General features: G+C 52.6%; 52 protein-coding genes, 3 tRNA genes and 1 pseudogene (2 of these 56 only partly in view). 24 read left to right on the top strand and 32 right to left on the bottom strand.

Annotated elements, in window-relative coordinates; translation table 11 throughout:
* The 4 genes from J9880_RS04570 to serB form a co-directional block, all read right to left on the bottom strand.
* A protein-coding gene (locus J9880_RS04570) for a DUF3300 domain-containing protein (RefSeq protein ID WP_232770137.1) crosses the window boundary here: on the bottom strand, positions 1-38 show its start. Its footprint begins 1573 nt before the window's first position; 38 of the gene's 1611 nt are visible here — the first part of the coding sequence; the start codon lies at positions 36-38; the stop codon falls past the left edge of the window.
* Positions 39-389: 351 nt separating this feature from the next.
* Positions 390-1649 (bottom strand): multifunctional transcriptional regulator/nicotinamide-nucleotide adenylyltransferase/ribosylnicotinamide kinase NadR, encoded by a 1260-nt coding sequence (nadR, locus tag J9880_RS04575; protein WP_095924577.1) that lies wholly within the window; start codon positions 1647-1649, stop codon positions 390-392.
* Positions 1650-1721: 72 nt separating this feature from the next.
* Positions 1722-3104, bottom strand: a complete 1383-nt coding sequence (gene radA, locus J9880_RS04580; protein WP_112289023.1) for a DNA repair protein RadA — start codon at positions 3102-3104, stop codon at positions 1722-1724.
* A 29-nt stretch (positions 3105-3133) separates the two neighbouring features.
* Complete coding sequence (gene serB, locus J9880_RS04585; RefSeq protein ID WP_095925273.1) at positions 3134-4102, bottom strand: phosphoserine phosphatase; 969 nt, start codon at positions 4100-4102, stop codon at positions 3134-3136.
* A gap of 246 nt (positions 4103-4348) precedes the next feature.
* On the opposite strand from serB, the gene J9880_RS04590 reads away from it, so the two are divergent.
* Entirely contained in the window at positions 4349-5137 is a 789-nt protein-coding gene (locus J9880_RS04590) for a YtjB family periplasmic protein (protein WP_095924575.1), read from the top strand.
* Between the two features lie 89 nt (positions 5138-5226).
* On the opposite strand, the gene deoD is transcribed toward J9880_RS04590, so the two are convergent.
* The 14 genes from deoD to J9880_RS04665 all read right to left on the bottom strand — a co-directional run bounded on the left by deoD (position 5227) and on the right by J9880_RS04665 (position 21189).
* Positions 5227-5946: a purine-nucleoside phosphorylase gene (gene deoD, locus J9880_RS04595; protein ID WP_013577098.1), complete on the bottom strand. Its 720-nt coding sequence runs from the start codon at positions 5944-5946 to the stop codon at positions 5227-5229.
* A gap of 83 nt (positions 5947-6029) precedes the next feature.
* Positions 6030-7253, bottom strand: a complete 1224-nt coding sequence (gene deoB, locus J9880_RS04600; RefSeq protein WP_232770138.1) for a phosphopentomutase — start codon at positions 7251-7253, stop codon at positions 6030-6032.
* An 88-nt stretch (positions 7254-7341) separates the two neighbouring features.
* Positions 7342-8670 carry a thymidine phosphorylase gene (gene deoA, locus J9880_RS04605; RefSeq protein WP_232770139.1) on the bottom strand — a complete coding sequence of 443 codons (1329 nt, stop codon included), beginning with the start codon at positions 8668-8670 and terminating at the stop codon, positions 7342-7344.
* Positions 8671-8758: 88 nt separating this feature from the next.
* Positions 8759-9538, bottom strand: coding sequence for a deoxyribose-phosphate aldolase (deoC, locus tag J9880_RS04610; protein WP_095924572.1), 780 nt, complete (start codon positions 9536-9538; stop codon positions 8759-8761).
* Positions 9539-10084: 546 nt separating this feature from the next.
* On the bottom strand, positions 10085-10870 hold the full coding sequence (locus J9880_RS04615) for a TatD family hydrolase (protein WP_095924571.1): 786 nt from the start codon (positions 10868-10870) through the stop codon (positions 10085-10087).
* Entirely contained in the window at positions 10867-12099 is a 1233-nt protein-coding gene (locus J9880_RS04620) for a patatin-like phospholipase family protein (protein ID WP_232770140.1), read from the bottom strand. Before J9880_RS04620 ends, J9880_RS04615 begins: the two co-directional genes overlap by 4 nt.
* 228 nt (positions 12100-12327) lie before the next feature.
* Positions 12328-12489 carry a DUF1328 domain-containing protein gene (locus J9880_RS04625; protein WP_013577105.1) on the bottom strand — a complete coding sequence of 54 codons (162 nt, stop codon included), beginning with the start codon at positions 12487-12489 and terminating at the stop codon, positions 12328-12330.
* Between the two features lie 310 nt (positions 12490-12799).
* Entirely contained in the window at positions 12800-13390 is a 591-nt protein-coding gene (gene osmY / locus J9880_RS04630) for a molecular chaperone OsmY (protein ID WP_095924569.1), read from the bottom strand.
* A 435-nt stretch (positions 13391-13825) separates the two neighbouring features.
* Positions 13826-16381, bottom strand: a complete 2556-nt coding sequence (locus J9880_RS25065; protein WP_133823209.1) for a PKD domain-containing protein — start codon at positions 16379-16381, stop codon at positions 13826-13828.
* Between the two features lie 414 nt (positions 16382-16795).
* Positions 16796-18385: a peptide chain release factor 3 gene (gene prfC, locus J9880_RS04645; protein ID WP_095924567.1), complete on the bottom strand. Its 1590-nt coding sequence runs from the start codon at positions 18383-18385 to the stop codon at positions 16796-16798.
* A gap of 161 nt (positions 18386-18546) precedes the next feature.
* A complete protein-coding gene (locus tag J9880_RS04650) occupies positions 18547-19806 on the bottom strand; it encodes a type II toxin-antitoxin system HipA family toxin (protein ID WP_232770141.1) in 1260 nt (419 codons plus the stop codon).
* Positions 19807-19808: 2 nt separating this feature from the next.
* Entirely contained in the window at positions 19809-20132 is a 324-nt protein-coding gene (locus J9880_RS04655; protein WP_095924565.1) for a helix-turn-helix domain-containing protein, read from the bottom strand.
* Positions 20133-20363: 231 nt separating this feature from the next.
* Complete coding sequence (gene rimI / locus J9880_RS04660; protein ID WP_095924564.1) at positions 20364-20807, bottom strand: ribosomal protein S18-alanine N-acetyltransferase; 444 nt, start codon at positions 20805-20807, stop codon at positions 20364-20366.
* Entirely contained in the window at positions 20776-21189 is a 414-nt protein-coding gene (locus J9880_RS04665) for a DNA polymerase III subunit psi (RefSeq protein ID WP_131693391.1), read from the bottom strand. The genes rimI and J9880_RS04665 overlap by 32 nt, the downstream gene beginning before the upstream one ends.
* 139 nt (positions 21190-21328) lie before the next feature.
* Here J9880_RS04665 and rsmC point away from each other — a divergent pair, with 139 nt between their 5' ends.
* Positions 21329-22375 (top strand): 16S rRNA (guanine(1207)-N(2))-methyltransferase RsmC, encoded by a 1047-nt coding sequence (rsmC, locus tag J9880_RS04670; RefSeq protein ID WP_095924562.1) that lies wholly within the window; start codon positions 21329-21331, stop codon positions 22373-22375.
* 15 nt (positions 22376-22390) lie between these two features.
* Here rsmC and J9880_RS04675 read toward each other — a convergent pair whose 3' ends face one another.
* Positions 22391-23383 (bottom strand): aldo/keto reductase, encoded by a 993-nt coding sequence (locus J9880_RS04675; protein WP_232770142.1) that lies wholly within the window; start codon positions 23381-23383, stop codon positions 22391-22393.
* Between the two features lie 124 nt (positions 23384-23507).
* Between J9880_RS04675 and J9880_RS04680 the strand changes: the two genes are divergently transcribed.
* The 4 genes from J9880_RS04680 (at position 23508) to J9880_RS04695 (ending at position 24981) form a co-directional block, all read left to right on the top strand.
* Positions 23508-24446, top strand: a complete 939-nt coding sequence (locus J9880_RS04680) for a LysR family transcriptional regulator (RefSeq protein WP_232770143.1) — start codon at positions 23508-23510, stop codon at positions 24444-24446.
* Between the two features lie 194 nt (positions 24447-24640).
* Positions 24641-24726, top strand: a tRNA-Leu gene (locus J9880_RS04685).
* A 36-nt stretch (positions 24727-24762) separates the two neighbouring features.
* A tRNA-Leu gene (locus tag J9880_RS04690) sits at positions 24763-24849 on the top strand.
* 45 nt (positions 24850-24894) lie between these two features.
* Positions 24895-24981: transfer RNA gene (locus J9880_RS04695), tRNA-Leu, on the top strand.
* Here the strand turns inward: J9880_RS04695 and J9880_RS25070 are convergent.
* Positions 24944-25078, bottom strand: coding sequence for a hypothetical protein (locus J9880_RS25070; RefSeq protein ID WP_267890972.1), 135 nt, complete (start codon positions 25076-25078; stop codon positions 24944-24946). The two genes, J9880_RS04695 and J9880_RS25070, sit on opposite strands and share 38 nt — an antisense overlap.
* A 17-nt stretch (positions 25079-25095) precedes the next feature.
* A complete protein-coding gene (locus J9880_RS04700; RefSeq protein WP_095924559.1) occupies positions 25096-25380 on the bottom strand; it encodes a DUF1435 domain-containing protein in 285 nt (94 codons plus the stop codon).
* Positions 25381-25698: 318 nt separating this feature from the next.
* Here J9880_RS04700 and J9880_RS04705 point away from each other — a divergent pair, with 318 nt between their 5' ends.
* Both J9880_RS04705 and rhaT read left to right on the top strand, forming a co-directional pair.
* Positions 25699-26793 carry a GGDEF domain-containing protein gene (locus J9880_RS04705; RefSeq protein ID WP_119822484.1) on the top strand — a complete coding sequence of 365 codons (1095 nt, stop codon included), beginning with the start codon at positions 25699-25701 and terminating at the stop codon, positions 26791-26793.
* Between the two features lie 579 nt (positions 26794-27372).
* Positions 27373-28407: an L-rhamnose/proton symporter RhaT gene (rhaT, locus tag J9880_RS04710; RefSeq protein WP_232770144.1), complete on the top strand. Its 1035-nt coding sequence runs from the start codon at positions 27373-27375 to the stop codon at positions 28405-28407.
* Between the two features lie 36 nt (positions 28408-28443).
* On the opposite strand, the gene rhaR is transcribed toward rhaT, so the two are convergent.
* Positions 28444-29325 carry an HTH-type transcriptional activator RhaR gene (rhaR, locus tag J9880_RS04715; RefSeq protein ID WP_131693396.1) on the bottom strand — a complete coding sequence of 294 codons (882 nt, stop codon included), beginning with the start codon at positions 29323-29325 and terminating at the stop codon, positions 28444-28446.
* A gap of 83 nt (positions 29326-29408) precedes the next feature.
* Entirely contained in the window at positions 29409-30236 is an 828-nt protein-coding gene (rhaS, locus tag J9880_RS04720; protein WP_095924555.1) for an HTH-type transcriptional activator RhaS, read from the bottom strand.
* A gap of 340 nt (positions 30237-30576) precedes the next feature.
* On the opposite strand from rhaS, the gene rhaB reads away from it, so the two are divergent.
* From rhaB to rhaM, 5 genes are all read left to right on the top strand, one after another.
* Positions 30577-32061 carry a rhamnulokinase gene (gene rhaB, locus J9880_RS04725; RefSeq protein WP_232770145.1) on the top strand — a complete coding sequence of 495 codons (1485 nt, stop codon included), beginning with the start codon at positions 30577-30579 and terminating at the stop codon, positions 32059-32061.
* On the top strand, positions 32058-33314 hold the full coding sequence (locus J9880_RS04730) for an L-rhamnose isomerase (protein WP_095924553.1): 1257 nt from the start codon (positions 32058-32060) through the stop codon (positions 33312-33314). Before rhaB ends, J9880_RS04730 begins: the two co-directional genes overlap by 4 nt.
* Positions 33315-33366: 52 nt before the next feature.
* Positions 33367-34191 carry a rhamnulose-1-phosphate aldolase gene (gene rhaD / locus J9880_RS04735; RefSeq protein ID WP_119822482.1) on the top strand — a complete coding sequence of 275 codons (825 nt, stop codon included), beginning with the start codon at positions 33367-33369 and terminating at the stop codon, positions 34189-34191.
* 136 nt (positions 34192-34327) lie between these two features.
* Positions 34328-35476: a lactaldehyde reductase gene (fucO, locus tag J9880_RS04740; protein WP_232770146.1), complete on the top strand. Its 1149-nt coding sequence runs from the start codon at positions 34328-34330 to the stop codon at positions 35474-35476.
* Positions 35477-35655: 179 nt separating this feature from the next.
* A complete protein-coding gene (rhaM, locus tag J9880_RS04745) occupies positions 35656-35970 on the top strand; it encodes an L-rhamnose mutarotase (RefSeq protein WP_095924550.1) in 315 nt (104 codons plus the stop codon).
* Here the strand turns inward: rhaM and J9880_RS04750 are convergent.
* Complete coding sequence (locus J9880_RS04750) at positions 35945-38125, bottom strand: YgiQ family radical SAM protein (protein ID WP_095924549.1); 2181 nt, start codon at positions 38123-38125, stop codon at positions 35945-35947. The two genes, rhaM and J9880_RS04750, sit on opposite strands and share 26 nt — an antisense overlap.
* Before the next feature lie 259 nt (positions 38126-38384).
* Here J9880_RS04750 and J9880_RS04755 point away from each other — a divergent pair, with 259 nt between their 5' ends.
* Positions 38385-39116 carry a hypothetical protein gene (locus tag J9880_RS04755; protein WP_232770147.1) on the top strand — a complete coding sequence of 244 codons (732 nt, stop codon included), beginning with the start codon at positions 38385-38387 and terminating at the stop codon, positions 39114-39116.
* Positions 39117-39181: 65 nt separating this feature from the next.
* Here J9880_RS04755 and J9880_RS04760 read toward each other — a convergent pair whose 3' ends face one another.
* From J9880_RS04760 to J9880_RS04770, 3 genes are all read right to left on the bottom strand, one after another.
* On the bottom strand, positions 39182-40834 hold the full coding sequence (locus tag J9880_RS04760) for a dihydroxyacetone kinase subunit DhaK (RefSeq protein WP_232770148.1): 1653 nt from the start codon (positions 40832-40834) through the stop codon (positions 39182-39184).
* Positions 40835-40977: 143 nt separating this feature from the next.
* Positions 40978-42345: an L-serine ammonia-lyase gene (locus tag J9880_RS04765; protein ID WP_232770149.1), complete on the bottom strand. Its 1368-nt coding sequence runs from the start codon at positions 42343-42345 to the stop codon at positions 40978-40980.
* 103 nt (positions 42346-42448) lie between these two features.
* A complete protein-coding gene (locus tag J9880_RS04770) occupies positions 42449-43732 on the bottom strand; it encodes an HAAAP family serine/threonine permease (protein WP_095924545.1) in 1284 nt (427 codons plus the stop codon).
* Between the two features lie 582 nt (positions 43733-44314).
* On the opposite strand from J9880_RS04770, the gene J9880_RS04775 reads away from it, so the two are divergent.
* The 3 genes from J9880_RS04775 to J9880_RS04785 are packed head-to-tail and all read left to right on the top strand — an operon-like array spanning position 44315 to position 46695.
* Positions 44315-44899: a YfiR family protein gene (locus J9880_RS04775; RefSeq protein WP_229920920.1), complete on the top strand. Its 585-nt coding sequence runs from the start codon at positions 44315-44317 to the stop codon at positions 44897-44899.
* A gap of 2 nt (positions 44900-44901) precedes the next feature.
* Positions 44902-46182, top strand: a complete 1281-nt coding sequence (locus tag J9880_RS04780) for a diguanylate cyclase domain-containing protein (protein ID WP_119822477.1) — start codon at positions 44902-44904, stop codon at positions 46180-46182.
* A 15-nt stretch (positions 46183-46197) separates the two neighbouring features.
* Entirely contained in the window at positions 46198-46695 is a 498-nt protein-coding gene (locus J9880_RS04785) for an OmpA family protein (protein WP_232770150.1), read from the top strand.
* Between the two features lies 1 nt (position 46696).
* On the opposite strand, the gene J9880_RS04790 is transcribed toward J9880_RS04785, so the two are convergent.
* The gene (locus tag J9880_RS04790) at positions 46697-47569 is read right to left on the bottom strand and encodes a LysR family transcriptional regulator (protein ID WP_095924543.1); all 873 of its coding nucleotides are present in this window, start codon (positions 47567-47569) and stop codon (positions 46697-46699) included.
* Between the two features lie 102 nt (positions 47570-47671).
* Here J9880_RS04790 and budA point away from each other — a divergent pair, with 102 nt between their 5' ends.
* Both budA and alsS read left to right on the top strand, forming a co-directional pair.
* The gene (gene budA, locus J9880_RS04795; protein ID WP_232770151.1) at positions 47672-48454 is read left to right on the top strand and encodes an acetolactate decarboxylase; all 783 of its coding nucleotides are present in this window, start codon (positions 47672-47674) and stop codon (positions 48452-48454) included.
* Positions 48455-48481: 27 nt separating this feature from the next.
* Positions 48482-50158 carry an acetolactate synthase AlsS gene (gene alsS / locus J9880_RS04800; RefSeq protein WP_095925271.1) on the top strand — a complete coding sequence of 559 codons (1677 nt, stop codon included), beginning with the start codon at positions 48482-48484 and terminating at the stop codon, positions 50156-50158.
* Between the two features lie 28 nt (positions 50159-50186).
* Here alsS and J9880_RS04805 read toward each other — a convergent pair whose 3' ends face one another.
* Positions 50187-51023, bottom strand: coding sequence for an HNH endonuclease (locus J9880_RS04805; protein WP_232770152.1), 837 nt, complete (start codon positions 51021-51023; stop codon positions 50187-50189).
* Between the two features lie 469 nt (positions 51024-51492).
* Between J9880_RS04805 and J9880_RS04810 the strand changes: the two genes are divergently transcribed.
* The gene (locus tag J9880_RS04810) at positions 51493-51714 is read left to right on the top strand and encodes a hypothetical protein (RefSeq protein WP_095924539.1); all 222 of its coding nucleotides are present in this window, start codon (positions 51493-51495) and stop codon (positions 51712-51714) included.
* A gap of 66 nt (positions 51715-51780) precedes the next feature.
* Here the strand turns inward: J9880_RS04810 and J9880_RS04815 are convergent, their stop codons facing one another.
* Positions 51781-52917, bottom strand: coding sequence for a porin (locus J9880_RS04815; RefSeq protein WP_095924538.1), 1137 nt, complete (start codon positions 52915-52917; stop codon positions 51781-51783).
* A 630-nt stretch (positions 52918-53547) separates the two neighbouring features.
* Between J9880_RS04815 and J9880_RS04820 the strand changes: the two genes are divergently transcribed.
* Complete coding sequence (locus J9880_RS04820) at positions 53548-53883, top strand: hypothetical protein (RefSeq protein WP_232770153.1); 336 nt, start codon at positions 53548-53550, stop codon at positions 53881-53883.
* Here J9880_RS04820 and J9880_RS04825 read toward each other — a convergent pair.
* A pseudogene (locus tag J9880_RS04825) lies at positions 53861-53977 on the bottom strand (alpha/beta hydrolase); the annotation flags it as partial. The gene J9880_RS04820 and the pseudogene J9880_RS04825 sit on opposite strands and share 23 nt — an antisense overlap.
* A gap of 456 nt (positions 53978-54433) precedes the next feature.
* Between J9880_RS04825 and J9880_RS04830 the strand changes: the two are divergent.
* The 3 genes from J9880_RS04830 (at position 54434) to J9880_RS04840 (ending at position 57092) form a co-directional block, all read left to right on the top strand.
* Entirely contained in the window at positions 54434-55396 is a 963-nt protein-coding gene (locus J9880_RS04830) for a glycosyltransferase (RefSeq protein ID WP_232770154.1), read from the top strand.
* Between the two features lie 406 nt (positions 55397-55802).
* Entirely contained in the window at positions 55803-56123 is a 321-nt protein-coding gene (locus tag J9880_RS04835) for a hypothetical protein (RefSeq protein WP_095924513.1), read from the top strand.
* 96 nt (positions 56124-56219) lie between these two features.
* Complete coding sequence (locus J9880_RS04840) at positions 56220-57092, top strand: IS4 family transposase (RefSeq protein ID WP_232770155.1); 873 nt, start codon at positions 56220-56222, stop codon at positions 57090-57092.
* 88 nt (positions 57093-57180) lie between these two features.
* On the opposite strand, the gene J9880_RS04845 is transcribed toward J9880_RS04840, so the two are convergent.
* On the bottom strand, positions 57181-57671 hold the end of the coding sequence (locus J9880_RS04845; protein ID WP_232770156.1) for an AAA domain-containing protein. The gene runs 3028 nt beyond the window's last position; the window shows 491 of its 3519 coding nt (coding positions 3029-3519); the start codon falls outside the window, past its right edge; the stop codon is at positions 57181-57183.

The following is a 57671-nucleotide window of genomic DNA, read 5'->3' on the forward strand; positions in this document are numbered from 1 at the left end:
ACTACTGCGATACCCCAGGGCTTGAATGATAAATTCATTCGGATCACCTTAGAAAGCCTCAGCCGGAATGCGAGGCATATTGAATGAGTATAATCGGATAAATAAAACTCAACGGCCGCCACTGTATTTTTATTTCACGTCAGGGATTTACACATAAAATGCGCAATAAAATCTCTCAAAAAAGGCACTCGCGCCAATCCCATGAATAAAAAGGGGATTTTATTTTACAGCGTTACAAACTGAATTAATAAAATCACGGGGGAAGATAATCAGATGAATTTATTAATAATTATGAGAAATGAATGACAAATAAAGTATTCATAATATGAATGAAAATAAAAAAGCGCGTATTCCGCAGAACACACGCTTTTATTATTGCGGTTTTTTAATCAGCGCACCGGCGGACCATTCAGCCGGCTGGTATCCGCCGCCAGCATGTTTTGTACCAGCTCCACGCATTCCAGAAAACGCTGATCGTAATCCGATGACTCCACGTGAACATATTCCACGTTGTTCTGTTTCAGCATCCCGATAAGCAGATTCTGGAATGACATCCGGTCAGAGGTACTGCCCAGACTGCGCAAGCCGTCAGCAACCCACGGCGTATTGTTTTCCAGCAGGATCACCAGATCGAAGCGGTATTCATCCATCAGCGCCTGCACAAACGGATGCTCACGCCCTTCATACTTTTTACAGAAGGCCTGCGTGGTCAGAAAATCGGTATCAATAAACGCCACTTTGTTGGCATATTTCACCGCAAAATCAATGTACTGCGCCTGACCGAGCGCGATTTTATCGTAGTCGGAATATTGCAGCGCCATCTCGTCACCGCCAAGGTGCGAGAAGACATAATCGCGGCCATATTCCCAGGCGCTGGTGGTGTTGAAGATGTTGGCTAACTTATTGACCAGCGTGGATTTTCCACTGGACTCACCGCCCAGAATCGCCACGGTACGCACGAAAAACGGTTTGACCTCGGTCGGAATGTAATCCCAGTAGCGGAACGGATCCTGACGGATCTGGCGGCCACTGATATTCATGAACGACCGTTTCGGGTCGATCAGCACCGTTTCAATGCCGAGATGTTCGCGGTACTGCGGCGCATCGGCCTCTTCGCTGGAATAAATGGTATTCGGCTCGATGCCCTTCTGGCTCATGAACTCTTTAATGCCACGGCCCCAGACATCCCAGCCGTGCGGATACGGCTCCATCCCTTCTTCGTTAAAGGCATGAATGCGGATGTTTTTCTGGTATTTGAAGGTTTGTAATAACCAGCGCAGACGGTCACTGACGGTCGGCTGCTGGGACATCGAGCTGTTCTCAAACAACTCGCGGTCGCGCGGCTCGTCATAGCCCATGATGATATGCAGCTCATCCACCTGGCTACAGGCGCGCTGGATCAGATAAATATGGCCGGTGTGCAGCGGATAAAACTTGCCGAACACCACGCCGATATTCTTTTCGCGACGGGGAAACTCAAGATCAAGGAAGCGGTGCAACGCCTCCAGCTTTTGGGCGCTGGGGCTTTTTATCTTTGCATTCAACAACTGGCTGAGATAACCCTTGGTCATCCCGCTGGCTTCGGCCACCTGTTGCAGCGTGCGTCCCTGTTGTTTAATCGCGGTTTTTAGATAGTCGAACTGTGACATGCCTTGTCCTCAGGTTTTCTGTACTAAACAAAAAATAGCACAAAGGCACTGAGCAGCGACAGCGGTTAACCGTTACAAATCGTCGAGGATCGCCAGCGCATCGGCCAGTTTTTTCACGCCAAACACCTGCATACCGGCGGGCACTTTTTTCGGCACGTTAGCATGAGGAACAATCGCGCGTTTAAAGCCGTGTTTTGCGGCTTCGGTAATACGCTCCTGTCCGCTCGGCACCGGACGGATTTCACCGGCCAGCCCGACCTCGCCGAAGACCACCAGATCCTGCGGAAGCGGACGGTCACGCAGGCTCGATACCAGCGACAGCAGCAGCGCCAGATCGGCACTGGTTTCCGTCACCTTCACGCCGCCCACCACGTTGACGAACACATCCTGATCGGCCATCTGCAACCCCCCGTGGCGGTGCAATACGGCCAGCAGGATCGCCAGACGGTTCTGTTCAAGACCCACCGCCACACGACGCGGATTGCCCATCATTGACTGATCGACCAGCGCCTGCACCTCAACCAGCAGCGGACGCGTCCCTTCCCACAGCACCATCACCGAACTGCCGGAGGTAATTTCATCGCCACGGCTGAGGAAAATCGCTGACGGGTTGCTGACTTCTCGCAGCCCTTGCTCGGTCATGGCAAATACGCCCAGCTCATTCACCGCACCAAAACGGTTTTTATGGCTGCGCAGTGTGCGGAAACGCGAGTCCGCATCGCCGTCGAGCAGCACAGAGCAGTCGATACAGTGTTCAAGCACTTTCGGACCGGCCAGCGAACCGTCTTTGGTCACATGCCCTACCATCACAATTGCCACGCCGCGCGTTTTAGCGAAACGGGTAAGATAGGCCGCGGTTTCACGCACCTGTGCCACCGTACCCGGTGACGACTGGATATCCGCCATGTGCATCACCTGGATGGAGTCGATCACCATCAGCTTCGGCTGTTCTTTATCGGCAATGTCACAAATCTGTTCGATACTGGTTTCCGACAGCATGTTCATGTTGGCCGTCGGCAACCCCAGGCGGTGCGCGCGCATCGCCACCTGTTGCAGTGATTCTTCACCGGTGACGTACAAGGTTTTCATGTTCTCGCTGAGATGACACAGGATTTGCAGCAGCAGCGTACTTTTCCCCGCGCCGGGGTTACCGCCGATCAGGATCGCACTGCCCGGCACCACGCCACCGCCTAATACGCGGTCGAATTCTTTAAAACCGGTGCTGAAACGCGGCAGTTCATCGAGGCTGATGTCAGAAAGTTTCTGCACACGGCTGACGCCCGCATCACCGGCATAACCGGTCAGACGTTCGTTACGCGCCACGGTCGGCGAAGCGGCCAAACGGATTTCAGTAATGCTGTTCCAGGCCTGACAGGCACTGCACTGCCCTTGCCAGCGCGGATAATCTGCGCCACATTCATTACACACAAATGCACGTTTTGCTGCTTTTGCCACAACTTACCTCGATGATATTCAGAAGAAATTTATAATGCCTGGCTACCGCTGAGAATACACAGCACGCCGAGTAGATCAGCATGGCGGATACAAATGGAAGCCTGCTCATAGACTTTTGGCTTGGCGTGATAAGCGATACCCATGCCTGCCACCGCCATCATTTTGAGGTCATTGGCACCATCGCCGATAGCCACGGTCTGTTCGTGGGAAATCCCCAGTTTTTCCGCCAGTTTCAGCAGGGTATCAGCTTTATATTGTGCATCCACAATCGGCCCGATCACCCGGCCGGTCAGTTTACCGTCACGGATTTCCAGCTCATTCGCGGCCACATCCACCAGATTCAGCTGGTCACGCAAATATTCGGCGTAATAGGTGAAACCGCCGGACGCAATGGCCACGTGCCAGCCTGCTTCCTGCAAACGCTGAACCATCACGGTCAGCCCCGGCATCAGCGGCAGGGTTTCACGCACCTGCTGCAGAATGCTGGCATCCGCGTCTTTCAGGGTGGCGACGCGCTGACGCAGGCTGGCGGAGAAATCCAGCTCACCACGCATGGCGCGTTCCGTGACTTCCGCCACCTGCTCACCGACGCCGGCCAGTTTGGCAATTTCGTCGATGCATTCAATCTCAATCGCGGTAGAATCCATGTCCATCACCAGCAGACCCGGTGCGCGCAGATACGGCACTTTGCCCAGCTGAGCGACATCAAATTCAAAGGATTCGGCGAGAAGCTGCGCATCAGCAGTGAGTGAACCGGCCAGACGCACCACCTGATAACCTTCGACGGCCCAGGCACTGACAATTACCAGAGCGCGGCCTAAGCGGCGCTGGAACAGCGTAATGCTCGTTTTATCAAGTTTTCTGCCATACAAGAGCCAGCCGGTGTGTCCTGCCCGGTAATCCAGCGGCATGACTTCGTCACCGCTCAATGAAAGGGGAAGTCCCGGCCATTGATGGATCTCCGCAGGAAGATCGCAATAGGTCAGACTGTTTGGCATGATGGCTCCTGTAGGGCGTTATGGCATTAGAAAAACAAATATCACTATTTACCCAAAATCATTCGAGTTGCATCAAGGCGGCAACTGAATGAATCTCCGGGAGCTGACACAGGTCAGTGACCGGAGTGAATGAAGGCAGCCAACGCAGAGGCAGCTTGAAGGATGCAGGGTAAAATGAGGCATCAAGCTACCTTATCGTGGCGTCTTCTGGCAACATAAAGTCATCGAAAAACGCAAGGAAACAGAATGGCTAAGGCCAAACTTAAATTTCGCCTGCATCGTGCCGCTATCGTACTGATAAGTCTGGCATTATTAGTCATCCTGATGCAAGGCGCATCCTATTTCAGTCTCGGACATCAGCTGGCACGTTCAACGCAGGTGGAACAGCTTGCCCAGACGCTCGCCAGACAGGTGGCGTTTTCCCTCGCGCCGCTGATGGACAGCGACAATGATGGCGCTGATATCGCACAAATTTCCACTATTTTGAGTCAGCTTACCGATGGCAGTCGCATTCTCGACGCCAGCGTTTACCAGTCTGACGGCTCTCTGGTCGCGCACGCGGGCGAACAGGTGCCGGTGCGGGATCGTCTCTCGCTGGATGGTAAACGGGCGGGCAGCTACTTCAATCATCAGATTGTGGTGCCGATCGAAGATAAAAACGGCCCGAGCGGATTTTTACGTATCACGCTGGACACGCACGTGCTGGCGACAGAATCCAAGCAGGTGGATAACACCACCAATCTGCTGCGTCTGATGATGCTCGCCGCGCTGGGCGTCGGTATTATTCTGGCCCGCACGCTGTTGCAAGGCCGCCGTTCCCGCTGGCAGCAGTCGCCGTTCCTGCTGACCGCCAGCAAGCCGGTAAAAGAAGATGATGAGCAGGAAGAGGAACCGGATGAGTTCGGCCCGCCGCCGGTGCTGAACATCCCGGAACCGGAATCCGACGTGGTGCCTGCCAAACCTGCGACTGAAGCACAAACCAAAGAAGCGGCACAGGCCGCTTACCGCAGCCTGAAACGCAGCCGGCCGAAGTGATTCAGGAAAACAGCTTAATCAACCTGGCTATGCATAGCAAAACGGGCACCCATCGGTGCCCGTTTTAGTCTCTGCAATATCTGCAGAATTTATTCTTTATCGCCCAGCAGAACGGATTCCAGCGCGATTTCAATCATGTCGTTGAAGGTCGTCTGACGTTCAGCGGCAGTGGTTTGCTCATGCGTACGGATATGGTCGGAAACGGTACAGATGGTAAGTGCTTTTGCACCGAATTCTGCAGCCACGCCGTAAATACCGGCGGCTTCCATTTCCACACCCAGAATGCCGTATTTTTCCATCACGTCGAACATCTGTGGATCTGGCGTGTAGAACAGGTCAGCGGAGAAGATGTTGCCTACGCGCGCGTTGATGCCTTTGGCTTTCGCCGCGTCAGCCGCGTTGCGCACCATGTCGTAATCAGCGATAGCCGCGTAATCGTGGTCTTTGAAACGCATGCGGTTCACTTTGGAATCGGTGCAGGCACCCATGCCGATCACGATGTCGCGCAGTTTGATGTCTGCACGCACTGCGCCGCAAGAACCGACACGGATGATTTTCTTCACGCCGAATTCAGTGATCAGTTCTTTGGCATAAATGGAGCAGGAAGGAATGCCCATGCCGTGACCCATCACAGAAATTTTACGGCCTTTGTAGGTGCCGGTGAAACCCAACATGCCACGCACGTCGTTCACCTGCTTTACATCCTGAAGGAACGTTTCTGCGATGTGCTTGGCGCGCAGCGGATCGCCCGGCATCAGCACGACGTCAGCGAAGTCGCCCATTTCAGCATTAATGTGTGGAGTTGCCATCTTCTTATTCCTTAATCAGCGAGGTGTCATATTCATTATAAAAAACGCGGCCAGTATAAGAGACTGGCCGCGTAAGAAAAGTATCAGAGCATGGATTTGCCGTAATCCATCGGTGTCAGATCGAAGTATTTGGCGACGGTCTGTCCGATGTCCGCGAAGGTTTCGCGGTGGCCTAATGAACCCGGTTTGACTTTCGGGCCATAGATTAAGACCGGGATGTGCTCACGGGTATGATCCGTGCCACGCCAGGTCGGGTCACAACCGTGGTCAGCGGTGAAGATAATGATGTCGTCTTCTTTCACCAGCTCCAGCAGTTCCGGCATACGGCGGTCGAACAGTTCCAGCGCCGCAGCGTAGCCCGGCACATCACGGCGGTGGCCGTAAGAGGAGTCGAAATCAACAAAGTTGGTGAAGACGATGGTCTTGTCACCGGCTTCTTTCATCTCTTTGATGGTCGCGTCAAACAACGCATCCAGACCGGTGGCCTTCACTTTTTTAGTGATACCGACCTGCGCGTAGATATCGGCGATTTTACCAACAGACACCACGTGGCCGTTTTTCTCATCAACCAGCTTTTTCAGGATGGTCGGAGCCGGTGGCTCCACCGCTAAATCGTGACGGTTACCGGTACGTTCGAAGTGACCGGCTTTGTCGCCGATGAACGGACGGGCAATCACGCGGCCAATGTTGTAGCCGCCTTCGGTCAGTTCTTCACGGGCGATTTCGCACAGTTCATACAGGCGATCCAGCCCGAAGGTTTCTTCATGGCAGGCAATCTGGAAGACCGAGTCGGCAGAAGTGTAGAAGATCGGCTTGCCGGTTTTCATGTGCTCTTCGCCCAGATCATCCAGCACTACGGTACCGGAAGAGTGACAGTTGCCGAGATAACCCGGCAGATTGGCGCGCTCTACCAGTTTATCGAGCAGCTCCTGCGGGAAGCTGTTGGTGGTCTCGCTGAAGTAACCCCAGTCAAACAGCACAGGCACACCGGCGATTTCCCAGTGGCCTGACGGCGTGTCTTTACCGGAAGACAGTTCACTGGCGTACGCATAGGCACCGGTAATTTCGGCATTACCGTCCATGCCGTCAGGAATTTTACCGGTGGATTCTTCAGCGGCTTTCGCCAGCCCCAGACGGGTCAGGTTAGGCAGATTCAGAGGGCCCTGACGGCCTTTGTCCGCATCGCCACGCGCACAGGCAGCCGCGATATGACCCAGAGTGTCAGAACCGGCATCGCCGAAGCGCTCGGCATCTTCACTGGCACCGATACCGAATGAGTCTAACACCATGATAAATGTACGTTTCATTTTGCTCTCCTGCGAATGGTTACGCATTGGGTCACGCGGAACTGCCGCGCACCTGATCAATCTTAAATGGGGGCGATGTGGCCTGAAATCAAGCGTTACCACCGATCCGGCGGTACACCACCGGTGTGCTTTCCGGCGCGTTATCACTTAGAATAATGGCCGCACGCACTTCCTGCGCTGCCTGCTGCCAGGCCGCTTCACTGTTGGCGTGGATCATCGCCAGTGGCTGTCGGGTATCGACCTGCTGGCCCAGCTGCGCCATATGGGTCAGACCGACGCTGTAGTCGATGGCATCGCTGGCGCGGCGACGTCCGCCTCCCAGTGACACCACGGCCATGCCCAGCGCGCGGGTATCCATCGCGCTGACAATCCCGTTGCCTTCGGCATATACCGGTTTGCTCAGCGTCGCCCGTTGCAGGTAATTGTCGTAATTCTCGATGAAATCGGTCGGGCCTTTCTGCGCGGCAATCATGCGGCCAAACACTTCTGCGGCCCTGCCGTTATCCAGCACGGCCTGCAATTTGCTGCGGGCTTCTGCGTCATCTTTTGCCAGCCCACCTGACAGCAGCATTTCCACGCACAGCGCCATGGTGACTTCCAGCAGACGCGGATTGCGGTATTCGCCGGTCAGGAAGCGCACCGCTTCGCGCACTTCTACCGCATTACCGGCGCTGGATGCCAGCACCTGATTCATGTCGGTCAGCAGCGCCGTAGTTTTGCACCCCGCGCCGTTCGCCACATCAACAATCGCCTGCGCCAGATCTTCTGACAGCTGGTAGGTCGGCATAAACGCACCGGAACCCACTTTGACGTCCATCACCAGCGCATCCAGCCCTTCGGCCAGTTTTTTGGCGAGGATCGACGCCGTGATCAGCGGAATAGAATCGACAGTTGCGGTGATATCGCGGGTGGCATAGAAGCGTTTATCCGCCGGTGCCAGCGAGCTGGTCTGGCCGATAATCGCCACGCCGACATCCTGAATGATGCTGCGGAAACGGCTGTCATCCGGGAAAATGTCAAAACCCGGAATGGCTTCGAGTTTATCCAGCGTGCCGCCGGTATGACCGAGGCCACGGCCGGAAATCATCGGCACATAACCACCGCAGGCCGCCACCATCGGCCCCAGCATCAGGGACGTCACGTCACCCACGCCGCCGGTCGAATGTTTGTCGACAATCGGACCGTTCAGGTTGAGGCTTTTCCAGTCCAGGACGGTACCGGAATCACGCATTGCCATGGTCAGCGACACGCGCTCATTCATGGTCATGTCGTTGAAATAGATAGTCATTGCCAGCGCGGCAATTTGTCCTTCTGACACCTGACTGTCACGAATGCCGTTGATAAAAAAACGAATCTCTTCGTCGCTTAAAGGCTGACCGTCACGTTTTTTACGAATAATTTCTTGTGCGAGAAACAAGGTATCCCCCTGCCTGAGCTGGATGCTAAATGTGGACGCGAATACCGGACGCCATAACGCAGCGCCGGTATCCGTATAACAACCGTGATTAGTAGCTGCTGGTGGCTTTCTGGCCAGCGTGACCCAGAGTGGTCAGCAGGCTTGCCAGCAGGCTGGAGGCGCCGAAACGGAAGTGACGTGCGTCAGCCCATTCACGGCCCAGCAGGCGGTCAGCCAGCGCCAGATATTGCGCGGCATCTTCAGCGGTTTTTACGCCACCGGCCGGTTTGAAACCGACGGTTTTGCCCACGCCCATCTCAGCAATCACGCTCATCATCAGCTCTGCGCTGTGCAGCGTGGCGTTTTCAGGCACTTTGCCGGTAGAGGTTTTGATGAAATCAGCGCCAGCTTTAATGGCGATTTCGGAGGCTTTACGGATCAGCGCATCCTGTTTCAGCTCACCGGTTTCGATGATCACTTTCAGCAGGACATTGGCAGCGGCACAGGCTTCTTTGCACTGTTTCACCATTTCAAAACCAATCTGCTCGTTACCGGCGATCAATGCGCGGTACGGGAAGACCACGTCCACTTCATCGGCACCGTAGGCGATCGCCGCGCGGGTTTCTGCCAGCGCGATCTCAAGATCGTCATTCCCGTGCGGGAAGTTGGTCACGGTCGCAATGCGGATGTCCGGCGTGCCTTGCTCGCGCAGGGTTTTGCGGGCAACAGGAATAAAACGAGGATAAATACAGACAGCAGCGGTGTTACCTGCCGGGCTTTTCGCCTGGTGACAAAGCGCGATCACTTTTGCATCGGTGTCGTCTTCGTTCAGGGTGGTTAAATCCATCAGGTTCAGCGCACGTTGCGCTGCGGCGGTTAAATCGGTCATATAACTCTCCAACAATTTTCAATTCCAGCGACCGGCCGGAACTGAGCATACAGTCATGAATTCGTTGCGGCGTGAGACGCCGGCAGGGGAATTCTGCACGTTGGCGAGCGGACTTGGTTCCTTGAAGATAGCGTGCGTAAGCGGCGTGTCATGGCTTACGTGGCAACTGAGATCCTTCTCACCGCGCTTTGACTGGCACAAGCCAGTTCGTTGTGACTATTTGAACACGTCACATCAGGTTCCTGTGTGCAGTATTTCACACAAAATGAAAACCGTTTGCAACGTTGCTTGGTGAAATGAGATCTGAATCACATTTCACTGCCGTTATGCTCAGTATTCGACCTTTATATGAGTGTATACCCGAATCATGACAAACGGAGTCCGGGCGGCCACACGGCGATCACCGAACGGCGATCTTACGAGCAATGTTATAATAATAACATTTTAAAGAGAACAGAAATCGCCACCCGCCAGACGGTCTGCTAATAAAGGCATGAAAGATAAAAATAAATGTTATTTAAATCACAAAACCGACTATCTGGGGAGTTAACGGACAGGAAGATCAAATACGCGGCGGGTATTATCGAGCAAGGCAGCGGCAATCTGTTCCGGCGTTTCGCTGCGCAGGCTGCACAGAACCTCGAACACGCAGGCCGCACGCTCCGGGCGATTCGGCTGCCCCTGAAAGCCCTGCAACGGCATGTCCGGTGCATCGGTTTCCAGCAGTAAAGAAGAAAGTGGAAGTTCAGCCATCACATGACGGGTTTTCTGCGCGCGCTCATAGCTGATGGTGCCGCCCACACCAATCGCGAAGCCCAGTTTGATAAACGCCTGCGCCTGCGAAAGACTGCCCGCAAAGCCGTGTACCACACCGGTCGCCGGTAATTTTGCCTGACGCAACATGGCCGCCAGCTGATCGTGACTGCGGCGGGAATGCAGGATCACCGGCAGCGCCTCACGCTTTGCCAGCGCGAACTGCGCTTTCAGCAGCCGCTGTTGCTGCTCAAACTGTGGCTCTTCCATGTACAAATCCAGCCCGATTTCTCCGACCGCGATCAGGTTCCGGCTCCGCTGGCTGAGCAGCGAATCCAGTAACTCCAGACAACTGTCTTTGTGCTCTGCAATATAAAGAGGATGTAAGCCCAGCGCAGCGTGCAATGGCGGGAAGGTTTCTGCCAGCGAGAGAATGCCCTGAAAACGATCGGACGTGACCGCCGGAACAATAATCTGCCGCACGCCCGCCCCGGCGGCGAGACGCAGGCTTTCGGTTTCCGCACCGGTAAAGGGCGGAAAATCGAAATGACAGTGCGTATCGACGAAGGTATGACTCACAGCTTTTCGCCCTCGCTGGACGGATAATTTTCTGATGGCGCCGCGCTTTCCGGCGGTGGCATATCAGACGCCGCGCGTTTCGGCTGCGGGTCATGAACCACGCTGTCTTTAAATGCCGCCGGACGCACCACGCCGCCGTCGGCCACCATATCCGTCAGCACGGCAGGATCGAGAATAATTTGCTCCGCCGTACTGACCGATGCCGCCAGCGGGATCACATTTTCCGGCTCGTCCTGCGGCACGATAATCCGTTTCGGACGGCGGGTGACCCGTGGCTCGATGTGCGGATAAGGGCGCTCATTTTCACGCGGCAACAGCCAGTGTGACGCGGCAGACAGGAAATACCGCCCGCAACGGCGGCCAAGATGATAATCCTGATTCAGGGCAGGCAGACGGCTGCCGAGCGCGTGACTGGCCAGCGGTTTCGGCGGGAAGATCTCAAAAATGCGCACGTCGTCTGGCGGATTCTCAATAAATTGCTGAATACGGTGATAGCTTTCTTCGTGGTGCTGCATCATGCGCACCAGTTGTTGCAGACTGCTTTCGCTCAGCCATTGCTCCATACGTTTCATCCACTGCGGCGTATAGAACATCGCCGACGGCACGGTGCGGATCACCACAATGGTATCCGCGCCACGGCGATAGGCTTCCTCGACCGGGATCGCGTCACTGATCCCGCCGTCCTGATAGCTGACGCCATCGAGATCCACGCCGAGACGATAAAATCCCGGAATGGCGCTGGAAGCTTTGATCACCGGCAGCCAGTTTTCCCGCGTCGGGGAAAAATAGTTGGCGGCGTAATCGTCACTGCGGCAGGCACACATCAGGAATTCACGGCCATCAATCAGCAGCTTTTCGGCGGTATCCATCGCCAGCGGCATGTTTTTGGCGGTTTCTTCAACCAGCCAGTCGAGATCGATAAGGTGTCCGCCGCGCACAAAGCGCAGAGGATTAAAAAAGTCGGGGCTGGTGGTGTAACGGGTGATCACCCTTCTGGCGTAGCCGGGCTGCCCGCACACGAAGGCGGACAGATTTTGCGCGCCCGCCGAGGTCCCCAGATATAAATCAAAGGGATTGAAACGCGCGCGCTGAAATTCATCCAGCACACCTGCCGTAAAAATGCCTCTCTGCCCGCCGCCTTCGCATACCAGGGCGATCTTTCCCGGCGTATAGGGTTTGTACGCCAGCGGCGCGATATTGCCCAGCGTGACAGGTATTCGGTATCCCAACGCACTTTCCTCACAAAGTCGGCATGACAAAAATGGCCTTATTCAGTTGGCCTTCATTTCTGAGCATACCTCGTCTTACCGGCTTGGGTGAATTTCTTGCCAAAATCGGGCGATAAAATCGTTACGTCCTGTTAACGGGATGCGTGCCACAGGCACAAAAAAATCGCCCCCTTCAGTGAAGGGGGCGATGTCATTATTTACTGCAGTCTGGCATCACAGGTTAATGCGTCAGAGTCGTTTACGACCGGTAAACAGGCTGACCAGGAACAGGATGATACCCACTACGAATACGATTTTTGCAGCCCAGGCAGCTGTACCCGCCAAACCACCGAAACCAAGAGCCGCCGCGATCAACGCGATGATTAGAAAGATAATGCCCCAACGAAACATAAGCTTCTCCTTTACCCTATTTTCACTTTGCCAGTTTAAAAGGTGGTGCCCCGCTTCGGGCCTGATTCATTCTCAACAGAGGCCTGATGACACTTTATTAACCGGCAGTACGCCGGGAACTAAAAAACAGCCTACTTAATAAAGGTAGTCGAAAAATGAAAGTGTTAGAGCTTCCGTCACGATATTTTTCGAACTTCAGGCAAATGTTGTCTGTCCCAAACAGAGAGCGGGCAACACAAATATTTTTATGCATTATTCAAAAGATGTGGCGCCCTGCCCGTGGGAGGGCGCCGGGTCGTTCAACGAGCCGTTACGGTGCGACTTTCAGGTCGTTTTTAACGCTTTTCACGCCATCAACGGTTTTCGCTACGCTTTCGGCACGATCAGACTGTGCCTGATCTTTCACTGCGCCGGAGAGCTGTACCACACCGTCAGTGGTTTCCACTTTCACGTTACGTGAAGGGACGATGTCATCCGCCAGCAGTTTCGCTTTTACAGACGCGGTGGTCGCGCTGTCACCGGCGTAGCCTTTGACGCTCTGATCCTTGCTGTCTTTGGTGTGCAGTTTGTCACTGACAGATTTCACACCTTCAACTTTGGTGGCTGCGGCAACAGCCTGTTCGGCTTCAGCCTGCGAACCGACAAAACCGCTCAGCGTAACAATGCCGGCATTGGTCGTGACAGAAATGTCGCTGCTTTTGATGGCTTTATCGTCCACCAAAGCACTTTTCACTTTTGCTGTGATGGCGCTGTCGCCCATGTAGTTATCAACTTTCTTCATGGAACTATCGATTTTTGCACCTGCGCTATCCGTTGTGCTGGCTGCTAATGCACTACCGCTCATCAGCGCGGTACCCAGAACAACGGCCATCATGGAATAGGCAAATTTAGAGTTTTTCATCGATTTCTTCCTTTCAGTTTATGAGCCTGAATTGCGGCCCTGTACGTCACATTCTTGGTGACGCCTTCTAACAAATTGTATTGCTGCTGTTTTTACTTCCGTTGTAGCAGAGTGCGTTGTTTTCTTCTGGCTTTTAATTGCCACACGATATAACTCTCTGCATGGTGACTTCAAAGCAGTGCTTTAAGCCACCGTTTCCGGAACACACATTTAATATAGTCAAGATTGATCAAAAGTGTAGGAAGATCGTCGAATAGGAACCCTAATGCAGACAAGTCCGAAGGTTTCCCCCTAAATCTGCACAAAATATCGGCATAGTGATAAGAAATATCTGGAGACTGACACACGTCAGATAAAAAAATGGCTCCTGTAAAAGGAGCCATTTGACATTATTGCGTCAGAAATTTGCTTTAAAAATCAGACTTTGTTTTCAGGTTACTGCTTATCCCACGCATCCTGCCAGTTAGTCCCGGTCGCTGGCGCATAAGCCCAGGAAGCCTGACCACACCAGCCAGAGTATGGGAACGGTTTGCACTGATAGATGCTGCCATCGCTGCCCAGGACTTTGGTACCCGCAACATATTTCTCACTGCTTTGCGGATAAACATAGTCGTAACCAGTGGCCGCCGCTTTGGCTTTCACCAGAATGGTGGTGGTCGCGGTATCCGTTAAACCGGTGTTATCGGTGACGGTTACGTCAACAGTGAAGCGTGTATCTGCGGTCACTTGCGGAGCCGTGATCACTTCCGTGTTGGATGCTGCACCCTGAACCGGTGCGACAGGCAGCCCGGCCGGGTTCGCCCACTGATAATGCAGATCCGCAGCCAGCGTATCCGGATCGGTCACTTTGGCAGTCAGTGTCAGCGATTCGCCCGCATTCACGGTATAAGACGGCTCGATGGAGATGGACGGTGCAACTGGTTTGGACGCATCAATCACATTCACGCTGGTTTGTGCTGTGGTGCTGCCTTCGCTGTCGCTCACGGTCAGCGAGAAGGTGTAAACCGCATTGGTCACAGGCTGCGCTACGCTGAAGGTCGCTTTCGCAGAGTTGCTGTTTTGCAGTGTCACTGCCGGGCCGGAAATCTGCTTCCACTGATACGTCAGGCTGTCGCCTTCTTTATCGGTGCTGGCAGAGCCGTCCAAAGTGATCACACCGGTGCCGTTAACCTGTTGTGCCATACCCGCATTCGCAACCGGCGGAGTATTGGTGGCAACCGGTGCCGCTGAACCGCTGGTGATTGGCGCAAAGATCTGGCTGTAAGCATAGAGCGGCGCCTGTTCAGGGGTCATGCCGCTGTGTTCAGCGGAGACTTGTCCGGACACACCCGGCTGATCGCGGGCCATAGACCAGGCACCGATCATACCCAGGCCATAATCTTTCGCCTGCTGGTAAACCAGACGGGCATCAGAGAGATAGAACACCTCGCCCTGTACGTCGTTATAGCCAATCATCGGGGTCGTCCCCAGCATGGCGTAAACCTGTGCCGCGCTCTTCTCAGGGTATAAACCTTTCACCTGAGCAAACAGATTGTCGATGGCGGAAGTCGCACATTTACCGTGGATGTTCTGGCCTTCGGTATTGGCGGACTGGCACTGAACGTTGCCGTAGTCCATCGCCATCACGTTGACGCCGGTCAGCACCACGCCCTGATCTTTGGCATCCTGCAATACTTCCATGCCTTCATGGGTCAGGCCGGTTGGCAGAACAGGCAGGGTATACCAGACACCGATGTGACGGCCTTCCGCTGCCCAGCGATCCTGCACGACTTTGACCGCGGCATTACGGCGCTGGATGGATTCTTTATCCGCCAGCCAGTTGCCTTCGATATCAAAATCAAGCACCTGCAGGTTCAGGTTTTCGACGATGTCATAATAATGCTGTGCCAGATCATTCACGTTATGGCAGGCCGCAGCCAGCGGTGCGTTGTTGGCGCCGCCGATGGAAACCATGATGTCGCCGCCCGCTTCACGCAATGCTTTGATTTTGCTGTACTGTGCGTAGTTGGTCACGCTGTAAGCGGTGCCCCATGTTGGCACACAGGTGTTAGCATCTTTAGCGACCATAAAGGCCATGGTGAAATGGTTAACGTTCTGGTTTTTCGCCAGACCCACCAGATCAGGCTGCATGTTTAAGGTGAAATCGACATAAGGCGCATAGAACTGTTTTGGCCATGGATTCTTCGGAGTACCCACACGTTCTTTGGTACCGCTCCAGTCCATATAAACAGCCCACGGTGTCACATCATCAGGTTTCACTTTCTGAACCATTACAGAAGACTGATAATTCTTACCGTTATATTTCACTAATGAATTAGCTGGATACAATGTATTGAGATCTAATGCCGGAGCATGATCAATTTGATCCTGAGAATAAGATTGCACCGGACCTAATGGTTTCCACGGGTGACCATTATTGCCTTCAGGATTCTGATTTTCCGCCAGTGAAGGGTCATTATTAATGGTATAGAACAGCGCTTCGTACATAACGCCATTTTTCTGGACTTTATCACCCTGATTATATGTGGTGCTGCTGCTCCAGACCGGCGGCGGCGCATAAACGACCCACGGGTTATTTTCTGCAGGGGCGAAACTGTGTGCAGGGGTGGCTTTGGCGGTTTTGTAGGTCATTCCATTCGCCAGAACAATATCACCGGCTAAATAATCACGGCTACTGTCGTAATCGACATAATGGTTCTGAGTGCCATCACCGGCGATTTCACAAACGGTCGGATTGCCATATTGGCTCATTTCCGTCGCTGAGGCGTCGCGCACTTTACGCCACGGATTGGCACCCTGATCTTGTTCAGCCGTGCCCGGGCAATTGGTCGCACCGACCCACCAGGCGTTGGAGTAAACACTGCCGTCGAAGATGACTTCATAGGTGTCGCCGCCTTCCTGTCCGTTCCACGCTTCCAGCGCAAACGCGCTGGCCGAGGCCATCGTCAGACCGGCAACACACAACATCTGTGTGATTTTATTCATTTTCATAACTTACATTCCTTATATATATATCATTGCCACGGCGGGATATTCATAGAATACATATATGTTTCACGAGAAAACCTATTTGAAACTATGGTGGATTAAGACTATTTTTTATTAATTCATAAATACAAAGCATGACTTCATTGCGATGTATATTGAATAAATATGAAGTGATTTGTGGCCCGCGTATAATGACATAGGTTTTAAGAAACAAGCCAACCTAAAAATAACGAACAGCACTAATAAATACAATTAAGTATATTTAATAAGCTGAGCGTATTTCCATCAAAAAATACATACAAAGAAGTAATGAAACAGAAGGCCTGATACGCTATTTAATATATATTTATTTAATAGCTTATTAAGCGGCAATAAAAAAGGCGACAGTCATGTCGCCTTTTTTGAAACGGGAACCGATTAATGCTCGCGGGTTTTGCGGAATTTCACTTCCGGATAACGCTCTGAAGCCAGATTCAGGTTCACCATAGTTGGCGCGATGTACGCCAGGTTATCGCCGCCATCCAGCGCGAGGTTGGTTTCGTTTTTGCGTTTGAATTCTTCGAATTTCTTCACGTCGCTGCATTCTACCCAGCGCGCCGTCGAGACATTCACGGATTCGTAAATCGCTTCCACGTTGTATTCGCTTTTCAGACGTGCCACAACCACTTCAAACTGCAGCACACCGACCGCACCGACGATTAAATCGTTGTTAGAGATCGGACGGAACACCTGCACCGCGCCCTCTTCAGAAAGCTGTACCAGACCTTTCAGCAACTGTTTCTGTTTCAGCGGGTCACGCAGACGAATACGACGGAACAGTTCAGGGGCGAAGTTAGGGATGCCGGTGAACTTCATGTTTTCACCCTGAGTAAAGGTGTCGCCAATCTGGATCGTTCCGTGGTTATGCAGACCAATGATGTCGCCCGGGTACGCTTCTTCAACGTGCGAACGGTCACCGGCCATAAAGGTCAGCGCGTCGGAAATGACAACGTCTTTACCGGTACGCACCTGACGCAGCTTCATGCCTTTTTCATATTTACCGGACACCACGCGCATAAATGCCACGCGGTCACGGTGTTTCGGATCCATATTGGCCTGAATTTTGAACACGAAACCGGTGAATTTCTCGTCATCGGCTTTCACTTCGCGCACGTCAGTTTTACGCGGCATCGGCGCAGGCGCCCATTCCACCAGACCATCCAGCATATGATCGACACCAAAGTTACCGAGTGCCGTACCGAAGAACACCGGTGTCAGTTCGCCCTGCAGGAAAGCTTCGTGATCAAATTCATGGGATGCGCCCTGTACCAGTTCCAGCTCATCACGCAGCTGCGCAGCCAGATCGTCACCCACCGCCGCATCCAGTTCAGGATTATCCAGACCTTTAACGACACGCACTTCCTGAATCGTGTGACCTTTACCGGTCTGATACAGATACACTTCGTCTTTATAGAGGTGATATACCCCTTTGAACAATTTACCGCAGCCGATCGGCCAGGTAATCGGCGAACAGGCGATTTTCAGCTCGCGTTCTACCTCGTCCATCACTTCCATCGGATCGCGGATGTCACGGTCAAGTTTGTTCATGAACGTCAGGATCGGCGTATCGCGCAGACGGGTGACTTCCATCAGCTTACGGGTACGATCTTCCACGCCTTTTGCGGCGTCGATCACCATCAGACAGCAGTCGACGGCGGTCAGGGTACGATAGGTATCTTCGGAGAAGTCTTCGTGCCCCGGGGTGTCGAGCAGGTTGACCAGACACTGTTTGTACGGGAACTGCATCACAGACGTGGTGATGGAGATACCACGTTGTTTTTCCATTTCCATCCAGTCAGATTTGGCGTGATGGCTGGAGCCACGGCCTTTTACGGTACCGGCGGTCTGAATGGCCTGTCCGAATAACAGGACTTTTTCTGTGATCGTGGTTTTACCGGCATCGGGGTGCGAGATGATGGCAAATGTGCGGCGCTTGGCCACTTCAAGGGCGTATTCACTTGGAGACATGTTTTTCACGTTTCTGCGGTTGGTCCGCCCTGCATCGGTATTCACATCACGTCAGAAGGTGACGTCAGGCAAAGCGGTAATAAAAGTTATAGCCGGCTATTTTCACTGATTTAGACGGGATGGGCAATCAATGGTTTTTTTGTGCTCTGTTCAGGAAAATCTCAAAGCCTGAAGTCGGTGGGCAACGAGGCCCAGTGTTCTCGCAGAACTATTTTATGTTCTTCAAGCATCGGCAGCTCTGTAAGCAAATCTGGCCAGCGTTCACGTGCAATTTCAATGGCTTCATTAAGATGCACTTCAACGGCAGACCACGGTACACCAATTCTTTCAGCCCAGCGCTCGAAGGTCTGCATATTAATCACACCCCATCGTTTTTCTTTTGCCATATTCAAAGCCACACCATCTTCCCTCTTAACATAGGTTTTGGTAGAAACAATGTCATAGGCTGGTGAAAGGACAGCGTCCACTCGATTGGGGTAGATCACCGTCCAGTTTTTTAGATGGGCATCCCCATTCGCCACTAAAATGTTCGCCAGCATCCGGCGCGCCATTTGCTGAATATCGATGATTCCTCCCGCGCCCACTCTGTAAAGAGCACGACCAATATCGTCGTAGCTATAGCCCTTATATTTATTCCGCGCATAAACCTGAAAAATCTGTGCAAAATCCTCGGTATGCACACGCCCTTCGTCCGTGCGGTCAAAGCGACGAATCGCGTAAGCATAAGGCTCATCAGGTAAAGGGATATCAGGTAAATTGACCAGATTTCGAAGCTCAACAAGCTTAATCTCAGGGATGTTGACACCGATTACCTGCGCTAATTTCATCGCACTAAATTCATTCTCAGGCACTGCACGATGTGCCGTTGACGGAGTTTTGATAATCCAACTGTCTCCCCCGACATCCGTACTCACGTTGAAACGGTCATCTTGTCGTAAGGCAGAGAACTTCATCTGGACACCTGCCAGAGAAAATTTGTCTGCGCTATGCGAAACATCAATTTGAACGGCTTCAAGTTTGTCGCCACGAGAAGTCAGCGCCCAGTCAGGTATTTCGCCCCCCTTAAGTGGCACGGCGGTTATCCCACCTGGCAGGTTGTTACCGGCATAGGCCAGTAATGGGAACTCATCGTCATGATGGACTTTTAGCGTCACCGCCATCCATTCCCGCAATGCGCCTTCTGACAACAAATTTGAAAGAACGGGGGGAAGCTTGTGAAAACTGATAAGCGGCTTATTGAGATATTCTGCCCCCACTTTTTGCGTCAATGTAAACACGGGACGCTGACTGACGGGCAGTTCGAGATACTCCGGGGCAAAAGACAGTATATTGCGGCTGCCTGCATAATGCGCTAAAACCCCTACACGCTGCTCATCAAGATACAGTGCCAAGGCCTCGACTGACTCCACCCGCTTTTCCATGTTTACTCCTTTAGATCCCGTAAGATGTCATCCCAGTCATTGTTAAGACTCTCTGATTCCCGTTCAGATGGGCGATGACAACTGCTGACTGTCGAATCAAGCAGCTCTTTAATCTCTTGTACACGCTGACGCGGCACCAGCATGAGCTCCAGTTCCATGCCTTCCAGGAGCCTGAGTAATGTTGAAAGACGGGGATCCGCGCCCGCTTCAATCTTCTGATATTGCTGCTGAGTCATACCCGTTCTCATACGCATATCTTGTTGGCTCAGCCCCAGCTGCAGGCGTTTTTGTTTTAATAAGGCAGGCAATTCTTTGAGAGTTCTCATTTGCTATCTCCTGACAGACCACTTACAACACACTAGCTATTTTCAGGTTCACCCAACAACATATTAATTGTAATAATGCGATTTTACATCTAATTTGCTGTAAATAACGCTGATTACAACGCTTTAACTGTAAATAAAAACAATTACACCTTTTTAATTGTAATCAGGCTGGAATACAACTCATTGGATGTAAAAAATATCAATTACAGTAAATGAGATGTTGTTACAGTATCAGCCCAGCGGCAGCGCCATCATGATGGCATCTTCGCGGCCTTGTGCGGCGGGATAGTAATTGCGGCGGATGGAGAGTTCGTTAAAGCCGAGGCTTTCATAGAGCGCGATGGCTTTGGCGTTGGAGGCGCGGACTTCCAGCCATAAGGTGAAAACATCTTTTTGCTCAAGCTGTTGTATCACCTCTTCCAGCAATATGCGGCCTAAGCCCTGACGCTGAAACGCCGGATCGATAGCAATGTTGAACAGTGTGGCTTCGTCGAGCACGATTTGGGTAATGGCAAAACCGGCCATCACTTCGCCTTGCATGATTTTGAGATTCAGATAGCGCTCGCCCTGATTGCTGGCCAGCGTGTTTTCAGTCCACGGAAAGGCATGGCTGGCCTGTTCAATCACGAAGGCACGGGGGAGATCAGCGGGCGTCAGGATAGAAATGTTGTTCATTTTCACAGATCTGCTGCCAGAGCGCGCGTTTGGCGCCGGCGTCTTGATAAAGTTCGGCCAACGCCGGACTGGATAACTGCGGGCCGGTCAGGGTAAGCGGTTCGCCCTGCCCGAGTCGCCATATATTGCAGCGGGTTTCTTCGGGCAACATCGTCACCTGTTCAGGTGTCAGGCGGTAAACCTGAGATCCGGTTAACGCCAGACTGCGCAGGACATCATTCACCAGCGGATCATCTTCAGCAGGCGGCACATCGGCCACAATCAGCAGTCTGGTGTCTGCGGGCAGGCTGACCGCCACTTCGCCCTGTAATACCGCAGGCCGGCGCAGCGTCCACTGAGTAATCCCCAGTTGCTGTAACAATGTATCTCGTCTGGATGCCATGCCTGTTTCCTGCCCGTTGAAATGCGAAAAGCCCGGCTATGCTAGCAAACACATCGGATATGCGCCAATAAAGCTCGATTACTCAATCAGGGGCGAAGAGTATATAATCGCGGGCCAAACCCTGAGGAGCCTTATCCTGATGTCTGCATTAACTCCGGCCAGCGAAGTCATACTGCGCCATAGCGAAGAATTTGAAGGCCGCCGCGTCCTGTTCGCCGGTGACTTACAAGACAGCCTGCCCGCTGAAATCGACGCCGAAGAAGTCCGCGTCCACACCAATATGTATCACCACTGGCAAATGCTCAGCAAACCGCTGGGTGAGCACGTTCAGTTTGGTTTAGTGGCGGATGCTGAATTCATCGCCCCGTGTGATGTGCTGGTTTATTACTGGCCGAAGAGCAAACTGGAAGCGAAATTCCAGCTTTTTAACCTGCTGTCCCAACTGCCGGTCGGCATCGATGTGTTTGTCATTGGTGAAAACCGCAGTGGTGTGCGCAGTGCGGAAACCACGCTGGAAGGTCTGTGTGAACTGAGCAAAGTCGACAGCGCGCGTCGTTGCGGTTTGTATCATGGCCGTCTGGAAAAACAGCCTGAATTTGATGCTGATGGCTGGTGGGATCAATACATGGTCGAAGAAGTGACCATCAAAACCCTGCCGGGCGTGTTCAGCCGTGAAGGTCTGGACAGCGGAAGCCTGTTGCTGATCAACAGCTTCGAAGAACCGGTGAAAGGCAAAGTGCTGGATGTCGCCTGCGGTTCCGGCGTGCTGGCCTCTGTGCTGGCGATGTATTCGCCGAAGATGAAAATCACCCTGAGCGATGTGAGCGCAGCTGCTATCGAAGCCAGCCGCGCGACACTGGCCGCGAACGACCTGCCGGGCGAAGTGATCGCCAGCAACGTCTATTCTGACATTGCCGGTCGTTTCGATATGATCATCTCCAACCCGCCATTCCACGAAGGGCTGCAAACCAGCCTGACGGCGGCGGAGCAACTGATCCGCGGTGCGGTAAGCCATCTGAACATTGGCGGCGAACTGCGTATTGTGGCGAACGCCTTCCTGCCGTACGCCGCTCTGCTCGATGAGACCTTTGGCAGCCATGAAGTGCTGGCACAAAATGGCCGTTTCAAGGTGTACAAAGCCGTACGCGGACGTCCGCCACGGGATCTGAAAAAGAAAAAACGTTAATCCGTTTTACCCTGTTCAGACACTGAGGATACGCATCATTTCTGCGTTGTAGCGATCCCCTGCTGCCACGCGGAAAGGAAAGACTGCTTCGATCGCCGCGATTTCGGCTTCACTCAGGGAGACATCAAGCGCGGCGATGTTTTCCTCAAGATAATGACGACGTTTGGTGCCAGGGATCGGCACCATGTTGTCACCGCGCGATAAAACCCAGGCCAGCGCAAGCTGCGACGGTTTCACGCCTTTCTCCTGCGCCAGTTCTCCGATTTTTTCCGCCAGTTGCAGATTCTTCGCGAAATTTTCACCCTGAAAACGCGGGCTGTCGCGACGGTAATCGTCGGCATCAAGATCATCCACTGAGCGGATTTGCCCGGTCAGAAAACCGCGACCCAGCGGGCTGTATGGCACAAAACCAATCCCCAGACGTTCGCAGGCCGGTAAAATATCCGCTTCCACATCCCGCGACCAGAGCGAATATTCGGTTTGCAGCGCCGTAACCGGATGCACGTTATGCGCCCGCTCCAGAATGCTCACCGGCACTTCACTCAGCCCGATATAACGGATCTTGCCTTCACGCACCAGATCCGCAAGCGCACCCATGGTCTCCTCGACCGGCACGGTCGGATCCGGACGGTGCTGATAATAGAGATCGATAACGTCGGTGCCCAGACGCTTCAGGCTGCCTTCTACGGATTGACGCACATAATCAGGATGACCGTTGGTGCCGCGCGCCTGCGGATTTGCCGGATCCCGCACGATACCGAATTTAGTGGCTAAAAAGACCTGATTGCGGCGTTCTTTGAGAAAGCGCCCGAGCAACTCTTCGTTGGTATGCGGCCCGTAGACGTCGGCGGTATCCAGCAGGGTGACGCCCAGTTCCAGCGCACGTTCCAGCGTCGCCAGTGACTCTTTTTCATCAAGACCGGTGGTGTAGAAATCGCTCATGCCCATGCAACCCAGTCCAAGCGCAGAGACCCACGGACCGTTTTTACCCAGCTGACGTTGTTTCATGTTTTTTCCTTAAGACTCAGTGAGGGAGAAGTAACGTGATGAAGTCTGGTTGTTATGCAGGGAAAGATAAATCAGTGAAAACGTGCAACACTGTTCAGAAATCACAAACAATCGGCGGAAGGTTATGGACCACATTCAGGCGATGAAAATTTTCATTCGTATCGCTGAGCTGGAAAGTTTCAGCCGGGCAGCGGAAGACCTTAATCTGCCCCGTGCGACAGTCAGCACCACCCTGAAAGGGCTGGAGCAGCGGCTCGGCGTCCGCCTGTTTTTACGCACCACGCGGCAGGTCAAAATCACTGACGAAGGTAAAATCTATTACCAGCGTTGCCTGCAATTGCTGGCGGCGCTGGAAGAAACTGACTCGCTTTTTGCCCATCACAAAAATCAGCCCGCCGGCACCGTCAGGATCGACATGCCGCATTCGCTGGCGCGCGTGATGGTGATCCCGGCGCTGCCGGATTTTTATCAGCAATATCCGCAGATTACCCTGAGCATCAGCGCCAATGACAACGCCATCAATTTGCTGGACCAGGGAGCAGACTGCGTGCTGCGCGCGTGGCCTTCAGAAGATGAAAATTTGCAGTCACGCCATCTGGCCGATCTCAGGCAGATCACCTGCGCCTCGCCGGACTATTTAGCGAAATTTGGCACGCCGCAGACCCCGGAAGATCTCGCGGGACATCAGGCTGTAGGGTATTTTTTCGCGCATCAGCGGACAGAATCGCATCTGGAATTTGTCACTGACGGCAAGGTTGAAAAGCGGGCGCTCACCCGCACGCTTACCGTCAGCGGAGCAGACGCCTATGTCGCCGCCGCAAAAGCGGGCTTTGGCCTGATTCAGGCCTCAGAACTGGCCATGGAGCAGGAACTGGCACAGGGAAGTCTGGTGGAAGTGTTACATCAGCATCTGCCGCCGCCGATGCCGCTGTACCTCATGTATCCGCCGGGACGTTTTCTGGCACCGAGGATCCGCGTGCTGCTGGACTGGCTGATCCGGTTGTTTTCCGGGCCGGTTCCGCCCCATGCACAGGACAGCGTTAACGGAAAAATCGTTTATTAAACCATCGATTAACCTGACGACGCACTGACACAGGGAACCATTCACCGGGAATATGCTGTTTTTTACATCAAACGTCCGCAATGGGGGAAATAACTGTTGACGCACCCGGGAAAATCTCTAGAATTCGCCTCCGTGGTTGTGTTACTCACTGATGACATTCTTATGAACGCATCAATGCAGTAATCAATTGGAACGCGATGGTGGCGGAATTGGTAGACGCGCTAGCTTCAGGTGTTAGTGTCCTTTGGATGTGAGGGTTCGAGTCCCTCCCTTCGCACCAATACAATCACGAGATTTATATTGCACGGCACGGTACGCGATGGTGGCGGAATTGGTAGACGCGCTAGCTTCAGGTGTTAGTGTCCTTACGGATGTGAGGGTTCGAGTCCCTCCCTTCGCACCACTCCGGTGATATAAGTCGAATGAGCAGTAAGCAGAAATCATCTGTGCGAAGGTGGCGGAATTGGTAGACGCGCTAGCTTCAGGTGTTAGTGTTCTTACGGACGTGAGGGTTCAAGTCCCTCTCTTCGCACCACATGATTCTGTTCCTCCGGTTTTCCTTCCTGCAACACTTCTTTCAGTTTCAAAAAATAAAAAATCCCTGCCGATTTATTGTGCTTTCTGTTTTTCATCTAAAAATATCCTTGTATTACAACAAACTAAAATTCAACGTAACCGCAGCCAGACCCCCTGCCAGTGCCATGAATGAAGGCAACAGCATATAATGGCGTAACGTGCGGTGGAACAACATGCCCAGCGTCACCAGCATGGCGACGACGACCAGCACACGCAGCTGATCCAGCGACATATGTGCCAGCGCCAGCAAAGGCATCAGGGCGCAAGGCAACAAGACGCCCCAGCCACTGGTCAGGCGCTTACCCAGCATCCATACAACCGCCCAGATCCCACATGCCATGACAATTGCCGGTATCATAACCCTGCTCCAAACGTTGATAATGAGAACTAATATCATATAGGATTTTTTCTCATTTACCACCTATTTGCTTGCGGGTCCTTCGTATGGGTGACACCTGCCGACAAAAGTGCTAATTTTGATGCCGTTAAATCAAATTATAAAACAGCCATAAATACACAGTGACGATAAAAACGATATTTATTGCATTCTAATAATTACGGATTAGTACTATTAGCCTGCCTGCATGGAACTTGTCTTAATGGAATAAGCACGCGGTATAGGGCGATAAGACACTTTATCTATTCAGCACAACACACAATAAATAGAGTACATTTGATGATATCTCATTCCTATGATGAGCTGCTGAAAAGCAAACATCGGTTGGCGATGTTGCTATTCTTTTTTTTAAATAGTGCCACTGCCCTATTTAGTATGGTTTACCCACCAGAGAACGCGGCATCAACTCCCCTTCCGCTGGTACTGATCTTTGGACTTTGCTTTGCCGGGTTAATATTTTCTTTTTTCAGTAAGAAAAATTACTCTGCCCATCTGAATATGTGTTCCGTGATGGTCGGCCTGTTATGGGCGTGGCAAATTGCATTACGTTTCGAACAAATTGGCCATCTGGATAAGAATTACCTGCTGGTGAGTTTACTCAGTATATTCTTTATCAGTGCCATCGCTTTGTCAGATAATTTTCTGGCTTTTTGCCTTCACGCAGTACCTTCTACTCTTTGCGTCATCTTTTTGGACGATTTTCAACACGTCGGACGCATCGTGTTTACCGTGTCATTACCGCTTATCGGGCTGTGGCTGCACCATCTGATGCTCAAACGCAGCGATGAATTTACCCGCAGAATGGTCTCGAATCTTTACAGCGAACGGGAGAAATTCAGCGATCTGAGCATGCTGGATCCCCTGACCGGATTGTACAACCGTCGCGGCCTGCAAAATAAGCTGGAAACCCTGTTCAGTCAGGCATCTGGCCATTATGTCATGCTGCTTGATATCGACCATTTCAAAGCCTATAACGATAACTACGGCCACAGTATGGGCGATCAGGCGCTGGTGCGTGTCTCTGCGGCTATCCGCGATGCGGTACGTTCGCGGGATGTGGTGGTGCGCTACGGCGGAGAGGAGTTTCTGGTGCTGATGTCCAACGTCAAACAGGAACACGCCGTCCGTATGGCTGAACGTATCCAGAATAAAGTACTGGGGCTGAATATCCCGCATTTATTTAATGCCGAAGTCTCCACACATGTCACAGTCAGCGCGGGGCTTGCCGCACTGGAAGAAGGCGATTTTATTCAGGCGTTAGGCAGTGCCGATGCTTCACTGTATAAAGCAAAGAACAGTGGCAGGAATAAAATATTCTATGCCTGGGAAGAACAGCGGGAGAGGCAGGAAATCATCGAAGAAAAATTAGCCTGAGGGGAGTTTACCCGTAACATTAATAACACCACGTTTAATGTTATTCATTTTTCTGCTGGCGATGTCTCATTGCAATGATATTCTTAACTGAAGCCCGCCATTCATTATTTCTGCATAACCATTCAACTTTCAGCCAGATTAATCAATCTGGCTGAAAGTAAACAGGCTTGTTTCCTTTATTAAATGTTACCCGGACATGTTACTTCGCGCGTATTCTTCCTGCGTAAATAATCCATAATGCTGCCAAACCTTGCCGGAAATAATATCGGATAATAAAATTCCTAGCCCCTTCTCTGTCCGCGTCTCCGCCATCCATTTTGAGCGTCTCCCCGGCCCTGTCCTTATGGGCTAGCTTCTTGTTTTTACGTGATTATCCCCTGCGTTACTGAATTTGTGAACTGACTCATGTATACCTTCCGGCGAGTGCCAGCACGCTTTTCACAGTGGCACTGACTGGAAGGCTGCCTGACTGGGCACTTCTTACACTACCGGCCACCCGCTGCCCCGATTTCTGAAGGATCAGTTAACCGCAGCGTATTTGCTTATCTCACCACCCTACAAATATAAAAGGCTTAGTGTATGAACAATTCGATAGTGTTAGGGATCATCTGGCATCTGATAGGAGCAGCCAGCGCAGCTTGCTTCTACGCGCCCTTTAAACAAGTCAAACACTGGTCATGGGAAACCATGTGGTCGCTCGGCGGCTTCTTTTCGTGGATCATTTTGCCCTGGACCGTCAGCTACATTTTACTGCCTGATTTCTGGGCCTATTACGGCTCATTCAGCCTCGCGACCCTGCTGCCTGTATTTCTGTTTGGCGCCATGTGGGGCATCGGTAACATCAACTATGGCCTGACCATGCGCTATCTCGGCATGTCGATGGGGATTGGCATCGCGATCGGTATCACGCTGATTATCGGCACGCTGATGACACCTGTCCTGCAGGGCAAAATTGGCATGCTGTTCGGCACTGCGGGCGGTCAGCTTACGCTGCTGGGGGTATTTGTTGCCGTTATCGGCGTGGCGATTGTCAGCTACGCGGGTTTCCTGAAAGAGAAAGCGCTGGGGATTAAAGCCGAAGAGTTCAACCTGCGCAAAGGGCTGGTTCTGGCCGTGATGTGCGGGATTTTCTCCGCCGGGATGTCATTCGCCATGAGTGCCGCCGTGCCGATGCACGAAACCGCGCGTGAGCTGGGTATCGACCCGCTTTACGTCGCATTGCCAAGTTATGTGATCATCATGGGCGGCGGCGCCATCGTTAACCTGGGTTTCTGTATCATCCGTCTGGCAACCCGTAAAACGATCTCGTTCCGCGCCGATATGTCGGTGGCAAAATCACTGCTGCTCACCAATGCGATCTTTTCCATTATTGGCGGCGTCATGTGGTATCTGCAATTCTTCTTCTACGCCTGGGGACACGCCAGCATTCCGGCAGAATATGATTACATGAGCTGGATGCTGCACATGAGTTTCTACGTACTGTGCGGCGGTATCGTCGGACTGGTGCTCAAGGAATGGATTGGCGTGGGCAGGAAACCGGTGCGCGTTCTGTGTATCGGCGCGCTGGTGATTATTCTGGCGGCCAACATCGTGGGGATGGGCATGGCGCTGTAAGCGCGGCGTTAACCCCTTTTCACCTGACGGCAGAACTTATTCTGCCGTCATCACCGGTGAGTTCAGCGGAGACATCTTTCCTGACTGCCCCACGAAACGCTGGCGGTAGTCACGCGGTGAAACCCCGCAGGCGCGGCTGAACACCACAGAGAAATAATTACTGTCATCAAATCCGCATTCCGCCGCCACATCACTGATCGTCATGTTGCCGTAACGCAGCAAACTCATCGCCCGGCACAACCTCAGCTGACGCAAGTAATGCGTTACGCTCATGCCGGTATGCTGTTTGAACAACGCACGCAACGCACGCGGATTCAGCTGATGTTGCTGACAAAATGTCTCAAGATGGAAATTTTCGGCGACGTTAGCCCGCAATGCCATCAGCAATAAATCCAGCTGATGGGCATCCGGCAACGCGCCGCTGTCCGGCCGGTGACGAAAACGCAGCAACAACAACGCCAGTTGCATCAGCAGGGCTTCACTCAGCTGCACCGACAGCGGCTCAGACTTCATACACTCTTTCGCCAGCTCATCGACTTTATCGCGCAAAACCGACATCCCGAGCGTGCTAAGCCGCCAGTATCGCTGTTCCTGACTGGCGTTCTCCTCCGGCAACAGTTGTGACCAGTCGGCCGCCAGCCCGAAACGCTCACGGCAGAACAGCACATTATCCAGCGCCAGTTCATTTACTGACTCATAGCTGTGCCGGTCCCGGGCGTTAATATAAAACAGATCACCGCAGGTGATGGGATAAGGGATATCGTTCCAGATATGCAGACCATTTCCACGCCAGACGATGACCAGTTCATCGAAATCGTGGTCATGGCTGGGGAAATCCGCCTGGGGATGGCGTTCGGCCACCACCACCGAATTCATTCCGGTCAGGAAGAAGTCATTCTTACTCAGTCTCAATGACATAGCAGCAATCTCATACCCGTTTGACGACAAAATAAACGAGGCGATTTCGGTGTGTTATCCCGAAGACCGCAAGAGGGTGCCGCTTAACGTAGCTGATCACGCATGAGTTTTGGCGACACCGAAAACTCCCGACGGAATTGCGTCGAGAAATGGTTACTGTCACTGAACCCGCAAGCATACGCGATATCGGTAATGCTTTGATCACTATGATGTAAGCGACGGCGCGCTTCTAATAAACGCAGCCGGTTGAGATACCGCTGAGGCGTCATGCCCGTGTAATGCTTCATCTGCCGGTGCAAGGTTCGCAGCGCCAGTGAAAAACGTTCTGCGGCTTCAGTCCAGTTAACATCCTCACTGTAATGGGACTGGAGCCATTGCAAAAGTTGATTGACCTTGTTTTCCGATGTATCTCGCAATTGTGGCTGGAAACAGTCCTGATAAAGCAGGATCAGCAGCTGTAAAAACAGGCTTTCGCGCGTGGCGATATGTTCCATTTCCACGCTGGCAGGCAGCGCCTCCAGCTGCGTGATGCAGTTCAGGACCTGTTGCAACACACAAGGACTGAGTTGCCAGTGGATCTGCGACTGATAGTGGTGTTCCTGCGGCAAAAAATGGCCGACATCCTGAATGAAGCGAAAGGCTTTCGGTGAGCGAAACAACACATTGGTCAGACGAAGATTGTCCACATTCTCAAACAGATGATGATCGCTGGCGCGCACGAAACAGACCGTTCCGGCCGTCAGTGTGTAAGGGTTGTCATTAAAGATGTGCACACCTGATCCGCTTTCCACCAGCATAATCTCGTGGAAATCATGGTAGTGCTCCGGGAAGACATCTTGCGGAAGACGCCGCTCGACCGTCACGGTCAGCTCAGGTGCCGCAAAATAATCATCACCTCTCAGTAACGTCATTGTTTGCCTCCGGTTCAACATCATTATGCTTCGGGAAACAACCCTACCCTGCACGCGACCTCCTTACCTTCAAACCACGGCGTTAAAAACGTCATAAGCGGTCATATTTCAAAGATTGCCCCTGTCGTGATGCGGATCTGCGGCAAAGATCACAATCGCCTCTCCGGCGTTACGCTGACGTTGCAACCCCCCGCATGAACCAGCTTTGGAGCGTTATGTGATCTGCCTCGCATCTACCTTTTTAATGCTGCCATCCCGCCAAAACCGGTGGCAATCACCGGAAGGTGCCCCCGAAACGCCTCCCCTACACTGGCCGCATATTCAATAAGGAATGGCCGCTATGAGAACTCACCATCTTGCCGCTATTGACCTCGGCGCTTCCAGCGGCCGGGTGATGCTGGCGACGTTTACCCGTCAGGATCCCGATCCGGCAGCGACGCTGACATTGCAGGAAATCCATCGTTTTCCCAACAACCTGATCCGCGTTGACGGTCACGACACCTGGGATCTCGACGCGCTGGAAAAACACATCCTTGAGGGGCTGAATCGCCTCGATGCTTCCGGCGTTCCGCTTGACGGTATCGGCATTGATACCTGGGGTGTGGATTACGTATTGCTTGATGAACAGGGTCAGCGTGTCGGTTTGCCGGTCGCTTACCGTGACAGCCGTACCGACGGCGTGATGACACGGATGGCGCAGCAATGTAGCCGTGAGACGCTGTATCAGAAAACCGGCATTCAGTTCATGCCCTTCAACACCCTTTACCAGTTGCGTGCGCTGAGCGAACAGCAGCCCGACATCGTCAGCAAAGCCGCACACATGCTGATGATCCCGGATTATTTCCTCTATCGCCTCACCGGCAAAATGAACTGGGAATACACCAACGCCAGCACCACGCAGATGCTTAATCTCGCCACCGGCGACTGGGATGAGGATTTGCTGAAACTGGCAGGCGTTCCGCGTCACTGGCTGCAAAAACCGACGCAGCCCGGCAATTCGCCCGGACAGTGGAAAAGCCCGCGCGGACGCAGCGTGCCGGTATTCAGCGTCGCGACACACGACACCGCCAGCGCGGTGGTGGCCGCCCCGCTCACCAGCTCCCGCAGCGCCTATCTCAGCTCCGGCACCTGGTCCCTGATGGGCATCGAAAGCCCGAAAGCCTTCAACCATGCGCAGGCACTGCACGACAACATCACTAACGAAGGCGGCATTAACGGCAGCTATCGGGTATTGAGAAATATCATGGGGTTGTGGCTGTTCCAGCGGGTGTGCCGCGAACTGAATATTCAGGATCTGCCGTCACTGATCACGCTGGCGAAAAACGTCACGCCGTTCACCTATCTGATTAACCCGAACGAAGACCGCTTTATTAATCCGCCGTCGATGGTGGATGCCATTCGCGATGCCTGCCGTCAGGCGGGCGATCCGGTGCCGGAGTCTCAGGCTGAACTGGCACGCTGCATTTTCGACAGCCTCGCCATGTTGTATCGCAAAATCGCCTTACAACTGGCTGATTTACAAGGCATGCCGCTGGAAGACATTCACATCGTCGGCGGCGGCAGCCAGAACCAGTTCCTGAACCAGCTTTGTGCCGATGTCTGTCAGGTCAGCGTCAGCGCCGGTCCGGTTGAGGCTTCGACGCTGGGCAATATCGGTTGCCAGCTGATGGCGCTGAACGCCGTCAAAGATACCGCTGAATTTCGTCGCATCGTTGCCACGAATTTCGAGCAACGCCACTACATTCCCCGTAATCACACGGATTTTGCTATTCACTGGCGCCGTTTTCAGGCGCTGTGTCACGCCAATGAGGAGCTCGCAGTATGACTTCATCTATCGATCAAGCATGGACACTTGCCAAAGAACGCTTTGCACAGCTGGGCATTGATGCCGAAGCAGCAATCAAACAACTCGATACCCTGCCCGTATCCATTCATTGCTGGCAGGGGGATGATGTCGCGGGCTTCGAAAACCCTGAAGGCGGCCTGACCGGCGGTATTCAGGCGACCGGTAACTATCCCGGCAAAGCGCGAAATGCACAGCAACTGCGCGCCGATTTAGAACTGGCGATCTCTATGATCCCCGGTCCTAACCGTCTGAACCTGCACGCGATTTATCTGGAATCCGATACGCCAGTTGCCCGTAATGAAATTGAACCTAAGCATTTCACCGGCTGGGTAGACTGGGCAAAGAAAAACAAACTGGGTCTGGATTTCAACCCGTCCTGCTTCTCACACCCGATGAGTGCCGACGGCTTCACGCTGTCTCATGCCAACCCGGAAATCCGTCAGTTCTGGATCGAACACTGCCAGGCAAGCCGTCGCGTTTCTGCCTCGTTTGGCCGCGCATTAGGCACACCGTCCGTCATGAATATCTGGGTACCGGATGGCATGAAAGACGTCACCGTGGATCGTCTGGCACCGCGCCAGCGTCTGCTGAGTGCACTGGATGAAGTGATTTCTGAAAAATTTGACCTCTCTGAACATATCGATGCCGTTGAAAGCAAACTGTTCGGTATCGGTTCCGAAAGCTACACCGTCGGCTCTAACGAATTCTATCTCGGTTATGCCGCCAGCCGTGGCACCGCGCTGTGCCTCGACGCCGGTCACTTCCACCCGACCGAAGTTATCTCCGACAAAATCTCTGCCGCGATGTTGTATGTACCGCGCCTGTTGCTGCACGTCAGCCGCCCGGTGCGCTGGGACAGCGATCACGTCGTGCTGCTGGACGACGAAACACAAGCCATCGCCAGCGAAATCGTTCGCCATGATCTGTTCAACCGCGTGCATATCGGTCTGGATTTCTTCGATGCTTCGATCAACCGCATCGCGGCCTGGGTTATCGGCACCCGCAACATGAAAAAAGCCCTGCTGAAAGCCCTGCTGGAACCGACCGATTTACTGAAAAAACTGGAAGCGGAAGGCGATTACACCGCGCGTCTGGCGCTGCTGGAAGAACAAAAATCCCTGCCATGGCAGGCCGTGTGGGACATGTATTGCCAGCGCCACGATGTACCGGTGGGGGGTCAGTGGCTGGATACCGTCCGTCATTACGAAACCAGCGTGCTGGCAAAACGTTAATTGCCGCTGAACACCACAGAAACGCATTCACCTTATTCGCAGGAAAGAACCGATGAAAACATTATTTAGCTCGTGGTTTGTACAAGGCATGGTCAAAGCGACCACCGATATGTGGCTGAAAGGCTGGGATGAGCGCAACGGCGGCAACGTCAGCATGCGTTTGTTACCGGAAGACGTCGCCCCTTATAAGAACGATTTTTACGCCCAGCCGCGTCAGGTTGAACTGACACAGCATGCGCCTGATCTGGCCAACGAATACTTCATCGTGACCGGTTCCGGTAAGTTTTTCCGTAACGTGCAACTGGCTCCGTCTGAAGCGCTGACCGTTATCCAGCTCGATGACAAAGGCGCCAGCTATAAAATTCTGTGGGGCCTGACAGCGGGCGGCTTACCGACCTCAGAACTGGCCTCGCATCTGCAATCTCATGCCGTGCGTAAACGTGTTACACACGGTCAGGATCGCGTGATCATGCACTGCCATGCCACCAACCTGATCGCACTGACGTATGTGCTGGAACTCGACAGCGCCAAAATCACCCGCAAGTTGTGGGAATGCAGCACCGAATGTCTGGTGGTCTTCCCGGACGGCGTGGGCATTGTGCCGTGGATGGTGCCGGGCACCGACGGCATTGGTGCCGCCACGTCCGACCGTATGCAACATCACAGCCTGGTGCTGTGGGCATTCCACGGTATCTTCGGCTGCGGCCCGACACTGGATGACGCCTTTGGCCTGATCGACACCGCTGAAAAATCGGCGGAAATTCTGGTGAAAGTGATCTCGATGGGTGGCATGAAACAAACCATTCAGACTGATGAACTGATTGCTCTCGGCAAACGTTTTGACGTCACGCCTTTCGAGGCCGCGTTGAAAGCCTGATCCGGCATTTAATGCTCCAGACCACATAAATCCTGCACGGGGAACAGGGGATGTTTCCCGTAGCAGGAAATGGCAAAGACCACGGAGCAGCGCACAACAGAACACCTATTTTACTTACTCTGTAGAGGGAATTTTTATGAGTTTCATGTTGGCACTACCTAAAATCAGCCTTCACGGCCAGGGCGCAATCGAAGATATGGTGGCGATGCTGGCGACCAAACGCCACGGCAAAGCCCTTATCGTCACCGACGGCCAGTTAATCGAACTGGGTCTGCTCGACAGTTTATTCTCCGCAATGAAACAAGCCTCACTGCCTTACGCCGTTTACGGTGGCGTCGTGCCAAACCCGACTTCCGCCCATGTGGATGAAGGCTTCCGTCTGTATCAGGAAAACCACTGCGATTATCTGATCGCCTTCGGTGGCGGCAGCCCGATTGATACGGCGAAAGGCATCAAAATTCTGACCGCCAATCCGGGGCCAGCCACACGGTATTCCGGTGTCGGCAAAGTCACTCAGCCGGGTGTCTTCCTGGTGGCGATTAACACCACCGCAGGCACCGCAGCAGAACTCACCAGTAATGCGGTGATCATCGACAGTCAGCGTCAGGTGAAAGAAGTGATCATCGACGCAAATCTGATCCCGGATATCGCCGTTGACGATCCGTCAATTATGCTCAAGATCCCGGCCAGCGTGACTGCCGCGACCGGCATGGATGCGCTGACCCACGCCATCGAAGCCTATGTTTCCGTCGGCGCACATCCGCTGACCGATCCGACGGCGCTCGCGGCGATTTCCACGATCACGCAATGGTTGCCGAAAGCCGTCGATCATGGCGACGATATCGAAGCCCGCGAGAAAATGGCGCAGGGGCAATATCTGGCAGGCATGGCATTTAACAGCGCCGGTTTGGGGCTGGTTCACGCACTGGCGCATCAGCCGGGCGCGACACACAACCTGCCGCACGGCGTCTGTAATGCGATTTTGCTGCCGGTGGTCGAAGAATTTAACCGCTCATCCGCACCTGCTCGTTTCGCCGATATCGCCCGCGCAATGGGCGTGCACACGCAAGGTATCAGTGAAACGCAGGCCAGCATGGCGGCCATCGACGCTATCCGCACCTTATCCACCCGCGTGGGAATTCCTTCCGGTTTCAAAGAACTGGGCATTTCAGAAGCGGATATCGAAGGCTGGCTGGACAAAGCGCTGGCTGACCCGTGTGCGCCTTGCAACCCGCGCACCGCAACCCGCGAAGAAGTGCGTGAGCTGTATCTGAAAGCAATGTAGTTTCTAGTGTCTGCCTCTGTGAAGGGGAAGAAAAAGGTGTAATTTCTTTACTCCTCCCCCTGCGAAGGGGGAGGTTGGGAGGGGGTTTAGCAGGCAACTTCAGATTCAACGCTGCCATTAATACCCCACCCCAGCCCTCCCCTTCGCAGGGGAGGGAGTAAATCTAACCGGAGAAAAACATGATCCGTAAATCCTTCGTGATGCAGGTCAACGCGAATGCACACGACGAATATCAGCGTCGTCATTCGCCAATCTGGCCGGAACTGGCGGAAACCCTGAAAGCCCACGGCGCACATCACTACAGCATTTTTCTGGATGAAAAACGCAATCTGCTGTTTGGCTATGTGGAAATTGAATCAGAAGAAAGATGGAATGCCGTGGCGAAAACGGAAGTCTGCCAGAAATGGTGGAAGCATATGGCAGACGTGATGCCTGCCAATGCCGATAACAGCCCGGTGAGTAACGATCTTAAACCGGTCTTTTACCTCGATTAACCCGCTGACCGGCGGGTTTTCCTTTTCCGCTTCCGGCTGTCGGATTTTGCGCTTTTGAAGCGGTAAAACGCGTGGCTGCCGGTTTCGCTTTGCCCGAACGAGACGGGGCAAACTTCGGATCAAAACCGTCCGGCGGCACCAGACAATCAGGCCGGATGCCAATCAGACGGCGCATGCCCATCGCGGTCAGCGCCTCGCGGATCACCGGCCAGTTGACCGGATCGTGATAGCGCAGCAGCGCCTTATGCAACCGGCGCTGGCGATCCCCTTTCGGCACCACCACGTCTTCGCTTTTGTAATCCACTTTGCCAAGCGGATTCTTGCCGCTGTAATACATCGTGGTGGCGCTGGCGAGCGGTGACGGATAGAAGTTTTGCACCTGATCCAGGCGGAAACGGTTTTTCTTCAGCCACAGCGCCAGATTGATCATATCTTCCGTTCGCGTCCCCGGATGCGCAGAAATGAAGTAAGGGATCAGATACTGCTCTTTTCCGGCCTGTTTGGAATAACTGTCAAACAGCTCTTTGAACCGGTAATAGCTACCCATCCCCGGCTTCATCATTTTCGACAGCGGTCCGGTTTCGGTATGTTCCGGTGCGATCTTCAGATAGCCGCCGACATGATGCTCCGCCAGCTCTTTGATATAACGCGGGTCTTCCACTGCCAGATCGTAACGCACTCCGGAGGCGATGAGGATTTTCTTGATGCCTTTCAGGCTGCGGGTGCGGCGGTACAGGTTGATCGTGGGTTCATGGTTTGTGTCCATGTGCGTGCAGATTTCCGGATACACACAGGACGCGCGGCGACAGCTTTGTTCCGCTTTCGGCGACTGACAGCGCAGCATGTACATGTTGGCGGTCGGGCCACCCAGATCGGAAATCACACCGGTGAATCCCGGCACGCTGTCGCGGATCTCTTCAATTTCGCGGACGATCGATGCTTCAGAGCGGCTCTGAATGATCCGCCCTTCATGTTCCGTGATCGAACAAAATGCACAGCCGCCGTAACAGCCACGCATGATATTGATCGAGAAACGGATCATGTCATACGCCGGGATCGTCGCTTTGCCGTAAGAAGGATGCGGTACGCGCTGGAACGGCAGACCAAACACTTCGTCCATTTCTTCCGTAGATAACGGGATCGCCGGAGGGTTGATCCACACATAGCGGTCGCCGTGTTTTTGCATCAGGGCACGCGCACAGCCGGGGTTGGTTTCATGATGCAGAATGCGCGAGGTATGGGCGTACAGCACTTTATCGCCCTTCACTTTCTCAAATGACGGCAACAGCACGTAGGTTTTCTCCCACGGTTTCGGCTTCGGCGCTCGTACCGTCACCGGCTGCGGCGCATCCGGCGCAGGCAATTCCCCTTCTGAACAGGGCAAATCTTCGCCATATGGGTTCATGATCGGCTCAATCCGCCCCGGTTTATCGAGCCGCGTGGAATCCACACCGCTCCAGCCGATCAGCGCCGTTTTGCGCATCACGGCGGTATTACGCACGTCATGAATATCAGTAATGGATTCACCGGCAGCCAGACGGTGCGCCACTTCCACCAGCGGGCGTTCGCCGTTGCCATAAATCAGCATGTCGGCTTTGGAATCCACCAGCACCGAGCGGCGCACGGTATCTGACCAGTAATCGTAATGGGCGATGCGCCGCAGGCTGGCTTCGATGCCGCCGAGCACCACCGGCACGTCGCTGAAAGCCTCTTTGCAGCGCTGGGTATACACCAGCGTGGCGCGATCCGGACGTTTACCGCCGACATTGCCCGGCGTGTAGGCATCGTCATGACGCAATTTCCGGTCAGCGGTATAGCGGTTGATCATCGAATCCATGTTACCGGCGGTGACGCCGTAAAACAGATTCGGCTTACCGAGGCGCATGAAATCGTCTTTGCTGGTCCAGTCCGGCTGCGCGATGATCCCGACGCGGAATCCCTGCGCTTCCAGCATGCGGCCAATGATCGCCATGCCGAAACTCGGATGATCGACATAGGCGTCGCCGGTCACCACGATCACATCACAACTGTCCCAGCCAAGCTGATCCATTTCCTCCCGGGTCATCGGGAAAAACGGCGCAGTGCCGTAGCATTCGGCCCAGTAACGCGGGTAAGAAAACAGGGTGCGATCTGGTTGGATCAGGCTGACTGGCATAGTAGGGTCTTCGTTCGGCGGCAAATAATTGGCCGCAAATTATACGGGGACGGAAACCGCGGCGGGTGAGCAAATCGCTTAAAATTGTTTTAGATCAAATTATGTTTTCTGACTGAGCGCCGTGTTTTAACCGGGCTGCTCTGGCGCGGAAGGTCTCAGCCGATCCCGTATTTCTTAAGAAGTCATTTCCTTTATACCGGCAATAAAGAGTGCTCAAATACTCCACTACTGAAACAGGTTTTAAAGGAAAACTAGCGTTATGGATAATAAACGTTTCCAGAAATTACTCTTGCCCAAGCTTACCGAAGCCATGCTCTTTACGCGTTCACGACTGTCACTGAAATCCGCCAATAAGTTTTATCCGGATAAAAGAATGATTGATGGTCTGATGATGTCGGATCCTAAAAAATACCGGCTGCATTCACTGGGCGGCGACAGGGATCGGGGTGCCATGGTGCGGGGTCTGCGAAAGCTCAATCTTTCCTCCCAGCAGCTTTACCGGAAAGTTGAAGAAGATTATCGCAACGGGAAAGAAAATGCGGGCAACTGCGGCGAAAATGCCCGCGTCGCATTTTGCTATATCAGTGAAAACATTCAAAAATGGGAAAGACTCGCCGGTACACCCCTGAAAGTGCTCAGTATTTTCATTACCAATCCGGTCGATCATTGCCTGGTGTTAGTCGGCACCCAGCCTGTACGTAACAACGGAAGGATCCTCGAGAACGCACTGATTTGCGATCCGTGGGCAAAGATCGTCTGCCCGCTGGCGCATTATTCTCTTGAGTGGAAGATGAAAATGAACAAATGGTCTAACCGTGGCCTGAAGGGGAAATATCCCGGCGGTGTTTACGACCATTTTGCTAACAAGGATTCCCGTGAAGCGATCCGGATCGGCAAGTTCATCATTTATGAACAAACCCAGTACCGGATTTCACAGCGGATCCATGATAAAAAGCTTTATTCGCTGATTGATCCCAATGCGATTACCTGACGTTTTTGTTGTCATAAAAATGGCCTGCCGGTTTCCCGCAGGCCATTTTTTTAGTGAAACACAGATTATTTTTTCGCCAGTGCCTCAAACACTTTTTCAACGGCCACTGCGCCCGGATCTTTCACCCCTTTCAGGCTGTTGCTGCTGAGATAAGACGATCGCCCGGCATTGGCTTTCTTCATGCTGGCCGTGTCTTTTGCCCCTTTGGCGGCGGCTTTGGCGGCCCCCTTCAGTGCATCTTTTTTGCCTAAGGCTTCCAGCGCCGGTTGCAGCGCGTCGATCATCGTGCGATCGCCGAGATCGGCACCACCGTAATGTTTCATACGTTCAAGGCCAGACAGCAAGGCTTGCGGCAACTTCTCGCCTTCAGCGACCTTTTTACCGGCGGCGGTGAAGAAGATCGACATCAGCACGCCGCTGGATCCGCCCATCACGGTTGCCAGACGATCGCCGACGACGCCCAGCAGATCCGCCACATTGTTCAGCGGCAGTTTTTTGCCTTTGTTCTGTTTCTGAATATCGCGTGCGCCGGTGGCAAATGTCGAACCGGTATCGCCGTCACCGACTTTGGCATCCAGCTTGTTCAGCTCATCTTCCAGATCAGAAAGGGTCTGGGTAATGGTTTCCACGATTTTGCCGACTTCCGCATTGGATGAGGCTTTTACGGTTTTCTTATCGCTGATTTTCTTGCCTTTTTTGGTCGCCAGTTTTTCCAGCCTGACCAGCGGATGCCAGCCGGACGCTTCCACATCCGCCAGCAGGGCTTCTTCAATGCCGCCTTTGAGGGCAATCACGGAGAGCGAGAAGCCTTTCATGTCCAGCGCACTGACCAGCGAGGCCGGGCCGATCAGATAACGGATCGAATTCCCAAGCGCTGAATGCACCACTTCTTTGGTGATCTGATTCATCTCCAGCGGCGATACGCCGCCGAGGTTGTTAATCAGCACCGCCAGCTTGTCGCTTTTTTTCACATGCGCCGCAAGCTTGCTGACCAGCATATCCACCACTTTTTGGCTGTTCTGGGTTTTCATGGTCGACACACCCGGCTCGCCGTGGATCCCTAAACCCAGCTCAACGTGGCCCGATTCGATACGCTGTTCTTCTTCATCTTCTCCGCCACCCGGCAGGCTGCAACCGGCTGCCGCCACACCGATACTGGCCGTGGCATCAATGGCCTGCTGCGCAATTTTGGTGACGTCTTTCAGGGATTTCCCCTGCTCTGCTGCGTAACCGGCAATTTTATGCACCAGCGCCGTTCCGGCGATGCCGCGCGGCTGTTTGTTATCCGGCAGGGAAATGTCGTCAGAGACCATCACCAGCTCGACGTCATAGCCCATGCCTTTGGCTTTCTCAGCCGCCAGACCGAAGTTCAGCCGGTCGCCGGTGTAGTTTTTGACAATCAGCAGACAGCCCGCTTTACCGGTAACCGCCACAATCGCGCTCAGCACCGCATCGACGCTCGGTGACGCAAACACTTCACCGCACACGGCGGCGGTCAGCATGCCTTTGCCGACAAACCCGACATGCGCGGGTTCATGGCCGGAGCCACCGCCGGAGATCAGGGCGACTTTTTTCTTATCCCAGTCACGGCGAACAACGACGCGGATTGCCGGATCGATGTCCAGTTTGGCCAGGTTTTTGTAGGGCGAGGTCAGGATCACCCCTTCGATAACATCGTTAATCAGAGTCTTGCGGTCATTCATAAAGAATTTAGACATGCCGGATCTTTCCTTTTAACTGTTTTCCAGGTGAAAAAACGCTTCTACGCAGTATAGATAACCAAAAACATAACACAGGGAAAAGAACCGAAGGGGGCGAGAAAGGCGGTTTCCCGCCTTTTAGGAAATGATGTAGAAAGAAATCAATTGCATGCCAGGACTTTAATCGCGAGTCCGCCGGTTGAGGTTTCACGGTATTTTGAGTTCATGTCTTTGCCGGTTTCGTACATGGTTTCGATAACTTTATCGAGACAGACGCGCGGTTCGCTGGTGCGGCGCAACGCCATGCGCGAGGCATTCACTGCTTTCACCGCTGAAATCGCGTTACGCTCGATGCACGGGACCTGTACCTGTCCGGCAAGCGGATCACAGGTCAGGCCGAGGTGATGTTCCATGGCAATTTCTGCGGCCATAAATACCTGCGCGGTGCTGCCGCCCAGCAGTTCCGTCAGACCGGCGGCGGCCATGGAACAGGCCACGCCGACTTCGCCCTGACAACCGACTTCTGCGCCGGAAATCGAGGCGTTCATTTTGAACAGAATGCCGACGGCGCCGGACGCCAGGAAGAAACGGCTGTAGGAATCAGGGCTGATCGGACGGATAAACTGATCGTAGTACGTCAGCACGGCCGGAATGATGCCGCACGCGCCATTGGTCGGCGCAGTGACCACACGGCCACCCGCCGCGTTTTCTTCGTTCACCGCCATCGCATACATGTTGATCCAGTCGACGACGCCCATCGGATCGACATTATTTTTATCCTGCGTCACCAGAATGCGACGCAATGCGGCGGCGCGGCGGTTGATTTTCATCGGCCCCGGCAGCAGACCTTCGGTGTGAATGCCGCGCGTGATCCCTTCACTCATCACGTTCCAGATGGCCGCAAAGTGGTCGCTGATTTCTGCCCGCGTATGGCCCGCCAGTTCGTTTTGCAGCATCAGGGCGGAAAGCGACAGACCGGTATCGGTGCAATGTTTTTGCAAATCACTGGCCGAACGGAACGGGTACGGGCGCACGACAGGGTTTTCATCCTGCATGCCAAACTTGCTGGCTTCGACAATAAAGCCGCCGCCAATGGAATAGTAGGTTTGCGTGTACAGCAGTTCGTCGCCGTTGAACGCGCTGATTGTCATGCCGTTTTCGTGCAGAGGCAGATTAGTAAAATGGAAATTCATGCCGGACCCGGCCGGGAAATCCAATTCTCTGGCGCCCTTGCCTAACATCAGACGTCCGGTATTTTCCACATTGCGGATAAATGCCGGGATTGCGTCGATATCCACGTCGTCCGGCATATTGCCCGCCAGCCCCATGATGATCGCCAGATCGGTATGGTGGCCTTTACCGGTCAGCGACAGTGATCCGTAAACATCGACCGCCACGCGGGTCGTTTGGGTAATATGGCCGGAAGAGATAAGTTCATCAGTGAATATTTTCCCGGCTTTCATCGGGCCGACAGTATGCGAACTGGATGGACCAATACCGATTTTGAAAATATCGAAGACGCTGATCATGGTGGGCACTCCATGTGAAGTAAATGACGGGCAGAATAAAGAACAAAACGGAGGAAAGCAGAGCGGGAATGACCCCGCTCATTTTATTAAATACTATTAATTATTAACCAATCAGACTAAATACAATCGCTGACATGGCAATCAGACCCATAATCACCACGAACACATTGCTGATATGGCCGCTGTATTTTTTCATCGCCGGCACTTTATGGATGGCATACATTGGCATCAGGAATAACAGCATCGCAATAATCGGGCCGCCCAGCGTTTCAATCATTCCCAGAATACTTGGATTCAGGGTTGCCACTAACCAGGTGGTTAATAACATAAAGATGCCGGTATAACGGTTCAGCGTTGGCAGGGCAATTTTCTTACCTTTGCTGCGCAGGGATTTAATCACCATGCCGTTGAAACCTTCACGCGCACCGAGATAATGGCCGAGGAAAGATTTGGTAATAGCAATAAAGGCAATAAACGGCGCGATATATTCAATCACCGGATTGGAGAAGTGGTTCGCTAAATAAGACAGGATAGACACGTTCTGCGCTTTGGCTTCCATCAGGTCGGCCGGAGACAGGCTCAGGACACAGCTGAAGACAAAAAACATCACGGTGATCACCATCATGATGTGGCTGAATGCCAGAATGCGCGAACATTTTTTCTCTGCCTCATCGCCGTATTCTTTGCGTTTTGCCACCGCAAAAGAAGAGATGATTGGCGAGTGGTTAAACGAGAACACCATTACCGGGATGACCAGCCACAGCGTCATCAGCATACCGTGACCCACGCCGTTACCGGACAGGGAGACGTTTTCAAACACCGACGCATTCCAGTTAGGAATAAGGTACAGCGCCAGCGCCATCAGCACGGCCACAAACGGGAACACCAGAATACTCATCGCTTTGACGATCATATCCTGACCAAAATGCACCAGCGTCATTAAACCGAGGATCAGGATCAATGAAAGTAAGGCACGCGGTGGCGCATTCATATGCATCTGGTGAGTAATAAAACTTTCGACGGTATTGGTGATCGCTACGCTGTACACCAGCAGGATCGGATAAATCGCGAAGAAATAAAGCAGGGTAATTAATTTACCGGCTGAAATACCGAAATGCTCTTCCACCACTTCGGTAATATCTTCACCGGCATTTTTACCCGATAAAACAAAACGGGTTAATCCGCGGTGCGCGAAGAATGTCATCGGGAAGGCGAGAATGGCCATAATAATTAACGGTATTAACCCCCCGATACCGGCATTAATAGGAAGGAAGAGAACACCTGCACCAATTGCCGTTCCATATAAGCCTAACATCCACATGGTGTCAGTTTTGCGCCAGGAACTTACCGATTTTCCAGACAGCGTCCCGATTGTTGTATTATCCATGATTCCTCAGTACCTGATTATTAAAATAAGTCCGTTTCCCCAGAATGGTTGATGTTTTTTTACTGCACCCGTCATCGAAAAAACCATCCTGACGGCTAAAACATACCATTAATGCGGGCATGATACCTATCGGCAGCATAAAAATCTGGCTAACAGCGTGGCTTTGAGATCATGGTCACGAATATCCCTAAAATGTGGTCTGATATTCCTTTAAATTCCAATCCATTAACATTTCCTGCAATTTAAATTCATCAAATAGTGATTACGGTAACATTTATTTTTTGTGATATTTTGTTATCGCCGTGACTATTATTTTAATAACGGTTGAAATACCAGCAATGTGTATTATTTATCGTCGGCACGCTTAAAACAGTACTGTTTAAAAAGCATTCAATTGTCATCCTGAATCCATTAGCGATCCTTCAGGATGCGCAGTTTTCCTGACTTGTGTAAAAAAATCGGCACAGCGCGGCAGAAGTAACGGGGCAAAAAACTTTTTATTGACGCTTTCAGAAGTATTGCCGATAAAGTTATTCTTATTCCGGAGAAACACTTTTAACGGAAGAAACACAGAGCGACTCAATGGGAAAAGCCCGATCACCTTTTTGCCCGTCAGTAAAAAATCTTATCCGCCGTTTAGTGAAGGCGGCGTACGGTTTTGCGCTGCTGATGTTGCTGCTGGTCGCCCCGCTGACGCAGGGCATCGCGGAAACCGGTGATGCCCCGACCAACGCCGCTGTCGCGCAGACCGTTAACGGCATCCTCAGCTATTCACGCTGGCCGGGCGGTACCGCGTCCCAGGCGCTGACACTTTGTATTATCCCGCCGGTGAAATACGCCGCGCAGCTCACACCCGATGGCAGTGCCTTCACCGGCCGGCCGCTTAAAGTCCTGACGCTTCCTTTCGACAGCCCGCTGCTGACGCAGTGTGATGCCCTTTATTCCGGCAGCACGACGGCGGAACAGCAGAACGATTTGCATCAGCGTCTGGAAGGCCACGCCATTTTAACCATCGGTGAGCAGGATGATGCCTGTGCATTACTGAACGCTTTTTGTCTGGTGATCACACCCGTTCATACCGGATTCAAACTGAATCTGGACACGCTGTCACGCAGCGGGGTGCGGGTGAATCCCGCCGTATTACAACTTGCCAGGGAAAAGGAGTGACCATGGAAAATAAAATTCCTGTTCCTGACACAGAGCCGCCACGCCAGCGCCCGACGCTGAGTGCCGCGCTGAACAGAATCCATGTGATTGTGATTTTGACCGCCATTGGTCTGGCCGGGTTTTTACTGACCCTGCTGGCGCTGATCGCCCTTCGCTCTCACGCGGAAAGTAATCTGCAACTGACGGCGCGCGCCATCAGTTACACCACCGAAGCCGCGCTGGTGTTTAACGACCCCGCCGCCGCCCATGATTCGCTGGAATTCATCGCCAGAAGAGGGGATTTCACTCAGGCCAAAATTTTGACGCCTGCCGGTGCGACCTTTACGGAATGGTCGCGCCCGGTGAACAGCAACTGGGATAAACTCGGCCAGTTCGTCGGACACCTTGCCTTCCCGGAGCCGATCACCCTGCCGGTGAACCATTCCGGATCGCTTATTGGCACCGTGTGGCTGGCGGGTAATGGCGGCAGCCTGATCGGCTTCCTGCTGGAAACCGTGCTCAGTCTGCTGGGCTGTCTGGTGCTGACCGCGCTGGTCGCGCTGTATTTTTCCCGCCGGATGCAAAAAGGCATTGTCGATGCCCTCGGCCACATTACCCGCGTCACGCACGACGTCAGCGCCAACCGTTCGTTTAATTTGCGCGTACCTTCCGCGCCGATTGTCGAACTGCACACGCTGAGTCAGGACTTCAACAGCCTGCTGACCGAGCTGGAAGCCTGGGAAAACCACATGCGTAATGAGAACGTCTCGCTGACTCAAAAAGCATTGCATGATGGATTGACCGGACTGCATAATCGCGCGTTTTTCATTGATACGCTCAATCAATGCTTCAACCCGATGCGCCCGGCACTTTCACTGGCGCTGCTGTTTATTGATGTCGATAACTTCAAAGAGATCAACGACTCGCTGGGCCATGCTGCCGGTGACCGCGTGCTGATGGTGATTGGCGAACGGCTGGCGAAAACGCTGCGCAAAGGTGATGTGCTGGCCCGTCTGGGTGGCGATGAGTTTGCGATCCTGCTTGAGCCGATGAATTCCACCGCCGAAGCGGTCGCCTTTGCCGAACGCATTGTTGAGATCATGAAAACACCCGTCATCCTGCTCAATAACAAGACGCTGGATGTGTCTCTCAGTATCGGTATCGCGCTCTCGCCTTCTCAGGCCAGCAACGCGAAAGAGTTACTGGATAAGGCCGATGAGGCCATGTACCGCTCGAAAAAAATTTCCGGCAGTTGCTGGCACGTCTCTTCAGGCATGCCGCTTCCTGTCGTGATGAAAGACTAAAAGGAATTAATGACCATGAATACCTGCAACACGTTCAAGACCTGGTGTCAGTTCGCCGCTATGGGGCTGTGCATTCTGCTGCTGGCCGCCTGTCAGACCAAACCGGCGGGATTAACCCCGGAGCAGATCGCGGTGCTGCAACAAAACGGCTTCTCGCAGACTGACGCAGGCTGGGAACTGGGGCTGGATGCCAAAGTGTTGTTTGGCAACAATCAGGCGACGTTGTCGGCAGAGAGTCAGCAGTCAGTGGAAAAACTGGCCGGTGAACTGCTGCATGTCGGCCTGAATAAAGTCAACCTCGACGGCCATACCGACAACTACGGCGACGCCGGTTACAACCGGGATCTGTCGCTGCGCCGCGCCGATACGGTCGCCGCCGCGTTTGCTGAGGCCGGCATGCCGCGCGCCAATATCCATACCCGTGGATTAGGTCAGAACCAGCCGGTGGCCAGCAATAAAACCCAGGCCGGACGCGCCCAGAACCGCCGGGTGTCTGTGATTATTGTGGTGTAAGTTACAACAATCCCACCAGATGCAGCGCCGCCTTGCAGTTATCCGTTCTGCGCCAGGCCAGCGCGATTTGCGTCGTTAACGTCTGCCCCGCAAGGGGCAGACAACGCACATGGGTTTCATCGATTTTACTCAGCGACGCAGGCACCAGCGCGTAACCAAATCCTGTCGCCACCATACTCAGCGCCGAGGTAATTTGCGGGCACTGCTGCCCGTAGCGCGGGGAAAATCCGGCCTCCGCACAGGCTTGTGTCACGGCATCATAAAGCCCCGGCGATAAATCGCGGGGAAAGGTGATCAGCGTATCGTGGCGCAACGCCGCCAGCCGGACGTCTTTCCCCTGACTGAGCGGATGTTTCTTCGGCAACGCCACCATCATTTCTTCGATATCCAGCACCTTGTAACTGAACTCTTTACTGCGCTCACAAGGCAGACGGATAAACGCCGCGTCGAGCGCGCCCTCGCTCATTGCCGTCATCAGCCCCGCCATGTCCTTTTCCTGTGGCTCCAGCACCATGCCCGGATACTTGTCGCGAAAGCGGTGCAGCAACGCAAACACCTGCGGATTAAACGCCGTCGAGGTCGCAAAGCCGATACGCAGCGTGCCGTTCATGCCGCGGGCCACGGCACGCGTTCTTTCCAGGGCGGTATCGGTCAGTTTGATGATGGTTCGTGCGTCGTCGTACAGCACTTTTCCGGCTTCGGTCAGCTCAACGCCGCGCGTCAGACGTTTGAGTAAAGGGGTGCCGACTTCGTGTTCGAGCCGCTGGATTTGCTGACTCAGGGGAGGCTGGGAGATCCCCAGTTGTTCGGCAGCACGGGTGAAGTGGCCCGTCTCTGCTACCGCGACAAAATAGCGCAGATGACGAAGTTCCATATCAAAAACGTCTCAAAGTGAACACCTCCTCATATTGGAACTCCGGGCAGAATGGCGTCAACCTTTAGTTAGCAAAGTTAACTATTCGAACGGAGTTCCTGCATGAAAAGCCATTCTGAGTCCTGCTCCTGCGTCGCCGATATTGCCCGCACGGCGACCGCGTTTAAACATCAGCACCCTGACCGCGTGCTTTACCAGTCGTCACTGATGAGCGCCCTGCTGAGCGGCGTCTACGAAGGCGATACCACGATGGCGGACCTGCTGGAACACGGCGATTTTGGTCTCGGCACCTTTAACCATCTCGACGGCGAACTGATCGCCTTCAACAGCAATATCTTTCAGCTGCGCGGCGACGGCAGCGCCCGCCGTGCAACACCGGAACAAAAAACGCCGTTCGCCGTCATGACATTCTTTAACCCGACGAATGAATACGTGATTGACCGGCCGCACAGCCGCGGGCAAATCCACGCGGTGATCGACACCGCCGTCGCCAGCCAGAACACCTTCTGCGCGCTGCGCATTGATGGCGAGTTCAGCCGCGTCGAGACCCGTACCGTGCCGGAACAGCACCGTCCGTATAAACCGATGCAGGAGGCCATTGAGGCGCAGCCGACCTTTCATATCGAACACAGCCACGGCGTGCTGATTGGTTTCCTGACCCCCGCGTATATGCAGGGCATCAACGTGGCGGGTTATCACGAACACTTTATCAATCAGCAACGCAGCAGCGGCGGCCATGTACTGGATTATCAGGTTGAGCGCGGCGTGCTGACCTTCGGCACGGTCGAAAAGCTGTTGATCGACTTCCCGCAGGACAGTGATTTCCTGCACGCCAATTTAAGTCCTGATGATTTAAATGATGCGATTCAGTCAGTTGAAAGTTAACAGACCGCAGACAGAAGGATGAAAACCATGAAAAATTCAGACAGCCAACGTGAATGGACATGCGGTGCGGATCTGGTCGTCGCGCAGCTTGAAGCCCAGGGCGTCAGACATGTATTCGGCATTCCCGGCGCCAAAATAGACCGCGTGTTTGATTCGCTGGTGGATTCCCACATCAAAACGATACCGGTGCGCCACGAAGCCAACGCCGCCTTTATGGCCGGTGCCGTGGGCCGCCTGACCGGCAAAGCAGGTGTCGCGCTGGTCACGTCCGGCCCCGGCTGTTCGAACCTGATCACCGGCGTCGCCACCGCGACATCTGAAGGCGATCCGCTGGTCGCGCTCGGCGGGGCAGTAAAACGCGCCGACCACGTAAAACAGGTGCACCAGACCATGGACACCGTCGCGATGTTCCGCCCGGTCACCAAGTATTCCGCCGAAGTCACCTCGCCTTCTGCGCTGGCCGAAGTGCTGGCGAACGGCTTTCGCGCCGCCGAGTTCGGCCGTCCCGGCGCGGCCTTTATCAGCCTGCCGATGGATATCGTCAACGAACCGGCCAGCGGTAAATTACTCACCTCGCCACCGCCGGTACTGGGCAGCGCGCCGCACGACACGATATTGCAGGTCGCGCAGTTACTGAAACAGGCCAAAAATCCGGTGCTGCTGCTCGGCCTGATGGCCAGCCAGCCGCGCAACGCCGAAGCCATCCGCCGCCTGCTGCACAAAAGCGATCTGCCGGTCACCAGCACCTATCAGGCGGCAGGCGTTATCGATCAGGCGTCTTTCCACCGCTTTGCCGGTCGCGTCGGTCTGTTCAACAATCAGGCCGGTGACCGCCTGCTGCGCAACGCGGATCTGGTGATCACCATCGGTTACAGCCCGGTCGAGTATGAACCGGCGCAATGGAGTAACGGCAGCGCCGAACTGGTGCACATCGACGTGATGCCCGCCGAGACCGACAGCGACTACCTGCCGGACGTCGAGCTGGTGGGCGACATCGCCGACACTCTGGATTTGCTGACGGAGCAGATCCCGCAGCGCATCGACCTGAGCGCCTCCGCCATCGCGATCCTCGAAGATCGCCGCCAGCAACGTGAACTGCTGGATCAGAAAGGCCGCAGCCTGCATCAGTTTGCGATCCACCCGCTGCGTCTGGTGCGCGCGATGCAGGACATCGTCAACAGCGACGTGACGCTGTGCGTCGATATGGGCAGTTTTCACATCTGGATCGCCCGTTACCTTTACAGCTTCCGCGCCCGTCAGGTGCTGATTTCTAACGGTCAGCAAACCATGGGCGTCGCGCTGCCGTGGGCGATCGGTGCCGCGCTGGTCGATCCCGGTCGCAAAGTGGTTTCGGTATCCGGCGACGGCGGTTTTATGCAATCAAGCATGGAACTGGAAACCGCCGTGCGTCTGGGCGTCAACCTGCTGCACATCATCTGGGTCGATGAGGCCTACAATATGGTGGCAATCCAGGAACAGAAAAAATACCAGCGCACCTCCGGCATCCAGTTCGGCCCGATTGATTTCAAAGCCTACGCCGACGCCTTCGGTGCCAAAGGTTTTGCCGTCACCTCCGCCGAAACACTCGAAAGCACCCTGCGCGCCGCCATGGACGTACAAGGCCCCGCCGTCGTCGCCGTCCCGGTGGATTACAGCGATAACGCGTTATTGATGGGACAGCTGGAGATGGGGCGGATTTTTTAGGGGGGATATACTAAAGGTTAAAACGCCCTTATAAGGGCGTTTTCTTACTCGTGGCAATCATAACTTTCAGTTCATCAATCGAGAGCGTACGGTCTTTTTTGCGATGTATAACCCCATGGCAGTTAGCACAGACGGGAACAAGATCAGTATTAGGATCGACAATTTTCGATCCGCCAAACTCAGATACCGGAACAACGTGATGAATATGAATAAAGTTTTTTGCATATTCACCGTAAAAGTCACCAAAGTTAAAACCACAGGCAAAACAGGTTGTGCCATGAATAATTTTAGCGAGTTTCTTTAGCTTCTGATCTCTTTCATAAGTGGTGACATATTTGGAAGACTTCTTTCCTTCCAGATAAGAAACCAGAGATTCTTCATCCGATTCATTTTCAATATGCACAACTTCGTTTTTTATATCACTGATGATGTGGCGTGGTTCAGTGATCGCAGCGGCTACAGCTATGTCAGCAAAGACTTCTGCTGAAATCAGGCGGATACTTGAACGCCAGTAGTTAGATTTCTTACTTTCAGGGATTTGTTCATAATAATCATCCCCCTTTCGAGCAAGAACCGCTTGATCAAATTTCTGAAAGTCAGTCAGGATAGCATTGAGGTTACCTGCATCATCAGGCTCTATCCTGCTTATCCTTCCAACACCGAAGTAATGTGGAGCGTCCGATAAACGTTGGGAAGAATACTGCTTATTCTCAGACTTTAATTTCCCTTTGTAATAAACAAACCGCATCCCAGGACTTACTGACTTTTGGTATTGCTTCGGAAAATGATAAAGCTTGCCTGTTTCATCGTCCCAAGGAGAAACATCATTCTCCGTAAGCACAACGCACATTTCCTTGTCGGTCATCTACTGATACCTGTTAAGTGAATCAATAGGTTGGAAGTATAATGTGTTCTTAATCGCTTACAACTCATGTATTTAATTTTTGAATAGATTGACCACTTTTTCTCTCAAAAGACTCCGTAAATAACGTATTTGCACGTTCAGTTTTATGCTCTTTCCCAAGACATCTCGCAAAAACGAAAACTGCTTAAAAATTCCACTTACTGTACAAATCCCCAAGTATTAGACTTCCCTCGCTGCGGCAAAATCCGCAGTCAGAATTAGCGTTCTGTCATTTTCTGGTACCTACAACTCTATGAAAATAGAGCCTATGTGGTACGGTCTGCTCTCACCCCAATTATGGTGGCTCAGACAGTGGCTTCTCACGAAGCACCGGATCCAGAAAACCGGTAACGCTAACGCTGTTTGAGCTACCACCACGAGGTTAGCGTCTCCAGTGGTAGCAAACCCACTATTTTCTGGAGTACTTAACATGCCTAATCTTTACGACAATACCCCGCTGGAACTGGAAGAGATCGTCGATCACTGCCGTGCGTTGTCTTATGCCATTGTGTCGCTGGATAATCCGCAGGCGAAAGATCTGCTGAGCTATATTCTGTGCGAACGGCTGGACGTGCTGTATCAGTCGCTGGAAATGCCATTCAGCGATGATGATGTCGTGGATATAGAAGTGGCGGAACCTCTGACGCACTAAGCGGATTTGCAGACATAAAAAAGCCAGCGCAGATGCGCTGGCCTGAGGATCCACGAGGCGTGTGAATTAGAAATCGTAGAAGACGGTCACCCAGGTGGCGTCTGCTTCGTCGTCGGTGGTGTGCGCTAAGGTGCGTTCCACGTAAACGGACAGGCCGTAACCGATGGTGGTACCCGCGCCCAGATAGACGTGGTTCGCGTGGTATTCTTCGCCGCCTTTCAGTTGCAGGGAATCGGCTGCAACGTATGGCTGGATAGATTTCAGGAACGGTTTGTCGATATTAAAGGTATAACCGACGAACCCTTCCACACCGTAACCGCTGCCTGCGAAGTAGTGTTCGACAGGATTTTCACGGGTGCTTGGCACGAAATCTTTGTAATAGCTGCCGGTACCGACGATGTACCAGTTATTTGGCTGCCAGGTTAATGCTGTACCGGACAACTGCTGATGATAATCTTTTTCGTTATATTGATTATCTTTAACAGTGGCGTCGGTCAGGCTGTAAGCCGCACTCCAGACTAAATCTTTGGTGAGTTTATAATCGAAGCCCAAACCACCACCGTTATTACGACGATAATGCTGCCCTTCACCCGCCTGAATTTCATCTTCCGGCAACAGGTAGTTGGCGTATAACGTCACAGGACCAAAGTCATTGGTATATTTCAGGCTGCTTTTCGGCTTATTCGCGCCATCATAGCTGCCGTTAATACCAATACCGGTACCGCCCGCATGACCATCGTTATCCCATACGTCACTTTTAATCCCGACGACGGAATAATAAATACCGTACTGGTGACCGTAGGTTAATGTCCCGTAGCGGTCGTCCTTAAAGCCCGCATATAACTGACGCTGCGTATCACGCTGACCCCCTTCCGGATAATGATCATTCATACCCAGCAGGTTCGCCATGTCCACACCCAGCTCGTAGTAAGCGATGATGGAGGTGTCTTGCGTCAGTTTATAATCACCACGGAAACGGAAACGGGTGCCGCCATCGTGACCATTTTTATAATAGCCAGGCTCCGGGCCGTTATTGAAAATCCACTCAGGACGGATACTCCCGCCTACCTGCAAACTCAGCGGTGCCAGCAAAGAATTACTCTGAGGATTTTTATCTAAAACAGTAATCTCGGCTTGCGCGCTGGCTGATAACGCCGACAGCACGACGCCGCCAATTAACATTGACGCTTTTAAATTGCTCATTATTACCCTGTCTTTATTATTTATGTGATGTGTGTGCGGTCTTGCGCCGCGTATAAATAATTAACATAGGTATGACGGGGGACAAAGTGAAAAATCAGAAAGTTCCCTATAAGAGAAAAATATATTTAGGATGATTATTAGACAAAGAGATTTTTAAATGTAACTCACGGAAACGGATTGTGTATTATTGCGCAAATAATTATCAACCTGCCGGGTAATTAATCTATTGTCAATCATCAGGGCGTTCACATTGAAATATTTAATAACAATTGTCTCTGCAAAATAGCATCAATAAGTAAATCATGCCAGCGTGATAATTACATCACGTGACAACCACTGCGTTTCATTAGTTATAATTTGAGTTAATTTCAATTCGTCAGAATAATATCTGGCAAACACTGTTATTAATTAACCAAATTCATTTTTTATCTCATGAATACTGTTCTGGTGGGTAATATCGCCGATCGCCAGTGAGAAATTTGCGAGACATCTTCCAGATCTGACAACAAACCACTGTAAATAAACACAGGCTATTTCTTTGATTCACGAACAGGCATAGAGTTTTCTCCGCAGCGGCAATCACCCCGCCAGTACCGGGGGCCTCGACTCACTGACAATGGAATGACTTGTATGACTGATTCAGATAACAACACCGCGTTTACCACCAACTCCATCACCGTCTTTCGCTCGCTTATGGCCGGGCTGGATTTCAGTCAATTAGAAGAGGCGCAGTTGTACGATCTGAATGCGCTGGCTTCAGAGTCGGCCGATGGCTTGTGTCAGGGGTTGTTGTGCTTAAGCGAAGGGCTGGAGAACAGCGAGATAGTACCCCCGGAAGGCATTGCGCAGGTGAGTGCTTATCTGAAAGCCTCCGCTCACCTGCTGCCTGTACTTTTTGAATTAAGCGAGCAGGCAAACTGCGGGCTAGCCAAAACCAAAAAATTTACGTTGTATCCGATGAACTGACCCTGGCGGCGATATCCCGCATCAGATTTCGTGCTGTCAGGTTGATCCCGCCAGGCTGAAAGAAACCGTGGATGACGCCAGGATAGCGCTGTGCCGGGTAAAATATCCTCTCTCATCGGATATATCGCTGACACTATATCCGCGATATATCCGGCCCGGCTCTTTACGACATTGTGGCGATGGGATGAAGGAAGACCCGCAGCTCGTCGATCGGTAATAACGATCAGTTCTTAGTTATTGATCTATCAAAACGATTATCTTTTACCCGCGTAATCTGGTTATCCTTGGCTTTCCTTGACGCGGGATAAGGTGCTTATATTACGTACGGCTGTTGATGCAGTCGGGGCTTATTTCGTCCTGAAAACAACATTTGCATAATGCCGTTCCTGAGAGATGACATATGAAAAGGTGTACCCGATGTAATAAGAAAAGACATTTCATCGATCGGCTATTTTCTCAGGATAAAGAACTTTGTGATGATTGCTTATATGACATTCAGATCGAAATACGAGAGAAAAGAGAAGTCCCCGTCAAAAGGCATAACAATTAAATGACGCTCGCTCAGGAAAAACAATTTCAGATGATCGATGTCAGTATCATCATCCCTGTCTATAATGCGGCTGATACCCTCGCCGGATTAATCGCTAAGATCCTCAGTGAAACCCGTATCAATATTGAACTTATTATCGTCAATGACGGCTCCGTTGATGGAACCGGCAGCATTGTCCGGGATATCCGCGACAGCAGAATTATCCTTATTGAGCAGAACAATCAGGGGGTCTACGCGGCACGGAATACTGCATTAGATATTCATCGCGGCGAATGGGTAATATTTCTCGACGCTGACGATGATGTCGAAGACGGATTCATTTTTGAACGCTGGCAGACCGCCGTAAAAACCCAGGCTGACGTGGCGATTTTCAATGCCTGGCGTACGGACTCAGGATCATTCAGGGCACCGGTACATACCCGGCAACCTTACGGACAAACCTTATCCGGCCATGAATGGATACGCCACTGCGTGACGCACCGCGAATGGCCGCATTACCTGTGGCTGCAGATCATCAGATCGTCTTATCTCAGGCAACATGCCCTCTCCTTCCAGGCTGGCAAGAGCCACAAAGATATCCTCTGGACCATACATCTTGCGGTTAGCAACGGGCGTTTCAGTCTGTCGGATACGAAAGATTACACCTATAAGGTGAATGCCGATTCCATCACGCACCGGCGCGATTATTATGATGTCAGGGCGCAAAGCTATATTGAGGTGATTGCCGACATCATCCGTCTGGCAAAGCTGGAGAAAAACAAAAATATCAGCCTGTTTTTATACCGGCATGCGCTGGTGGAGGCGCGGCATTTTCTGGGATTGTACAGGAATAATGTATGCGATACTTCCGGGGTAAAAATCCATTTCAGGACTGAGATATCGCTACTCAGATTATTTAAAGGAATAAGTAATACGAGTGATTTATTTTTCTTTGTGAAGCTAAGCTGGAAGCTCCTGACATAACATCAGTGAGGCTTCCCCATTATTCATTAGCCTGCATGTAATCACTCAGAACTTTCACACCCATCATGAATTATCCTAATTACTGCCTCTCTGGCATTTGATTATGAAACACTTTTGCGTGACATAACCTGCTTTAATGCGTCGTCAGCTTGTGCTATTTTCCTTCCCTCGGGGAAGGATTTTCTGAAAAAATTCATGCGGTTTGAATAACGTGTATTCTTGCTTTAAACAATATGATGGAGGGTTGGCTAAATGTGGGGTTTACTGCTAAAGATTTTCTCTTTCTTTATGAGCCTTTGGAATGGACTCAGCGATGAACAAAAAGACAGAATAATCACTTTGATAATTGATGCTTTCGAACCGGTGTTTAGGTCATTTTTCCAAGAAAAAAAGCAGGAGAATAAAAATGGTTAAGCTAAAAGATATCCTTCTCCGCCAGAATTCACCCGGTGTGAAATTATTGTCCTCGACCAACATGAAAAATGTTACTGGAACAATTGCAACCACCTTGAGAACAAGCCTAATGGCAAGTTCAATCATCCCTAACTTAAGTACGGATGAAAAAACAAAATTCTCAAATCAAGCCGCTGAGTTAGTTACGCAGGATGAATTTTTGGATGAGCTAGAGGCAAAAATAGGTGATCCAAAAGTTAATGAAAGTGAAGATGAATTTGTTAGTCGAGCAAAAGAGAAAATGAGAGAGCTTTTAAAATCAAAGCTTAAATAATAGGGGCTCCCGCCTAATGCCGATCGTTTAAGGATCAGTCGACCGATCCGGTGGCTCGTGTAAAAAGGGTTCATGCTCAACATGGACCCTTTTTAAATGGAACTTTCACAAGCTCTCGGTATTATCAATCTCACTGCCCCCGATGAAGTTCAAAGCCTCGCTGACCTCCTGTCTCCTGACCTCATTCAGCAAGCTTTCTCTCTCACTGACACCGTCACCTTGCGCAAGCGTAAACTCCCCCTCGAGTCCATGGTCTGGCTGGTTATCGGCATGGCCATATTCAACAATAAGCCTATGAGTCATATCGTTAATCTGATGGATATTGTTGACCGAACCGGACGCTCATTCACCGCACCCAGCTCCGTTATTGCCCGCAGAAAAACGTTAGGCGAAGATGCCATCCGGGTTCTGTTTGATATCCCTCAGCAACACTGGCATGCAGAGGCAAAACATCCTCTCTGGCACGGACTGACACTCAACGCCGTCGATAGCGTAGTCTGGCATACGCAGGACACGCCTGAAAATGCAGAGGCCTTCGGTAAGGCTTCGAACCAGCACGGTGAACGCGGAGATCCTCAGGTCCGCATGGTATGCCTGATGGAACTGAGCAGCCACCTGTTGCGGGCCAGTGTGATGGGCAGTTATGACGTTAACGAGATGCGCCTGGCGGCACAGCTGGCAGACAGCGCACCGGATAACAGTATTACGCTGTTTGATAAAGGTTTTTACTCTTTAGGGCTGCTGCATGATTGGCATAATGCGGGCGAAAATCGCCACTGGCTGAACAGCGTGATCCGGCAGGCGATAAAGAAGCGCAAAGTGTTCCCGACGGACGACTCAGTGCGGAAAGTGATTTATCTGGCGATCAGGGATGCATCAAAAAAATGGAGTATGCCGATCCAGAACTGGCGGCTGGCGATGAGCCGTTTTATTATCGAGTTCGGTGACCGCCTGAGCGATCACCTTTAAGACGATGGCAGTTACACAGAATTATTTACAGGGTCCCATGGGCAAGAAAATTGACCGGTAACTAAAACCAAGATGTCAGCACAACATGTTACAACTGACGCTGCTCCAGACTGGTATATATCGTCTGAATTTCACCTTTTAAGCCTGCTCCACGGTACACCATCGAGGTATCGTACCGTTGATACTTATTTTCTCTCGCAGCACTGAACCAGTTAAACGATCCCACGCACAATAGCCCTTCATCCCCAATCACAATTTTACTGTGAACTCGATTAACCAGCTTCGTAGTGATGCCCATCTCGGTTAACTTATCCACTGCATCGTTAAGACACTGCTGCTTTTCTTTGCGCTTTTCATAATTAGTGTGTTCGGTATTAAAATTTCTGTCCGTTACTACAGTAATATCAATGCCGCGCGAGCTCGCCTGAATCATCGACGCCAGAAAGCCTGTTTGTTCCAGCTTTTGCCAGGTCAACCAAGGGGAGACAATAGTAATGTTCTTACCGATGGTGCCAAAGGCTTGGTTCAGAAACGCATCATGCTGCTCCACGCCGTGTAGGGTTGAGATCTGCGTTTGTG

Source organism: Rahnella victoriana, from assembly GCF_021276285.1.
Classification (GTDB): domain Bacteria; phylum Pseudomonadota; class Gammaproteobacteria; order Enterobacterales; family Enterobacteriaceae; genus Rahnella; species Rahnella victoriana.

Coding starts and splice junctions, on each gene's coding strand:
- J9880_RS04810 (WP_095924539.1), top strand. CDS start 51,493: ATGCCTAATCTTTACGACAATACCCCGCTGGAACTGGAAGAGATCGTC.
- J9880_RS04750 (WP_095924549.1), bottom strand. CDS start 38,125: ATGCCAGTCAGCCTGATCCAACCAGATCGCACCCTGTTTTCTTACCCG.
- J9880_RS04680 (WP_232770143.1), top strand. CDS start 23,508: ATGGACCACATTCAGGCGATGAAAATTTTCATTCGTATCGCTGAGCTG.
- alsS (WP_095925271.1), top strand. CDS start 48,482: ATGAAAAATTCAGACAGCCAACGTGAATGGACATGCGGTGCGGATCTG.
- J9880_RS04790 (WP_095924543.1), bottom strand. CDS start 47,569: ATGGAACTTCGTCATCTGCGCTATTTTGTCGCGGTAGCAGAGACGGGC.
- rhaR (WP_131693396.1), bottom strand. CDS start 29,325: ATGTCATTGAGACTGAGTAAGAATGACTTCTTCCTGACCGGAATGAAT.
- J9880_RS25065 (WP_133823209.1), bottom strand. CDS start 16,381: ATGAAAATGAATAAAATCACACAGATGTTGTGTGTTGCCGGTCTGACG.
- prfC (WP_095924567.1), bottom strand. CDS start 18,385: ATGTCTCCAAGTGAATACGCCCTTGAAGTGGCCAAGCGCCGCACATTT.
- J9880_RS04655 (WP_095924565.1), bottom strand. CDS start 20,132: ATGAGAACTCTCAAAGAATTGCCTGCCTTATTAAAACAAAAACGCCTG.
- rsmC (WP_095924562.1), top strand. CDS start 21,329: ATGTCTGCATTAACTCCGGCCAGCGAAGTCATACTGCGCCATAGCGAA.
- J9880_RS04840 (WP_232770155.1), top strand. CDS start 56,220: ATGGAACTTTCACAAGCTCTCGGTATTATCAATCTCACTGCCCCCGAT.
- J9880_RS04805 (WP_232770152.1), bottom strand. CDS start 51,023: ATGACCGACAAGGAAATGTGCGTTGTGCTTACGGAGAATGATGTTTCT.
- nadR (WP_095924577.1), bottom strand. CDS start 1,649: ATGTCACAGTTCGACTATCTAAAAACCGCGATTAAACAACAGGGACGC.
- deoB (WP_232770138.1), bottom strand. CDS start 7,253: ATGAAACGTACATTTATCATGGTGTTAGACTCATTCGGTATCGGTGCC.
- rhaD (WP_119822482.1), top strand. CDS start 33,367: ATGAAAACATTATTTAGCTCGTGGTTTGTACAAGGCATGGTCAAAGCG.
- J9880_RS04625 (WP_013577105.1), bottom strand. CDS start 12,489: ATGTTTCGTTGGGGCATTATCTTTCTAATCATCGCGTTGATCGCGGCG.
- serB (WP_095925273.1), bottom strand. CDS start 4,102: ATGCCAAACAGTCTGACCTATTGCGATCTTCCTGCGGAGATCCATCAA.
- J9880_RS04650 (WP_232770141.1), bottom strand. CDS start 19,806: ATGGAAAAGCGGGTGGAGTCAGTCGAGGCCTTGGCACTGTATCTTGAT.
- J9880_RS04760 (WP_232770148.1), bottom strand. CDS start 40,834: ATGTCTAAATTCTTTATGAATGACCGCAAGACTCTGATTAACGATGTT.
- J9880_RS25070 (WP_267890972.1), bottom strand. CDS start 25,078: ATGAAAAACAGAAAGCACAATAAATCGGCAGGGATTTTTTATTTTTTG.
- osmY (WP_095924569.1), bottom strand. CDS start 13,390: ATGAAAAACTCTAAATTTGCCTATTCCATGATGGCCGTTGTTCTGGGT.
- J9880_RS04770 (WP_095924545.1), bottom strand. CDS start 43,732: ATGGATAATACAACAATCGGGACGCTGTCTGGAAAATCGGTAAGTTCC.
- J9880_RS04835 (WP_095924513.1), top strand. CDS start 55,803: ATGGTTAAGCTAAAAGATATCCTTCTCCGCCAGAATTCACCCGGTGTG.
- J9880_RS04765 (WP_232770149.1), bottom strand. CDS start 42,345: ATGATCAGCGTCTTCGATATTTTCAAAATCGGTATTGGTCCATCCAGT.
- budA (WP_232770151.1), top strand. CDS start 47,672: ATGAAAAGCCATTCTGAGTCCTGCTCCTGCGTCGCCGATATTGCCCGC.
- J9880_RS04675 (WP_232770142.1), bottom strand. CDS start 23,383: ATGAAACAACGTCAGCTGGGTAAAAACGGTCCGTGGGTCTCTGCGCTT.
- J9880_RS04775 (WP_229920920.1), top strand. CDS start 44,315: ATGGGAAAAGCCCGATCACCTTTTTGCCCGTCAGTAAAAAATCTTATC.
- J9880_RS04815 (WP_095924538.1), bottom strand. CDS start 52,917: ATGAGCAATTTAAAAGCGTCAATGTTAATTGGCGGCGTCGTGCTGTCG.
- J9880_RS04780 (WP_119822477.1), top strand. CDS start 44,902: ATGGAAAATAAAATTCCTGTTCCTGACACAGAGCCGCCACGCCAGCGC.
- J9880_RS04700 (WP_095924559.1), bottom strand. CDS start 25,380: ATGATACCGGCAATTGTCATGGCATGTGGGATCTGGGCGGTTGTATGG.
- J9880_RS04820 (WP_232770153.1), top strand. CDS start 53,548: ATGACTGATTCAGATAACAACACCGCGTTTACCACCAACTCCATCACC.
- fucO (WP_232770146.1), top strand. CDS start 34,328: ATGAGTTTCATGTTGGCACTACCTAAAATCAGCCTTCACGGCCAGGGC.
- deoC (WP_095924572.1), bottom strand. CDS start 9,538: ATGACCGATTTAACCGCCGCAGCGCAACGTGCGCTGAACCTGATGGAT.
- J9880_RS04590 (WP_095924575.1), top strand. CDS start 4,349: ATGGCTAAGGCCAAACTTAAATTTCGCCTGCATCGTGCCGCTATCGTA.
- J9880_RS04730 (WP_095924553.1), top strand. CDS start 32,058: ATGACTTCATCTATCGATCAAGCATGGACACTTGCCAAAGAACGCTTT.
- rhaT (WP_232770144.1), top strand. CDS start 27,373: ATGAACAATTCGATAGTGTTAGGGATCATCTGGCATCTGATAGGAGCA.
- rhaM (WP_095924550.1), top strand. CDS start 35,656: ATGATCCGTAAATCCTTCGTGATGCAGGTCAACGCGAATGCACACGAC.
- J9880_RS04755 (WP_232770147.1), top strand. CDS start 38,385: ATGGATAATAAACGTTTCCAGAAATTACTCTTGCCCAAGCTTACCGAA.
- J9880_RS04785 (WP_232770150.1), top strand. CDS start 46,198: ATGAATACCTGCAACACGTTCAAGACCTGGTGTCAGTTCGCCGCTATG.
- rhaB (WP_232770145.1), top strand. CDS start 30,577: ATGAGAACTCACCATCTTGCCGCTATTGACCTCGGCGCTTCCAGCGGC.
- deoD (WP_013577098.1), bottom strand. CDS start 5,946: ATGGCAACTCCACACATTAATGCTGAAATGGGCGACTTCGCTGACGTC.
- J9880_RS04705 (WP_119822484.1), top strand. CDS start 25,699: ATGATATCTCATTCCTATGATGAGCTGCTGAAAAGCAAACATCGGTTG.
- J9880_RS04665 (WP_131693391.1), bottom strand. CDS start 21,189: ATGGCATCCAGACGAGATACATTGTTACAGCAACTGGGGATTACTCAG.
- rimI (WP_095924564.1), bottom strand. CDS start 20,807: ATGAACAACATTTCTATCCTGACGCCCGCTGATCTCCCCCGTGCCTTC.
- J9880_RS04830 (WP_232770154.1), top strand. CDS start 54,434: ATGACGCTCGCTCAGGAAAAACAATTTCAGATGATCGATGTCAGTATC.
- rhaS (WP_095924555.1), bottom strand. CDS start 30,236: ATGACGTTACTGAGAGGTGATGATTATTTTGCGGCACCTGAGCTGACC.